This window comes from Thiorhodospira sibirica ATCC 700588 (assembly GCF_000227725.2).
Classification (GTDB): Bacteria; Pseudomonadota; Gammaproteobacteria; order Ectothiorhodospirales; family Ectothiorhodospiraceae; genus Thiorhodospira; species Thiorhodospira sibirica.
Genome location: NZ_MU255056.1, coordinates 2783828 through 2841498 on the forward strand (window position 1 = coordinate 2783828; position 57671 = coordinate 2841498).

A 57671-nucleotide genomic window follows, 5' to 3' on the forward strand; every position below is an offset into this window, starting at 1 on the left:
CAAAGGTGATGTGCCTTGCCACCTATCACTTTTATGGCAAACTTTGAGGGTTGGCTGAACTGAGGTCATGGGGGAGGGCATGGGAAGCATCAAACGCTTGGCAGAAGAGGTGGAACGTGGACTGCGCAAAGCCGCATCCGGGGCTGCGCCTGACGGTGGTGAGGAAGCTGTCGCTGGCCGTCGGAGCGATGATCGAGGGGCAAACCGCCAACACGGTGGAGTTGAGCCATGTGCTGGTGCTGGAGACCGAGCGCCAAGACATGCGCGAACAGTGGTTGAGACGGTTGCTGAAGAACCCGTTGGTGTGTCCAACCGAGATCATGCAGCCGTTGGCGATGGCCGAACTGGCGCAGGCGGCCCGTCACGATCAGACGGTGTGCCTGAGTCTGGATCAAACCGATTTGGGGGATCGGATGGCGTTGCTGGTGTTGGCCTTGCGCGTGGGCGAGCGGGCGTTGCCGTTGGTTTGGTGGGCCAGGCAAGGCGCGGCGAACATCGGCTGTGCGGGCCAGAAAGCCCTCCTGGAGACGGTGTTGGCTTGGCTGCCGGCTGGGGCGCGGGTGCTGCTGTTGGCGGATCGGTTCTACCCATCGGCGACGTTGTTCGCGTGGTTGCATGCGCACGAATGGGGCTACCGGTTGCGCTTGAAGGGGAATCTGCGGGTGGACACCGGCGTGGCGGAGACCACGACCGGGGATTTGGCCAAGGGTGTGCGAGAAGCGTATTTTCCGGGTGTGCGCCTGTTCGCCTCTGGGGTGGTGACCCACCTGGGAATTGTGCATGAATCCGGTCATCCGGAGCCGTGGATGATTGCCATGGATGCGGATCCGACCCGTGCGCGCGTACTGGACTATGCCACGCGCTGGGGCATCGAGCCGATGTTCTCCGACTTCAAGGGGCGAGGATTTGGCTTGGGGGATTCGCACCTGCGCCCTGCGGATCGTTTGGAACGCCGGGTGTTGATCATGGCCTTGGCGATGTATGGGTGTGTGCGCATTGTGCGCGAACAGGCGTGCCACCCTCCGACCCCGCTCGAAAAAAAACCCAAGCACAGGACGATCCGAACCACTGGAGCTTCTGCAAGCTCGCCCGCAGCCTAGTTTCGTGGTTCACACGTGGCTTGCGTTACCTGATGCGCTGTCTGCAAAACGACCTGCCGCTGCCGGCTTTTCGTGCCCGTGAGTAAATTGATAGGTGGTAAGTCTGTCACCCTGCACCATCTTGCCAAAGCGCAGCATTATCGTATCGCCGACCCTGTCCCGACCTGGCCCGCCCTATTTCCCGTATTGCGCCTGGACAACATCCTCGGTAGCGCCCACTGGGAAAGTCGCCACCATCGCGTGGGCCCGGCCCTGGGCTCCGATCACCGCCCCATCAGCGCCGAACTATTCCTGCGTTGATGGGCCATGAGGCTTGATCCGTTCCTGCTCCGGGTCGATGGGGATAAACGCCTGATCATCGCCCGGCGGCAGAGAAAATGCGCCATGTTGCCAATCTGCGGCCTTCCAGGCCGCTTTCGCGGCCTCAATTTTGTCTAGCGAGCTGGAGACGAAATTCCACCAGATATAGCGCGGGCCATCCAGCGTTGCACCACCCAGCGCCATCAACCGCGCACCGTCAGCACCGGCACGCACCGCAATATGATCACCCGGACGAAAGATCATCATCTGGCCTGCCGCAAACACCTGCCCGGCAACCTCAAGGCTACCCTGCACAATATGCAACCCGCGATCCTCATGAGTATCCGGTAGCGGCAGAACAGCGCCCGGCGCCAGCGTCACATCAGCATAAAACAGCTCCGACAACAGGCTCACCGGCGCCTGATACCCCCAGGCATGACCCAGAATCAGCCGCACGGTAACGCCTTGATCGGTAAAATATGGCAAAGCTGCCTGCGCGTGATGCTCAAAATCCGGCGCCACCTCTTCTTTGTCCTGCGGCAAAGCAATCCAGGTCTGAATACCAAACAGCGGATGCGGGTTAGCACGGGTTGATGCAGATGTACGCTCCGAATGGGTCACCCCTCGCCCCGCCAACATCCAGTTCACCTCGCCGGGATAAATCATCTGATGGTTGCCCAGGCTATCGCGATGCTCAAACTCCCCCTGATACAAATACGTCACCGTACCCAGCCCAATGTGCGGATGCGGGCGTATATCCACCCCATGACCCTGGATAAATGCCGCCGGACCAATCTGATCGAAAAAAATAAACGGCCCCACCATCTGCCGCCGAGGGCTGGGCAAAGCCCGGCGGATTTCAAAGCCACCCAGATCATGGGCACGCGGGATAATCACCGTCTCCAGATGTTCAGGCGCTGCTGGCACGGTATCGTGCGAACTCCAATGAGGATACGAAGACATAAAACACTCCAATACGGAAGGATAATTTTGAACCTATCCACAGCTAAGGCCTGAGGATTGATATTCTTGCCAGGTCAGCGTGAACGCAGTGATTTTAGGTGCCCAATTCAGGTCTTGCCCGGTCGCCCGGTCGCCCGTTCGCCAAATCCTCAATAATGCCGCGTGATACTCGGCGCGTCCTGCGATGACCTCACTGGTGGTAATAATCCGGAAGACCTTGCCCGTGGCGGTATTTAAATCGCCGATGAGTCCATAAATACTGCTCCGGCGCAGCCAGAATCGCCTGTTCAATCAGCGCATTGATGCGCGCTGCATCGGCGTGCACATCATTTCCCGGAAACTGGGCCAGCGGGGCACCGATCCGCAAGTGATAGCCACCATTGGGCAGGCGATGCGCAAAAAACGGCAACACCGGCGCGCCGCTGATTTTCGCCAGGCGCGAGGTGGCGGTATGGGTCGCCGCCGGAACGCCAAAAAACGGCGCCAACACACTATGACGTGCGCGATAGGCCTGATCCGGGGCATACCACACCGCCTGATTGGCGTTCAGCGCCCGCAATACGCCTTTGGCATCATCCCGACGAATCGCCGCCAGGCAATACTGCCGGCGTTTACGCGCAAACAAACATTCAACCGCCGGATTTTGATGCTTACGATACATGACCGCGATGGGATGGCGCGCCAATAACAGCCGCCCGGTCAGCTCCAGCGAGGTGAAATGCGCTGACAGCAACAAGGCCCCTTTGCCGTGTGCCAAGGCGGCCTGCACATGTTCCAGACCCTCAATCTGTGAATGCCTCTCAAGCCATTGATAGGTGCGCGCCGTCCCCCACCACGCATTTGCCAACTCCAGGCTTGCGATGCCTAGCGCCTGAAAATGGCCGCGCAGCACTTGCTGTCGCGCTGTTTCTGACCATTGCGGAAAGCACAGCGCCAAATTGATCTGCGCCACGCGCCGCCGCCTGCGCCCCAGCAGATATAAGCCATCCCCCAGGCGGCGCCCAAGCCACACCTGCATTTGCCAAGGCAAACGGCTTAACAGCCATAAAAGCCCGGCCAGCGCCCACACCGGGATATAACGCGGATGCCACAGCGCTCGCTGCGAAACTGAATCCGTCATCAGTCAACCCAATCGCTCATCACGCTAACAAGCGCCGACGCAGTAAATACACCGACAGCATCAGCCCCAACAAACCATAGCCTGCAATCACCGACAGCGACACCCACACCTGCTCCGGCATCGTCCCCGTCACCAGTGGCCGTACCAGCTCCACCGCATGCGCCAAGGGCAACAGATAGGCCAATTGCACCACCGCCGCCGGTAAGGCATCCAGCGGAAAAAACACCCCGGAAAATAACATCATGGGGGTCACCAGCAGGGTGAAATAATAAATAAAAAAGTCGTAACTCTTTGCCAAAGCCGTAAAAATCATCGCGCAAGCGGCAAAACTAAAACTTGCCAGGGCAATCACCGGAATCGCCCACAGGGCCTGCCAGCTGGCAAATAGGCCCAACACCCCAGCAACCACAAAAATAGCCAGCGTTCCCATCAGGGCCTTACTCGCCGCCCAGATAATCTCTCCCAGCACAATATCATCAATGGTCAAGGGCGCGCCCAGCATGGCATGCCAGGTTTTTTGCTCAGACATCCGCGTATAGGCCGAGTACATCGCCTCAAAACTGGCGCTGAACATGGCACTTGAACATAAAATCCCCGAGGCCAAAAAAACCATATACGGCAAGCTACCCACCGAGCCCACCAACGCCCCCAGACCATAACCAAAGGCCATCAGATACAAAATCGGCTCGCCAAAATTTGCCAAAATCGACGGCACCATAATCTTGCGCCACACCCTGAAATTACGCTGCCACACGGGAATAAAACGCAGACTCAACTGCGGCCACACCCCACCCATCGACGTAGAATACAAAAGCCTCACCGGAAGAATCCTTATTGATCAAAAATACTTAAGGGGCGTTAACCATTAAGCCAGCCCTATGACGGCAGAAACGAGACACAGCATCACGGGTTGTCCGTTTCTGCGACGACTTCGCGCAGGATGTAGATGCTTTCCGCTTCAAGCGGTTGCAGGTGAATTAAGCGGGTCATGGCGTGATTTTCATGGGAAGCTGCGTAAAGCGACCGCCACATAGTGCCCAAACACTCACAGGCGCACGTTGAGTCCGGTAGTATGACCAGCATCCGGGCCGAGGAAATACAGATAAGGCCAGATGCGCTCCTCGGGTGAGGGCAGGGCGTCGGCATCTTCGCCGGGGTAGTGTTCGGCGCGCAGGGCGCTTTTAATGGGGCCGGTGTCTACGCCATTGATACGGATGCGCGGCTGATCCTGATATTCGTGGGCGAGGATTTTCAGTAGTCCGTCCTGGCCCGCCTTGGCCACGCCAAAAGCGCCCCAGTAGGCTTTCTGGCAGTCATGGGTGGAGAAAACCATGGCCGGGTCGGCGGCTTTTTCCAGCAGGGGCAGTACCGCCTGCGAGAGTAAAAACGGAGCGTGCAGATTGACCATGAGGGTGCGCGACCACATTTCTACCTCGTAGAGACGCAGTGGGGTTAGGGCGCCTATCCAGGCGGCGTTATGCACCACGCCATCCAGACGCCCGAATTGCTCGCCCAAGGTGTTGGCAAGATCCTGGTAGTCTTTGGCGGTCGCGCCTTCAAAATTAAGCGGATAGATGGCCGGTTGCGGTGATCCGGCGACCTCGATGGCGTCGTATACCGCCTTGAGCTCCCGAATCACTTTATCCAGCAGGATCACGGTGGCACCCTGGGCAGCACAGGCCAGTGACAGGGCGCGGCCCATGCCCATCGCTGCCCCGGTAATGAGGATCACCCGGTCTTGCAGCAGCAGGTCTGTAGGGCGGTAGGCGAGTAATTGTTCTGCAGTGATCATAAAAATTCCTGATATTTAAGGAGGTTGTACAGCATCAGGCCAAGGACTCTCTCCCCGCTGGCGGGGAGCAAAAAACAGTTCTTGATTTTTTCTTCATTGTTTATCAGAATTCTCCATTGTAGATAGGTTATCTACAAACGCGAAGGTTTCGCGTTCTATGGTCGGGGTCGAAGTCGAATCGCAAAGTTGTTCTCTGTTCAGGATGAACGCCGAGGCCACTTTTATGGCGCAAGCTGGGTTTCGACGGCTGAAACCGCCCATGTTGCCGGTGTTGACCGGCCATTCGGTTGGGACTGCTCAACCAGGACTCCAGTTGCTCGCCCGCAAGGGTGTTATCAACGGAGAGCGAAGTGCCTAAAAATCGCATCAGCAACTTTGTTTAGGTTTTTAGGAACAGGCGTTTGACCACCCCGCCCCTACGGGGCACCCCTCCTTTTCAAGGAGGGGAGTTTTTACAGGATGCCGCTACAGCAAGACCCGCTCGATGCCACCGGCCAGGACGCGGTCTACAAAGCTGTTTTGCCAGTGTGCGCCGAGGCGATGTTGCGCCAGTTCGACGACGATGTAGTCGGTTTGCAGGCCCGTATCGTGTCGGTAGCGTGCCAAGCCCTGCTGACAGGCGGGGCAGGAGGTTAATAGCTTCATCCTGGGCAGCGGTGCGGTGTTTTTGCCAATCTGCGCCATGCCTTGTTTGATGGCTTCTTCCTTGCGAAAGCGTACCTGGGTAGCAATGTCTGGGCGACTGATGGCAAAGGTTCCGGCCTCGCCGCAGCAGCGATCCGAGAGCATCACCGGCTTGCCAATCAGGGCGCTGGCCACCCGCTGCGGGGCATAGGTTTTCATCGGCGTATGACACGGGTCATGATAGAGATACTCACAGGCCTCCCGCGCCGCTGCAGGTAACACCACGCCCTTTTCCATCAGGTATTCATGGATATCGAGCAGGCGGCAGCCCGCAAAGATCTGCTCAAACTCATAGTGCAGGAGCTGATCCATGCAGGTGCCGCAGGATACCAGCACGGTTTTGATGTCCAGATAATTCAGGGTGTTGGCGAGGCGATGGAACAAAACCCGGTTTTCCATGGTAATCGCCAGTCCCTTGGCCTGATCACCGCTGGCCAGTTGGGGATTGCCGCAACACAGATAGCCCGGCGGCAATACGGTCTGCACGCCCAGATCATAGAGCATCGCCAGTGTGGCCAAGCCGATCTGGCTGAACAGGCGCTCGGAACCACACCCCGGAAAATAAAACACCGCCTCGCTGTCTTCGCTAAGCTTATGGCTGTCGCGGATAATCGCCACCTGGCTGGCATCTTCCAGACTGAGCTGGGCGCGTAAGGTACGCGGCGGTAAATCCGCCGGCATCGGTTTGCCGAGAAAATGCACCACCTGCGCGGGCAAGGGGGCCTTACCGGTGGTGGCCGGTGGACGTTTGACCACGCCCAGCAGGCGCAGTTGCCGAAACAGATGATGGCCCACACGCTGCCCGGCATAACCCCACTCAATCAGCAGCTTGCGCATAAGCTTGATGGGCATGGGGGCCTGGATGTTGAGAAAGCTCATCGAGGCATAGGCGGTGGCTTTGAAGTCCCGTTTACCCCGGTTTTTGAGCGCGGTACGTATCTGGATGGTGACATCCCCAAAATCAATCTTGACCGGGCAGGGCGGTTTGCACTTGTGACAGACCGTGCAATGATCCGCCAGATCATTGAGCGCCTTGAAGTGCTGGCGCGACACGCCGCGCCGGGTTTGTTCTTCGTATAAAAAGGCCTCGGTGATCATGCCGGAGGCGAGAATTTTGTTGCGCGGGGAATACAGCAGACTGGCGCGGGGCACATGGGTGGAGCACAGCGGCTTGCATTTGCCGCAGCGCAGGCAGTCCTTGACCTGATTGTTGATCTCGCCCAGGGCGCTTTGCTCCAGAATCAGCGCCTCTTGCTGCACCAGACGCAAAGAAGGCGTATAAGCCCGCGCCAGCCCCGAACCGGGCAGCAGCTTGCCCCGATTGAAGTGGCCCTGCGGGTCGATGCGCTGCTTGTAGCTGACAAAATCGGCAACCCGGTCAGGGCTTTGGTAATGCATTTTGGTCAGACCGATGCCATGCTCGCCAGAGATCACCCCGCCCAGACTGCGCGCCAGGTGCATGACCCGCTCAACAATGCGCTCAGCCTCTTGCATCATCAGATAATCATTGGAGTTGACCGGGATATTGGTATGTACATTGCCGTCCCCGGCATGCATGTGCAGCGCCACAAACAGGCGGCTGGTCAAGACCTTGGCATGAATCTCTGCCAGCCGCTGGCGAATCGGGGCCAGGGTCTGGCCTTCAAACAGATCGGCCAGCACACCCTCGACTTCCTGGCGGTAGGAGATACGCAGGCTACGCCGCAGCAGCAGGTGAATCAGCCGGTCTTGCGGGTGGCGGTTCTTGAGTTCATAGGCCTGCAAAAGCGTTTCATGGGCATCCGCCGGGGCATCCAGATGATCCAGCACCTCCTGCCAGCGCGCTGCCACCGTGTGCAGATGCGCCAAGGCGGCATCCACCTTGGTCTGTAACCAGCGATGATCCTCGGCACTGCTCTCCATGCGCCAGGCGTTGAGTTCAGGGAGTTCGCCGCGTAATGCGTCTTGCATCTCCGCCAGCATGCGCAATTTATTATGCAGCGACTGCTCAATATTGATGCGCTCAATGCCCTCGCTATATGCCGCCAGCTGTTCCAGCGGAATCACCACGTCTTCATTGACCTTAAAAGCATTGGTATGCGCGGCAATCGCGGCGGTGCGGGCGCGTTCGGACCAGAAGCGCTGACGGGCCTCGGGGCTTTTGGCGATAAAACCCTCGCCATTGCGCGCCTGGGCCAGGGCAACGGTCTGCGCGGCGGCCTGCTCCACCGCCGTTTCATCAGCCGCCGCGATATCCGCCAGCAAAACCATCTTCGGGCGCTCACCGCGTGCTCCTTTGGGGGTATATTGCACGGCCCGCACATAGCGCTCGTCCAGATGTTCCAGCCCAAACAGCGCCACCTGCGGATTCTGATCCAGGCTGTTTTTGATCTCGACAATGGCGGGCACAGCCTCATGCAGATCATCCCCATAAAACTCAAGGCAGATGGTGCGTATATGTTCAGGCAGGGCGTGCAACACAAACACCGCCGAGGTAATCAGGCCGTCACAACCCTCTTTTTGGACCCCCGGCAAATCGCCCAGACGTTTGTCGGTAACATCCTTGCCCAGCCCAGGATGTCTGAACAGGCTGCCGGGCAACTCCAAAAGCTGCGGGCTGCCTTCTGGCGTGGTGCCATCCGCGCCGTAATGGGTGATGCGAAAGCGCACCTGGGGCTGTTCGTGAATTTTGCCCAGATTATGCTCCAGGCGCTCGACCTCAATCCATGTGGCCTGCGGCGTCACCATGCGCCAGGACACCAGGTTATCCAGCGCCGTTCCCCACATCACCGCCTTTTTACCGCCGGCATTCATGGCGATATTGCCGCCGATGGTTGAGGCCTCCTGTGAGGTGGGGTCCACCGCAAAGCTTAATGTATGCTGCGCGGCCAGATCAGCCACCCTGCGCGTGACTACCCCGGCCTCCACGCGCACCGTGGCCACCTGTGTGCTCACGCCCGGCAGATTCTCCCAGCGCACCGGCCCCAGGGCATCGAGCTTTTCGGTGTTAATCACCGCACTGTGTTCATCCAGCGGCACCGCACTGCCGGTATAGCCAGTCCCACCCCCGCGTGGAATCACCGTCAGCCCCAATTCAATACAGCCTGCGACCAGCGCCGCCATCTCGGCCTCCGTGTCGGGAGTCAACACCACAAAGGGCAGCTCCACCCGCCAGTCCGTGGCATCCGTGACATGCGACACCCTCGCAAAGCCATCAAAGCGGATATTATCGCGAGCGGTTGCCCGCGCCAGCCGCCGCAGGGTACGGATGCGCAAACTGCGCTGCGTGGGAAACCATTCCTCAAAACGGCGCACCGCCGCCCGGGCCTGCTGCGCCAGATCCAGGGCCTGCTCATTGCCAGCAGCGCGCACCACGATCTGATCCACACGATGATCCATCGCCTCCACCAGCAAGGCCAGACGCTTGCGATCACGCAGCAGATCATCTTGCAGATAGGGGTTGCGCATCACCGCCCACATATCCCCCAGTACCTCAAATAGCATACGCGCCGAAACCCCGGTGCGACGCTGGGAACGCAGGGCATTGAGCACTTCCCACATCGGCTCGCCCAGAAAGCGGATGACAATCTCTCGGTCAGAAAACGAGGTGTAGTTATAGGGGATTTCGCGGATACGTGGCATGGTCAGTGGCTAAGGCTCGTCTGTGGTAGGAAAAGCGCCTAATAATACCACTTCAAAGCCCGCTTGGCCTTGCCGAGTTTGTGCAAACAGCAATTGCAAACTTGAACGATAAAAATCCTTTAAGGCTCATCCGCACGCCACCGGTGTCTAGGGAGGCCAGGCGGCAAGGTCCTGGGCGATGCGGGTGAGTTCGCTGTCGATGGTTTGGATCAAGCGGTGCAGGGTATCTGGGTCGGGGGGGGAGGCTTGGCTGCTCTGGGTGAGTTGGGTGCAGGTGCTAACCAGTGGATCGATGCCGATCATCAGTGATGCGCCTTTGAGGGTGTGGGCCAGTCGGCTGATTTCGGGGTAGTTTTGCTGTGCCAGGGCATGGCGTAGTTTGGTGACGTCCTGAGCATGCAGGTCATGATACATGCTGAGGTATTCACGATAGATGGCGGGATTATCACCGCAGATGCTGCGGGCAATGCGCAGGTTGATCCAGGCAAATTGATCCAGCGGGCTTGCCGTGGCCGGGGTCGTTGGCGCACTCTGGCGGGTGGCAGACGCTGCGGCAGTGGACTTTTGGCGCAGCCAATACAGGATTTTTTCAAGCAAAAGCTCAGGCAGTATCGGTTTGCTGAGGTAGTCGCTCATGCCGGCGCCCAGGCAGGTGCTCACATCATGGATCTGGTCATGCGCAGTCATGGCAAGGATCGGGAGGTGCTTGACCTGCGGCATGGTGCGGATGATCCGGGTGGCTTGCAGGCCGTCCATGACGGGCATTTGCACATCCATTAAAATCAGCTCATAGTGTGCGTCATTTTGGAGGGTTTCGATTGCCACCGCGCCATTTGGGGCGATGGTGCTGTGCAGGTTGACGCGCTTGAGGATGTCGATGGTGACCCGCTGATTGAGTGCGTTATCCTCAACCACCAGGACGCGACGGCCACTGAAGTGTTGGCGCAGCTGTTGCTCGACGGCGCTGAAGGGTGGCATGGTAGCGTGGGTGTCACTCGGCGGCATACTATTTCAAATCTGGCGGATATTGGCTCGCTGTTATACGGGAGACGACTTTGCTTTGTAAAGGTACGCTGTATATTGTCTCGGCACCCTCGGGTGCGGGTAAGACCTCGCTGGTCACGGCCTTGGTGGAAAATAATCCCGAGGTGGTGTTATCTGTGTCGCATACCACACGCACCCCGCGCCCGGGTGAGGTGAATGGTCAGCATTATCATTTTTGTGATGCGCAGACCTTTCTGACCATGATTGAAGATGGTGCATTTTTGGAACATGCGCGGGTGTTTGATCATTTTTATGGTACGTCGCTGGCCGCTGTGGAGACATTTTTAGAACGTGGTCTGGATGTAATCCTGGAAATTGACTGGCAGGGCGCAGCCCAGGTGCGCCGGGCATTGCCGGATGCCCAGTCCATTTTTATTCTGCCGCCCTCGCGTCAGACCTTGCAGGCGCGCTTGCAGGGGCGCGGGCAGGATGATCCGGCGGTGATTGCCCGGCGGTTGAGCGAGGCGGTCAAGGAGATGCGCCAATATACCGCCTTTGATTATTTGGTTGTCAATGATGATTTTGCGCAAGCCCTGGCGCAGTTGCAGACGATATTCACGGCAAATCGTCTGCGCCTGTTGCCGCAGCGGCAAAAATACAAGGGATTGCTGGATGCCTTGCTGGCGGATGATGCGTAAGCGTGCGGCGCGGTTTGTGTCCGGCGCTGGGTGCTTTGATTGATGTCTCACCAAGGGTTTGCGCAAGTGAGGCTACAGCCCTTGCTGGCTGGGCTGCTGGCCGGGATTGTGGGACTGGTGCTGCTGTTGGGCGGGATTGAGCAGTGGCGGCATCGTCAGCAGGAGCAGGTGCGCGCCGAGGTGCTTCATGAGCTGTCGCGTATCCGCGCACGCATTGAAGGCGAGATGAATGCCACGGTGCATCTGACCTCAGCGCTGGCGGCCTATGTCTCGCTGAATCCTGCCTTATCCGTGACTGAATTTGAGCTGATGGCCGCCTATTTGATGCAGCGGCGCCGCCATGTGATCCGCAATTTCACCCTCGCCCCGGATAATATCATCCGCTATGTCTACCCCTTACAAGGCAATGAGGCCGCCATGGGCCTTGATTTGTTGCGGCACAGCGAACAATCCTCCTCTGTAGCGCGGGCGATGGCCACGCAGGAAACGGTCCTGGCAGGGCCTTGGTTGCTCGCACAAGGGACGGAGGCGCTGCTGATCCGCACGCCGATTTTTTATCTGCCGGAGCCGGGTGCAGACGGTGATGCCGCCCGTCAGGAACACCGTTACTGGGGGCTTGCAAGTGTCCCGGTGGATATGCCGACCTTTTATCGGGAGGTGGGACTGGAGCATCTGCCCTTGCGCCTGGCCATTCGTGGACGCGATGGTTTGGGCGAGGATGGCGCGGTGTTTTTTGGCGAGGCGCGTTTATTCGAGCCACAGGCTAAAAGTCTGCGCCAGAGTGTGGAATTGCTCGGTGGGCGCTGGGAGCTGGCGGCTGAGCCATTGCCCGGCTGGAAAGAGGCGGTGCGCCAGTATCCGGGCTGGACCGGACCGGCTTTATTGCTGATGGTGATGTGTGGTCTTTTGACCTGGAAGTTTTTTGACCAGACACTGCGGATTCGCGAGGCCGGGCACAAGTACCGCAGCTTGATTGAGCATCTCAGCGATGGTGCCTGCATCATTCAGGATGGCCGACTGCGCTATGTCAATCCGCGCATGAGTGTGATTTCCGGCTATCCGCCCGGTGAGTTGCTGGATCGCCCCTTGCATAATCTGATTGTAGAAGGTGATCGTAACACCTTGAGTCGGGCTGATTTGACGGCCTTATCCACCAGTCAGCAAGAGGTACGGGAATATGAGCTGCGGCTACGGCGTCGGGATCAGGAACCTTTGTATGTGCGTCTGAATGTGGCCGGCATCAGCTGGGAGGGGCGCCCTGCGGTGTTGGCCACGGTGACTGATATTGATGATCGCACCCGTTTGTTGCAGATGTTGCACGCCACTACCGAGCGCCTGCATGCCTTGATCAGTGCGCTGCCGGATGTGGCCTTTGTGGTGGATGAGCAGGGGTGCTATATCGAGTCCTTTGGCGGCCATGAGACTTTGCTGTATCAGCGTTCGCGCAAGTCATACGGACGCTACATCCGTGATATTTTCCCCGCAGAAACCGCCGAGCGTTTTATGGCGGTGATTCGCAGCGCGCTGGACACCCAAAGCCTGCAAACCATTGAATATCCGCTGCGCCTGAAGCCTGGAGAGCGCGTGTCCAGCAACGGCCAGGGGGAAGACCTGCAATGGTTTGAGGGGCGTGTGGTGCCGTTGCAGTATCGTCAATCCAGCGATGTGCAGCTGGTGTTGTGGCTGGCCTTTAATATCACCCAGCGCAAACAGGCCGAAGATCATATCCGCTATATGGCCTTGCATGATAACCTCACCGGCTTGCCCAACCGGCGTTTGTTCCGTGATTGCTTTGATAAAAGTCTGCACTGCGCCCGTGATAAAGCCAGTGAAATGGCTTTGATGTTTCTTGATCTGGATGATTTTAAACCGATCAACGACAGCCTTGGGCACGAAGCCGGGGATAAGGTATTACAAGAGATTGCCCGCCGCCTCAAGGCCCAGTTACACGGCGAGGAGGTGGCCGCCCGCGTCGGCGGGGATGAATTTGTGGTGTTAATCCAGCATCTGCCGCATCTGCAGGCCATCGAGCACCGCGCCCAGGCCATCGTACAGGCGATAAACACGCCGGTCTGGCTGGATGGGCACTGTTGTCAGGTGGGTGTAAGCATCGGCATCAGCCGCTATCCCTATCATGGCGAAGATTTTCAGGGCCTTCTGCAAATCGCCGATGAGGCCTTATACCTCGCCAAAGCCCAAGGCAAGAATCATTTCATGGTCGCGCCTTGAGGGGATGATTTAACACACTCGCCTTCTCAATCACACTCAACGGCCTTTGAAAGCACTGCTTATGTCCCTGTCATCGTTGTTATCCCGTTGGCCCTTGCATCCCCTGTATCCTGCGCTGCGCTATGTACTGGCGTTAATATGCGGTGTCGGGCTGGTGTTTAGTTTTGCGCCGTATGCGCAGCGTCCCTTGGCGGTGCTGTGTTTATTGCCGCTGTTTTGGCTGTGGGGGCAGGCACCGCGCCGCCAGGCGATGGGCCTGGGCTATGCCTTTGGCTTAGGATTTTTCGGGGCGGGGGTGTCGTGGGTTTATTACAGCCTGCATCTGTTTGGTGAGGCCATCGCGCCACTGGCGGCCCTGCTAACCGCCCTGTTTGTGGCCTTTCTGGCGCTGTATCCGGCCCTGCTGGGAGCCGTGATTGCCTCTCTGCGTCCGCGCCATCAGGGGCTGACCTGGCTGCTCGTGATCCCCGCCCTCTGGGTCTTATTTGAATGGTGGCGCGGCTGGTTTTTGACCGGCTTTCCCTGGCTGTTATTAGGACATTCGCAGGTGGATACGCCGTTAGGAGGCTATGCGCCGGTCTTGGGGGTCTATGGGGTCAGTCTGCTGGTAGCAACCCTGGCCGGGGCGCTGGTGTGGGGACTCAATGATATTAAACGCCGCGCCTTACCCGCAGCGGCGCTGGTGGCGCTGATCTGGGCCGGGGGCTATGGCTTGCAGATGCGCGCATGGACACAGCCGGATGCCGTGTCGTTGCAGGTGGCCTTATTGCAGGGCAATGTGGCCCAGGAAACCAAGTGGCAGGCCGAAGGGCTGGAAATATCCATGGCGGTGTATGCCGAGCTACATCAGCAGGCCCTGGGCAGTGATCTGATTGTGTGGCCGGAAACCGCGATTCCGACCTTTTATGATGAAATCCTGGAAGATTATCTGTTGCCGCTGGCTGAACAGGCCCGCGCCCACGGCGGTGAAACGCTGGTCGGCATTTTTGTCTACGAACCGTTACGCCAGCATATATACAACAGCATCGTGCATCTCGGAGGCAGTCCCTATGTCTATGCCCCACATGCCTATCACAAGCGCCATCTGGTGCCCTTTGGAGAATACCTGCCGGGGCGCTCGCTGTTAATGTGGCTCAATGCCTGGCTGGAGATTCCGATGTCAGATCTGGATGTCGGAACGGCAGCACCGGTGCTGACGGTGGGCGAGATCCCACTCGGTTTGTCGGTGTGCTATGAAGGCGCCTTTGGTGAGCAGGTGATTGAGGCCCTGCCACAGGCCCGTGTGCTGGTTAACGTCAGTAACGATGCCTGGTTTGGTGATTCCATCGCCCCTCATCAACATCTGGAAATTGCCAGAATGCGCAGCCTGGAAACCGGCCGCCCCATGTTGCGGGCGACCAATACCGGAATCTCGGCGGTGATTGATTATGATGGCCGCCTCATCGCCCGCTCACCGCAATTCACCACGCATCTGCTGCAGGCTGAAATTTACCCGCGCCAAGGCGCAACGCCCTACAGCAAGCTAAGCAACATGCCGGTGCTTGGCTGGCTGTTTACCGTGCTCGGTGGCTTGCTGTGGTGGCGCTGGCGGCGGGGTCAGTAGGGTGACCTGAAACACAAGCCGCCCTGTGTGAGAGCTTACACCTAGCAAAACTTAGCCGCAGCTCCCCAGGGCGCCGCAGGCTGTACAAAAATCGCAGCCATCGCGTTTGATGACGCTGTAATTCCCGCACTCATGGCAGCGCTTGCCGGCGGCCTCGATGGTTTCCATGGCACCGACGGAGCGGCGCATGGGGATGATATTTTCCTCTTCGTCGATTTCTACGGCGCCCATCGGGTTCACCGGGTAGCCGTCTTCGTCGAGAATGCTCAGCATGGCGTAGCGGTGCATGATCAAACGGGCCATGTAGGAGACCGTCGAAGGGTAGTTTTCCTGCCGGGATTCACCGGGGACACGGGCCATGAAATCGCCGCGTGACTCGGCATAATCCAGCAATTGGCGCAGCTTGCCACCCAGCCAGGCCGGATCGATGACCCGCATATCATAGGACAGGCTTTTGCTCAGACCGTCGAGCACATGCGGGTAATGTCCCGATAACCACAGCGAATAGGGGCGCCGCTGGCCGGTAGGCAATACCAGCTCTTTGAGTCCCATGACAAAATCATCGCCGGTCACCGGGTTATAGACATCCACCGTCCACGCCAGCGTGCCATCCGGCCCGGTTTTGGGTTCTTTGAGGCTCATCAGGGCATCCAGTACCGGGGTCTCGCCCATGTGTTCAAAAGAACCCAGCTCATGACAACGCCATTTCACCAGTTTGGCAAACCCGGCCACCAGCGAAGGCACCCGCACCTCGCGCCCTTCCGGCGGCATCTGCAGATAAAAGCCGTCATTGCCGTGGGTGCGCTCCAGGCTTTCCAGCTTGGTTTTCAGCCAGCCCCGATCATTACAGCGCATGTCCATACTCAGCGATTTAGCCAGCGCTCCCAGGCCGCGTGGCTGCTCAGCGCCATTGACCCAGACCTCGAAGGGATAGCGGTGACTGTTTTCCACATGGCCGATAAACACCGCAAAATGATGCCCGTGCGGATGTTCCACCATATAGGTCCAGGCCGGATTGCCGGATGGAAAGCTGGGGCGCTTGCGCCAGCGCAGGGTGGCCAGTGCCGGTTCCGGGACTTTTTTCAAAGTGATGCGCCGGTCGGGATCGGATTGATCCAGATCTGCAGCGGGCTCCGGGGTATTGGTTGACAGCACCGCGCCGGTGACACTGTTGGGTCTATACGTCGCCAAACCCTTGGCATAGCCGCCAGCAAAAGCCAGGGTGTAGAGATCCTGAAAATCCTTGAAGGGGTAATTTTCCGGGACGTTGACGGTTTTGCTGATCGCCGTATCAATAAAGGGCGCCACCGCCTGCACCATCGCCAGATGATCGCGTGCCGAAATCTCCAAAGCCGAGATAAAGGCATGGGGCAATTTGCTGACATCACCGCCGAGCTGACGATACAGGCGATAGGCATGATCTTCCACTTCGTACTCTTCCCAGCCGCCATCCTGGCGGCGTTTTTTACGGGTATAACTCCAGGCAAACGGCGGTTCAATGCCATTGCTGGCATTATCGGCATAGGCCAGACTCACCGTGCCGGTCGGCGCAATGGCGAGCAGATGGCTGTTTCTGATGCCATGCTGGCGGATCATGGCGCGGATATCCTCGGGCAGGCGCTGACAAAAGCCGGAAGCCAGATACTTCCCGGCATCAAACAGCGGAAACGGCCCTTTCTCTTGGGCCAGCGCTACCGATGCACGATAGGCCGTATCGCGCATCATCTGCGCAATGCGCGCCGCCATTTGCCGACCTTCATCGCTGTCATAGCGCAGCCCCAGCATGATTAGGGTATCTCCCAGACCCGTAAAACCCAGGCCGATACGACGCTTGGCGCGGGCCTCCTCTTTTTGCTGTGGCAAGGGCCAGAAGGTCACATCCAGCACGTTATCCAGCATCCGTACCGCCGTTTTCACCACGCCAGTGAACTCATTGCTCATAAAGCGGGCGGCGGAGGTAAAGGGCTTTTCCACGAAACGGGTCAGATTCACAGGCCCCAGGCAACAACAGCCATAATCAGGCAAGGGCTCTTCTGCGCAGGGATTGGTGGCCTCGATGGTTTCGCAATAATGCAGATTATTATCCTCATTCATGCGATCGATGAACAAAACCCCCGGCTCGGCATGGTCATAGGTGCTTTGCATGATTTTTTGCCACAGCTCCAGCGCGGGCACCGTGCGATAAATCCACAGACCATCTTCACGCTGTAAGGCCCCCTGCGCTTTGAGGGTTTCATTAGGCTCGGCCTGATGCACCAGCGCAAAGGCGGTCTCATTATGCACCGCCTCCATAAAGGCATTGGTCACCCCGACACTGAGATTGAAATTGGTCAGCGCCCCGGCCTGGTCCTTGGCCTGGATAAACTCCTCAATATCCGGATGATCCACGCGCAACACGCCCATCTGCGCCCCCCGCCGCGCCCCCGCCGATTCCACCGTAGCGCACATCGCATCAAATATTTGCATGTACGACACCGGCCCGGAGGCGCTGGAGCGGGTGCCCTTCACCTGCGCCCCGCGTGGCCGGATACGCGAAAAATCATAGCCCACGCCGCCACCCCGGCGCATGGTTTCGGCCGCCTCACGCAAGGCATCCATAATGCCCGGCTTGCCATCATGCTCGCCGCTCATGGCATCACCCACCGGCTGCACAAAGCAATTGATCAAGGTCGCTTGAATATCCGTGCCTGCCGCCGACATAATGCGCCCACCGCCGACAAAACCTGCCCGCAGTGCCTCCAGAAAAAGCGGCTCATAGCGCTCAGGCTCACGCTCTGCCGCCGCCAAGGCATGGGCGACGCGATGAAAAGTATCATCAGCTGTCTTTTCTTTGCCCTTGCAGTATTTTTCGGCAATAACTTCAAGCGAAATACGTTGCAGTTCAGCGGGAGTGTTCATTGAGCGCAGATCATCCATTTGGGTTGAGTTTGATTGAGCGTGTTTACAAGATCGCCCCCTGACAACGACGTGCAAACCAGCAGCCTGGCAAACACAGACAGTCCCGCTTGCGCATTCATCACGAGGGTATGAGGCCTCGCCATGCAGCGCAAAAGGACACAGGGGTGATCTTTGCAACAGAGGAGTTTTAACGCCCTGAAAAGTGGGCAAAAATACAAGATATAGTTATTTGGAACAGTGAAAACACTATATATGGTACTTTAGGCCGAATACTAAATCCAGCCGACACTCGCCGCGTGGACGTGTCACATGCCCATGCAGCCTTTGCTTTTCCAACAGATTCCAAACAGATAGCGCGCCTGTATTTAGCGAAAAAAATTAGCCGCACTACGCCGGCTGCTTGGTGCCAGGCCGATGCCTGGCGCTTCCCATTGGTAAGGGTGGTTGAGTGAGCGTGATGCATCAAGGTACACCCGTGCGCATCACCGAGAAAACCGCATGGAGCCATCATGCGGTTTTCTACGTGCAATCCTGCCCAAGACGCCTCAAGGTCATGGTCAAAAAGGCTCCAGCAAGCCCGGTGTGCATCGCACATGTCATGGCCTTGATGTGCGGGAATAGGATTTGAACCGTGCGTCGTCGGGCCTCGTTATGGTGAAGTTATGTCTGATAGGGAGACTGACGACACCCTCTAAACATAGGCATCCACCAAGCCTTGTGCGATATGCACTGCAGGCCGTGAGCTATGCCCTTCCTCGGCAGAGCCACCCTGCGTGTGCGCCGATGATGAATCACTGCCGCGATCCCGCCCTTGGCCGCCGGTTTGATCCGCCCCTTGATCAGAGACATGCACATCGCCTAAATCAACGCCGCCTTCGGCAAACAGCTCGCGCAATCTTGGCATACTGGCATCAATGGCCTCACGGGTCAGGCTATGTGATGCCGTAAACTGAATATGTGCGCGCTGATCCTGATCCATACGAATGCGGATCTCGATGGGGCCAAGTTCTGGCGGATTCATCCGCAGCTCGGCGGACTGCATCCCTTGATTGACCATCCACATCAACCGTTGCCCCATCTGCTCACCCCACAAGGCTTGCTGCTGCAACGGGGTGTTTAACTGAAAGACCGGCATTGATGGCGGGGTATTGAGTGAGCTGGTCTGCTGTGCGTTTAAAGTGGCGGCCTGGCTCAATGCAGCCAGTTCATTAAAGCGCAGGATCATATTGCCTTGGGAGCGCTCTTGGGGGTCACGCTGGCTATCGGCATCCGTTTGACTGGAAAGATTTGCGGTGAGCATCATTTTGGACAAATCCATCATGGCCGCTTTACTGGCCTGGGCGGGTGTCTCGGTCATGGTCAGTGGCGTTGCCGCCAGAGATAATCCATCACGCGCAGGCTGCCTGAGCAGGCCATCCGCATCCGCAGTGGCAGGCGCCGTTTGCGCCTGTGTACTGGCCTGATTTGCCAGCTGTGCGGCCAGCATGGCCTTGCTGATGTCCATCAAGGATACGTTTTTGTTGGTCGGCGCTGCCTCGGTTTCACCCAAGGCAAGGTAGCTCACCTGTCGAGGATCGATGACGGCCAACTCAGGCCGATTGAGCCCTGCCTGGCTACTGGCCTGGGCGGGTGTCTCGGTCATGGTCAGTGGCGTTGCCGCCAGAGATAATCCATCACGCGCAGGCTGCCTGAGCAGGCCATCCGCATCCGCAGTGGCAGGCGCCGTTTGCGCCTGTGTACTGGCCTGATTTGCCAGCTGTGCGGCCAGCATGGCCTTGCTGATGTCCATCAAGGATACGTTTTTGTTGGTCGGCGCTGCCTCGGTTTCACCCAAGGCAAGGTAGCTCACCTGTCGAGGATCGATGACGGCCAACTCAGGCCGATTGAGCCCTGCCTGGCCGTTCATCAATGCAGTAAGGGCCTCTTGATTGGCTGACAGCAAGGCAGCTACCTCATCAGACCAGGCACCCAAGGGACTGAGCAAAGCCAAGGCATCGTGCAGGGCATGTGCGTTATCAAGTTCCTCTTGGCTTAATGGCAACTCAGGCGGCAACGCCTTGCCCTCAGGCGGCAAATCCTGACATATGGCTAAGCCCTGCAAGGCAATCTCTGGCGCCGCAGTGTGCGTTTCCAGGGCCTGCAAGTGGGCGCTGAAGGACAGCAACAGGCTATCATCGCCCTCTGCCGTGAGCGAATCGGATGACAAGGCCTTGATACCTTGCGGCGTCTGGCCTTGCAGGGCCAGGAAAAGCTGTGTCAGTGGCATGTTCATGATACACTTTCTCGTTGAAGTGAAACGGTGACTTGCAGCACTACCAAGCAAGATATGTACCCGATCAATCACCATATAACTCGCCCACACCAGCCTGCCCGACCATGCCATTGCCCCACGCATCACGAACCAAACAACATGGCGTTGCCCTCCTCTTGGCGCTATTGGTCGTGGCTCTGGCGACCATTGCAGCGGTGGACATGACCCTGCGCCAGCAGCTCGATATCCGCCGTGCGGGCAATGTGTTGCTCAATGATCAGGCCTACCTGTATGCCCTGGCTGCGGAAAGCTACGCCTTGCACTTGCTCGGCCGACCGGGGCCGGATCGCGAATTACCCTGGGACGACTGCGTGTCGCCGACCCTGCCGGTAGCGCTAGATGATGCCCTGCTGGAAGTCTGGGTGGAGGATCTGCACTGCCGCGTTAATCTCAATGCGCTGGCTGGTTCAGATGTGATCATGCAAAGTTTTGTGCGCTGGCTGTCTTTGATGAATGCCGAACATCCCGAGCTTTACCTGCAACCTGAATCCCTTGCCCGGGCGATCAAGGATTGGCTCAATCCGCAAACGGATGAGCCTTATTACCGCCTGCAGAACCCGCCTTACCTGAGCGCCAATCAAGCGATGCTCAGCCCCACGGAATTGCGTTTGGTGCAGGGCGTCAATGACGACATCTGGCAGGCGCTTGCACCCTATGTGACCGCACTGCCAGGCACAGATCTGGCGCTCAATCTGGAATATGCTGACGACACCCTGCAAATCGCCTTCAGCGACCTGCCCCAGCAAGAGGCCGGCGCCTCAACCTATTATCGCTTGAATGTCAGTGTATCTCTGGCCGATAAACGCCTTTTTTTATGCAGCGTACTGGATACCCAGCAAGGACGGGTATTATTGCGCGAACAGCAGCTCTGCGGGCTGTAGAAGGTGTCGTCAATCGCCATGATGACTCCTCACACCCATCAAATCCCCGCGCACCGACGCCACGACATCCCTGACCGAATCTGGCGATTGCTTGAACCGTGATGCCCCGGACGCCGTGGCACCTGGGGCGGGGTTGTCAAAGACAACCGCCTGTTTATCCATGCGGTCTTCTGGATCATCCGCACCGGCGCGCCGTGGCGCGATCTGCCCCTGGACCAGGGTGACTGGAAAAACACCCCGCGGCGCATTTGCCACTGGCGCGACAAGGGCGTATGGGAGCATTAACTGTAAGCACCGGTTTCCGGAATTTTAAAATAATTTTAAATAATCTAAAATCAATCGCTTACCGTTCAGTGTAACGCTAGTATCTGCCATAAGTTATTGACCCGGTAGCGTTGCGGTGTTTGGCCTTTTAAGCGCGGGGCATCTGACCGGCCGCAAAGACGGGCCCGGTGCCGCGTTTCAGTCAGCCAGCCTTGGCTTGCTGCTCTCATTTAAACCTGGATCATGATGTGTCAATAAGTTTTATTCAACAACTGCGCGAAGATATTCACTGTGTTTTTGACCGCGACCCGGCGGCGCGCAATACCTTTGAGATTCTAACGACCTATCCCGGCATTCACGCGATGCTTTTGCACCGCTTTAGTCATGCGCTGTGGCGTCGCGGCTTGCGCTGGCTGGCGCGGTTTTTATCCTATTTTGCGCGCTGGCTGACGGGCATTGAGATCCATCCGGGGGCGTGTATCGGTCGGCGGTTTTTTATTGATCATGGGATGGGGGTGGTCATCGGGGAAACGGCGGAAATTGGTGATGATTGCACGGTGTATCATCAAGTTACCCTGGGCGGGACCACATGGCAGAAAGGCAAGCGCCATCCCACGCTGGAGAATCATGTCGTGGTGGGGGCCGGGGCGAAGATTTTAGGGCCGATTACCATTGGCAGCGGGGCGCGGGTAGGCTCGAATGCGGTGGTTTTGAAATCGGTCCCGGCCAATGCCACCGTGGTGGGAATTCCGGGGCGGATTCTGGTGCGTGAGGCCGATGAGCAAACGCCTGCGCATAATCTGCAAAGTCAGACTAAATTTGCTGCATACGGTATCAGTCAGGAGATGCCAGACCCCATTGCCAATGCCATCAGCCTGATTCTGGATCATCTGCATACGCTAGATCAGCGCGTTGATGAAACCACCCATGCCCTGAAAAAGCTGGGCGCTGAGGTTGATGATTCACGCTTGCCGGAAATCTCTGCGGAAGCTATTGAAGGGCTGGAATCCTTGCCGAGCGGGCGTGAGCGCGGCGAACCGTTTACACACTCCGCCCACCGTCCACCGGAATGATCTGGCCGGTGATGTAATCGGCGTCATGGATTAAAAAGCTGACGGTGCGGGCGATGTCCTGCGGGCTACCTTCACGCTTGAGCAAGGTCTGCTGGATCATCTCGGCATGGCTGGCGGTGTTTTCGTCGGCCTCGGGCCATAAAATTGCGCCGGGTGCGACCCCATTGACCCGCACCTGTGGCCCGAGTTCACGCGCCAGGGCTTTGGTCAGTGTCCACAAACCGGCCTTGGCGATGCTGTAGACGGCATAATCCTTGAGCGGCTTGAGGGCATGAATATCCACGATGTTGACGATGCAGCCGTGACGCTGTGCCAACACCGGGGCCAGGGCCTGGGCGAGAAATAACGGCGCTTTGAGATTGGTGCCGAGCAAGTCTTCCCAATGCGCACTGCTGATCTCGCCTAAGCGCGTAGGATAAAAGGTGGAGGCATTGTTGATCAGCACATCCACGCCGCCAAAGTGCTGCACCACCGCCGCTGCCAGCGCGTGCAGTTCGTTCAGCGCGCATAAATCCGCACGGAATATGGCGACAGAATCAGGTCGCTGGGCATTGAGTTCTACAGCCAGTGCCTCCGCCGCTGCCGCAGAACCGCGATAATGCAGTGCGATGTTCAGGCCAGCGTGATGCAGATAACGGCTGATCTGCGCCCCGATGCGCCGTGCCCCGCCAGTGATCAGGACGGTTTTGACGAAGCGCTGCGGGGGCGTCATGCACCGTGCCCTGGTGCCACGGATGGCGATGTGTCAGCGCCGGCGAGAAGCCCCAGCACCTGCAGATAGCCGTTGGCACTGGAGGCCGCCTGATACGCCTGCACGGCGGCCATCAGCTCGCCGGGCGTTTGCGGTGCATATAAGGTTGCCAGCATTGCCATCGCCAGATCTTCGTTATCGCCGGGGCGCACCAGACGCCCCAGGCGCCCGTCCTGCAGCAATTCACGCGGGCCACTGGGGCAATCGGTGGCCACTACCGGAACGCCCAACGCCAGGGCCTCCGTGAGCACATTCGGTGAACCTTCCCAGCGCGAAGACAGCACAAATAATCGGGCACGGGCAAGCCAGGCATAGGGATTTTGCGCAAAGCCAGGGAACTGGACATGCTCGGCCACGCCCAGCTGTAGCGACAGATGCTGCAGGGACTGTCGCTGTGCCCCTTCACCCAGAATCAGCAGGCGGGCGGGATGCTGCTGGCGCACATGCGCAAAAGCGCGCAGCAGGGTGGCAAAATCTTTTTGCCGGGTCAGCCGCCCGATGCCCATGATCACCGGCAGCGCGGCATCTTCCAGCCAGGGATGTGGACAGGGCGCCTTGGCCAGATCCAGCATGGTCGGGGTAATCACCGGATTGGGCAGGCAGTGAATCCGCGCCGTCTCCAGCCCGGTCAGCGCGCTGACATCTTCACCCACCCCCGCAGAGACGGCAATGACGCCATCGGCTTGGGCATACAGGCGGCGCATCGGAAAAATGCGCAGCCAGCGCAGCCAGGCTGCCTTGTCTGCCAGTGCCGCCGACAGATGCGTACCTAGCCGAATATAGATACGGGTGGTGACTCTGGCCTTGGCACGAGCCTTGAGCGCCACCCGCCCGGCGCGATCCTTGGCGGCCAGCAATACCGGCGGTTGACAGCACTGCAGATAATCACGCAAGCGCCCCACACTCAGGGCATGGTGCTGCACCCCCAGGGCAATCACCCGCACCCCGGCGGGCAATGCCCCCAGATGCGGGCTATGTTCGCGCAGCAACACCAGATCAATCCGCAGCCCGCAATGCGCCCATTCATGCAGCAGATGAAACACCATCTTCTCCACCCCACCGGCACCTGACAGCGAGATGAACACCGCCAGATCGGGCGGGGCCTCGTGCGCCAGGCGGGCACAGCGCTCAGACCAGGGGAGCGCTACGGGTGGGGTCAGTGAAGTCACAACAGGGAGCATGGGCAAATCGCAGCAGTTGAGCCAGACAGGGCCTAGCGTTTAGGCGCCAGAATATCGGTGACGGTGCCTTCTGCCACCTCGGCGGCAAAGCCCAAGGTTTCGCACAGGGTCGGATGTGGGTGGATGGTCAGGCCCAGATCCTGGGCATCCGCGCCCATTTCCAGGGCCAGATTGGCCTCACCGATCAGCTCACCGGCATGGGGGCCGACAATACCGGCACCAATGACCCGCCCCTGGGGATCAAACAGCAGCTTGGTATGTCCGCTTTCGCCGCCTTGGGTCAGGGCGCGGGCACTGGCGGCCCAGGGGAAAACCCCCTTGGTGTATGCAATACCCTGTTCCTTAGCCTGATTTTCGGTCAATCCCGTCCAGGCAATCTCGGGGTGGGTATAAGCCACCGAGGGAATGGCACGGGCATCAAAAAAGGCCTTATGCCCGGCAGCTACCTCAGCGGCAATCTTGCCCTCATGCGCCGCTTTATGTGCCAGCATCGGCTGGCCGACGATATCGCCAATGGCGAAAATATGCGCGACATTGGTGCGACCCTGGCGATCCACCGCAATAAAGCCGCGCTCGTCCACCTTGACCCCTGCCGCTTCGGCATTGATGCGCAGGCCGTTAGGACTGCGTCCCACCGCGACCAGCACCCGATCAAAACAGGCCGTTGCCGGGGCTTTGTCGCCCTCGAAATGGACCTCAATGCCCTCTGGCGTGGCCTTGGCGGCGGTGACTCGCGTCTTGAGATAAATATTTTCATAGCGGCCCTTGATGCGCCGTTCCAGCGGCTTGAGCAAATCCCGATCCGCGCCCGGAATCAGCTCCGGCTGCAGTTCCACCACACTGACCCGACTGCCCAGCGCATCATACACACAGGCCATTTCCAGGCCGATAATGCCACCGCCCACCACCAGCAAGCGCCCCGGCACCTCCGGCAGGCGCAAGGCATCGGTGGAGTCCATCATGCGCCGATCTTCCCATGGAAAAATATCCGGCCTGACCGGCTGTGAACCGGCGGCGATGATGGCCTGCTCGAAATGTACCGTATGCGTCCCGGCCTCACTGTGTACGCTCAGAGTGTGTGCGCCGCTGAAAGTCCCAACACCCTGCAGTACGCGCACCTTGCGCTGCTTGGCCAGTTGCTTGAGGCCGCCGGTGAGTTTGCTGACAATGCCGTCTTTATAGGCCACCAGCTTGGGCAGATCGAGGGCAAGTTTGCCAAAACTCAGGCCATGACGCGCAAACTGATCAACATCATCAATCACCTGCGCCGCCTGTAACAGCGCCTTGGACGGGATACAGCCCACATTCAGACAGACCCCGCCCAGGGTGGGGAAACGCTCAACCAAAATCACCTCAAGCCCCAGATCGGCGGCGCGAAAGGCCGCTGTATATCCGCCGGGCCCGGCACCCAGGACCAGTAATTGACAACGGCTTTCGGTCTCACTGCCCGGTGGGGGGCTCGAAGGGTTTGCCTGTGGGGCACGATTCATACAATCACTCCTGCAAATGCTTTTGTTTTATTTTGTGTTAAATGAGCAGCAAATCGTGGCGATTTCGCCCAAGAGGGGCTTATTGGACAATATTTTAAGCCCAAGTGCCAGCTTTTGCGCCATATAAGGTCAGGCAAAGCCCGCCTCATCTAAAATGCCGACAGCAATAGCACAAAGCGGGTGCCCTTTGGATAGCGGCGTTCGGCATAGATCAGGCCGCCGTGATCCTCAATGATGCTATACACCACCGACAAGCCCAAGCCCGTGCCCTCGCCCGGCGGTTTGGTGGTAAAAAACGGCTCAAAAATCCGATCCAGCAACATCTCCGGAATGCCGCTGCCTTCATCCTCGACTACAATCCGCACCTTGCCGCTGCGCCGCTGCGCATCAATCTGAATGGTATCGCCGGGCTGGGAGGCCTGCGCGGCATTGTTGATCAGATTGACAAACACTTGCAGCAGCCGCTGCGGATCACCGCGTACCTGTAAACTTTCTGGCACCTGATTGCGGCAATCAATCTGCGGCCAGCGATCACTGAGCTGCACCAGCTGCACCGCCTCAGCGACACAGCGGTGGAGCTGGGTGGGCTGGTGGGTGTGACTACGGGCATCCCCGGCATGACTGAAGGTGATCAAAGACTGCACGATATTATTGATGCGCCGGGTCTGTTCGAGAATCTGCAGCGCCGTGAGCCGCTGTTCTGCCGGGTCTGTCTCAAATTGCAGATTTTGCGCCAGCGAGGCAATACCGGTCAGCGGATTCCCGATCTCATGCGCCACCCCGGCAGCGAGACGGCCAATGGAAGCCAGCCGATCATTATGCGCAACCTCGCTTTCCAGGGTATGCAGCTCGCTCATATCCTCAATCAGCAACACCGTTCCTCCCAAGGCAGCGGTGGCAGTATCCAGAGACTGTGGCTCAATCGCCGCCTTGTGCAGATTGATCCAGCGCATCCGCCCCTGCACCTGAATCTGTACCTTATACAAATGGCGATCCTGGCCGTTGACAAAGGCGCGCAGGATACCTTCCCAGGGATCGTACAGATGATACAGGGTGCGATTGGTCGCCACCTCCGCCGGAATCCCGGAAATCGTCGCCAGCGCGGTATTCCAGATCAAAATCTCGCCATCCGGGGCCAGCGCACACACCCCCAGCGGCAGCTCATAGAGCACCTGGCGATGGTAGCGGCGCAGGGTATCCAGCTCAGCCACCAGCCCCTGCAGGCGCAGATTGGAATGCGCCAGGCGCTGCTCAATAAAGCGCAGACTATCTGCCAGTGCCAGCCGGGCATGAGGGTCTACACTGAGCTGATGGTCGACAATCATGCGCGCCAGCAATGGCCCCAGCAAACCCGAGAGATTGCGCTCCAGACATTCACGCAAGCGCCCCAGCTCATGGGGACGGGTTTCCTGTGCAGACATCTCCAAATCGGCCAGCGCCCGCTGTACCTCCAGACGGGCAGTATGCGGGCCAAGAATATCCGCCAGTCGCGCCTCAAACTGGCTGACGCTGAGCGCATCCAGCAGCCCCCGCGGCGGCTCAGGCCGATCCAGCTGACAGGCCAGAATCGCCCGTTGTCCCTGCGCACCCGCAGGGCTCAACAAAGAACCCAGCACAAACAACAGGCTATTGACGCTCAGAGTCCAGAAGGTCGCAAAAACCCAGCGATCCTGAGCCTCGGCGCCCAGCCATTGCTGCATATCAAAGGCGGTCACGCTCAAACCGGAGCTATGTAACAGCGGCAAAATCAGCGTCACCGTCCACACCGCAATGCCGCCCGCCAGCCCTGCGATAAAACCGATATGCGTGGCCCGTCGCCACCACAAAACCCCCACCAGGCCGGGTAAAAACTGTGCCACCGCCACAAAAGAAATCAGGCCGATCTGCACCAGCCCTTGATGCACCTCTAAAATCCAGTAAAAACCATAGCCCAGCGCGATAATCACCGCGATCAAGATGCGTCGCCCCCACAAAAGCCAGGCATACAGATTGCGTTGTGGCAAGGCGGCGCGCTGGGTGAAGTGCGCGGGTAAAACCAGATAATTCAGACACATCGCCGCCAGCGACAAGGTGGTGACAATCATCATCGCACTGGCGGCAGACAACCCGCCAATAAACGTAAACAAGGCCAGCCAGGCCGGTCCATGCGCCACCGTCAGCCCCAGCACATAATAATCAGCAGGTGTGCTCAGCGCGCTGGCCTGTCCAGCCCACAAAATCAGGGGAATCGGCAGATTCAGCAGCAGCAAAAACAGCGGAAAAGCCCAGGCCGCCGTATGCAAAGCCTGTGGATTGATATTTTCCACAAAAATCATATGAAACTGACGCGGCAGCAAAAACGCCGCCGCAAAGGCCAGCACTAACAGCGTCAGCCAAGCATCTTGATGCACCGGCGCATACAAAGCCTCCAGCGTGTGCGGATGTGCTGCCAGCCAAGCATTCAAGCCACGAGGCCCATCGAAGACAAAAAACAGGGCAAAACCGCCCACCAGTAACAGCGCCAGCAGTTTGACCGCCGATTCAAAGGCAATCGCCACCACCAGCCCCTCATGCTTTTCGCGGGGGCTGATATGGCGCGCCCCGAATAAAATCGCAAATAAAACCAGCGTCAGGCAAAACACCAGGGCCAGCAAATGCGGGGCCGGCTGTTGCGTGATCACCGTGACCGATTCGGTAATCGCCTTGATCTGCAAGGCGATATAGGGCATCAAGCCCACCAGCATGAACAGCGTGACCAGCACCCCGGTCCACGGGCTGCGATAACGAAAGGCAAACAGATCGGCAATGGAGGTTAGCTGATAATCGCGCACCAGGCGCAGAATCGGCGCCAATAGCACCGGGGTGAGAATAAAAGCCAGGGTTACGCCCAGATAAATGGTGAGAAACAGATAGCCCTGAGACTGGGCAAAGCCCACACTCCCATAAAAGCTCCAGGAGGTCGCATACACCCCCAAGGCCAGGGCATACACCAGCGGATGATGAATCAGGCGGCTGGGCAGCCAGCCGCGTTCGGTGGCATGGGCAATAAAAAACAACACCGCCAGATAGCCCACCCCGGCAGCGTACAGCCAGATAACCTCAAAGTGCATCGCGACAGCGCCGACACCCGATCAGCAGGCCGATCAATACCCCCCACAACACATACGGCAAAAACCACGGCATCTGCGGCGCCGCCCACCACTGCAACAGCGGCGAGGCAAAAAAGAACACCGCCAGCAAAAAAATCAGCAGCGTCTTATCCATCGGCGCTCCCATCGTGTGGCGACACCTTCCAGGTGTCGCATAAAAATCAGCGAAGGCAAGATGCGTCCGCCACCACTCGCGACGGCTAAAAGCCGCCGCCATCAAGCCCGATGATAAGGATGCTGACGCAGCACCGCCCAGGCACGATACAGCTGCTCAGCCACCACCACCCGCACCAAAGGATGCGGCAAGGTCAGCGGAGACAAAGACCACTGCCAACTGGCCCGCTCGCGGCATTGCGGCGCCAGGCCCTCCGGCCCACCGACCAGCAAGGCCACATCCCCGCCCTGCCCCATCCAGCCCTGCAGATGCTCTGCCAGCGCGGGCGTATCCAGCAAACGCCCCCGCTCATCCAGCGCAATCACCATCGTACACTGCGGCGGAATAGCACCCAGCATCCGCGCCCCTTCATCCTCGGCAATACGGCGCAGATCGGCCTGCTTACCCCGCTTCAGGGCCGGAATTTCCTTGAGCAACAACGCGCATTCCGGCGGCAGGCGTGTGGCATATTCTGCATAGCCCTGCACCACCCAGCCCGGCATCTTCGTACCAACCGCCAGCAGATGAATCTTCAAGACACTCAGCCACGCAGCCGCTTAAGCACCGCCACCGGCTCGCTTTCCGTGGACGCACCCTCGGTCAGCCACAGCTTTTCCAAATTATAAAAATCCCTGGTTTGGGGCAGCATCACATGCACTACCACATCATTTAAATCCACCAACACCCACTCATTATCCCGCTCACCCTCCATCCCCACCGGCATCACCCCGGCCTCCTTGGCCTTCACCAGCACACTATCCGCCAGGGCCTTGACATGCCGGTTAGACGTTCCACTGGCAATAATCATCATATCCGTAATCGCCGTCTTCCCGCGCACATCCACACAGCTAATATCCTGTGCCTTCATCGCCTCCAGCGCATCAACCACCAGGGCCGTCAATTCTTCAGTTTGCATCAATACACTCAGCGCTCAATTATCAATACCATCGGGATACATCTACTTGACAGGCAGTATATTGAAAGCCAGGCAACAGCGCAAAACTTACCCAGGGAGGAACTGCTGTCGAGCACCGGAAAGCCCTGGTGTGGACGCGTGTCGAACCTCCGTTTCACCTCGGACCTGTTTGGGTACCGCACGGTGGTAACAAAGGGATGGCCATGAACCGCGCTCAACTCCACACCTTGTTTCTGCTGGCGAACTGAGTACGCGCCAGATTGGCGCTTTCACCCGCATGCGATGGCGCTCGCGTACCGCATCGAGTAAGATGGCCAGCTACACGCGCCCGAAGTGGGTCAAGCGGGCAACTGAACACTATGCGAAGCACTTATGCCGTTTGTGAAAAATGACACTTTAAGTGTTAACAATTTAAAAACAGATTTTTATAAAAATTTTCTTTAAATTAAATCCAAAAAAAATACATACATAAAAGTTTTTTATTTGCACAATGAAGACAAATTTAATATTTTAATAAAATCTAAAATATCACGGAATAATTTGTCATTTTGATCTTCTTTTGTTTTCTTTATCAAAAAATATTCATGCCAGCCGTGATCCAATTCTTCGTCAAATTTTTCAAAATATAAAGTTGGTAATCCAACTTCTTATTCAACAAAAAATTCACCATCTATAAGTGAATTTTTTATATAAATATCTAATTCAGAAATTTCAATATTCATTTTTTTTTTGAAAAAATCACATCACCATATTTTTTATTGTTTCCTGTATCTCTATAAAGGTACTCTAATAACATGTTTATAATTAATAATGAATTTTAACCTTTGAATATATTTTCTCTGTGGTAAGAAAGAAATTCTTTATGAGGGGTAAATTTTTCAGGAAAAATAATTTATTTTTTTTCATAACTCTTAAGCGCAATTTGAAAAAAATAATCATCTTCAGAAATTTGTGTGTTTGAAATCCGTAGTGTCATATCTTCATTTATTTTAATAATACCAAGATCGAAAGCTTTGTCGTGCAGCATAGATAATGACAGCCCATTTCTTGGATTTAATCTATTCGTTGGGTCTTACCTCCATGGAATAATGTGACTCGCAACTAATAATTTTTGAACAGCAAGCCCTGTTATACAGCATTTATAATTATAAGCGCTAAGCGCCGATTGACGAAAAAAGCTCTGACCAATTCGTGCTTTTGTTTTAATCTTTTTATCCATTACAGTATAATCTTCTTTTTCCAAATATTCGGATTCTATTTTAGCAGAGTCTTCCTTTTTTTGTATAATTATATCTATTGTCATCTCTAACTAAAGTGCAAAGATTTCCCAATCATTTTGCATTTCTTTCAACATTTTTTTGTCGGCAAAAGATGCACCAGAAAGACCTTTTCGACCAGTAGATGTTATTGCAGGATCGAGGCTTGAAATATTTGTTAACTTCATAGCTAATGCTGAAGGCGTTTTCCAGATCTGCTCAGCATGCTTAATAATTTCTGGATTTTTTGAGTGCAATTTTCCAAAAGGCATTTGGCAATAAATTCCAAACGCAACCAATAACTCCTGTCGAGTCCATCCTTTATTGCTAGGCATAAATAACTCTCTTATTATTCAAATTCCATAGTTCGACTAGATGTGTAACCATTTTTTCTGCAACTAAATTAATAAGAAGCACTATAACAGTATCTCCAAATAAGTTGATAGACTTTTGTGTATCACTGACCGAAATTACATCTTCAGCTGGATACGGCACAATGTCACCAATGAAGAGGGGATTGTCGCTGTAGTTCTCAAGATGGGTCTTTTTCGAGAAGTCATTCCATTCACTGGTAAATACGCATTTGCCGCCGTGGGCCTCAAAGCCCATACGGATGCCGCCAATGCCTGCGAATAGATCAATGAACCTGAAGCTGTTGCCACCTTCCGTTGTGTTGGCTGCTGGTTGTTGCAGGAGGTCGCGCAACGCGGGTTCAAGCATTGCCGGACATGGCGTTTCGCCCTTTTCCCAACTCCTCACGGTCTTGATGTCCTTGCCAACCTGCGTGGCAATTTCGCGCTGCGTGAATCTATTACGAGCCTGCTTAAGCAGCCCAAACGGTTGGGTATGAGTCATCTTGCTTCTCCCGCATCACTGGTGGTGAAATGGGGGCTTGCATATGCTGATAATATAAATAATAATTAGTCTCGTTTATATCTTTGGGAGCATTAAATCGTGAAAAACGTACTCAGTCTTGGCATCCTGCTGCTTGTCTTGGCATTCTCCACACATAGCATGGCCTCCGAAGAGCGTGCGCAACACTTCAAGGGCAAGCCCTCCGAAACCCTGGAGCAGGCTTTGGAAAATTTTAGCAGTGGCAATCAGGAATTGGCTAAATTGCTGCAAGGAACGCTGGATAATGCCAAAATCACGCAAATTCACGAGTTGACCTACACCCTGGAAAATGCGCTGGAAATGCTCAATGAGCAGATGCAGGCGCTGGCCGAAACCCTCGAAGAGCTGCATGTCGCCTCGGAGCATTACGATCCCGCCAAGGTATCCAGCAAGGGTCAGGAATATTTATCTGTGGCGCAACAGATTGTAAAATAATCGACACCCACGAGGCAGCGTGATTTTACCGCTGCCTTTGAATGTTGTGTATGTCGATGCATGGTCAAACCCCTGAAAAACGCCACTAAATACCCCATCCCCCCGCTAAGTCTGCACCGCTATCTGGTCGAAAATCTGACCACTGTCGTCTTGTTGTTAGATGCCCAAGGCTGTCTGATGTATATGAACCCCGCCGGGGAGATGCTGCTTGAGGTCAGCCTGCGCCGTGTGCGGGGCTTTCCCATCAGGGAGTTGGTGCCGGGCGATGCGCGTTTTCAGGAAAATCTGCAACAATCCCTGGCCAGCGGTCATCCCTTTACTGAACGCGAGCGTGAGCTGAAATTGCCGCATGGTCGGCATATTACGGTGGATATCGGCGTCTCGCCTTTGTCGGAAACCAATCAGCCACGTTCGCTGTTGATTGAGATGGTGCAAATCGACCGCCAGTTGCGCATCAGCCGTGAAGAGCATCTGTTGCAGCAACAGGCGGCCACACGGGCGCTATTGCGTGGCTTGGCGCACGAGATTAAAAATCCGCTGGGCGGTTTGCGCGGCGCGGCGCAATTGCTGGAACGCGAACTGCCCAGTGCCGAGCTGATGGAGTTTACCCGCATCATCATCGGTGAGGCGGACCGTCTGCAGAATCTGGTGGATCGGATGCTGGGTCCCAACAGTCTGCCGCGCAAGGGACTTCTGAATATCCATGAGGTGCTCAGCCATGTGTATCAGCTGATCCAGGTCGAGGCCCCGCCGGGTATCTGCCTGCACACCGACTATGATCCAAGTATTCCAGATATTCGCGCTGACCGGGATTTGTTGGTGCAGGCGGTGCTCAATATCGCCCGCAATGCCCTGCAGGCCTTGGAAAGCCAAGGGCGTTTGCTGTTACGCACGCGCATTTTGCGCCAATATACCTTGGGGCAGGTGCGTCATCGCCTGGTGGCCATGATTCAGGTGGTGGATGATGGCCCCGGCATTCCTGAAAACATCCGTGATAATATTTTTTATCCGATGGTATCGGGCCGCACCGGCGGTACCGGCCTGGGGCTTTCCATCGCCCAGTCTTTGCTGCATCAACACGGCGGTTTGATCGAATTTCGCTCCCGCCCCGGCAAGACGGTTTTTTCCCTGCTTATCCCCGTAGAGCCAAACCCATGAGTCATGCGAGTCACGCTGAAACCATCTGGGTCATCGACGATGATCACGCCATTCGCTGGGTTTTGGAGCGCGCCCTGAACAAAGCCGGTCTGAAGGTGATCACCTTTGCCACCGCGACCGAGGCCCTCAAGGCCCTGCTTCAGGAAGTCCCCGATGCCCTGATTACCGACATTCGTATGCCCGGCATGGATGGGCTTACGCTGCTTGATCAGTTGCGGCAAAGCCATCCGGCATTGCCGGTGATCATCATGACCGCGCATTCCGATCTGGAGAGCGCGGTAAGTGCCTATCAGGGCGGTGCCTTTGAATACCTGCCCAAGCCCTTTGATATCGACGAGGCGGTTGAGCTGGTGCGGCGTGCCTGTTTATCGGCGCGGCAGGTCAGCGCCCACAGCCAGGCGGTGCGTGATCAGGCGCCTGACATCATCGGCGAAGCCCCGGCCATGCAGGAGGTTTTTCGTGCCATCGGGCGCCTGAGCCGTTCCAATATCACCGTCTTGATCAATGGCGAATCCGGCACCGGCAAAGAACTGGTGGCGCGGGCCTTACATCGCCACAGCCCCCGGGCGCAGATGCCGTTTATCGCCCTTAACACCGCCGCTATCCCCAAGGATTTGCTGGAGTCTGAGCTGTTTGGTCATGAAAAGGGGGCCTTTACCGGCGCGCAACAGGCCCGCTGCGGGCGCTTTGAGCAGGCCAATGGGGGTACCCTGTTTCTTGATGAAATCGGCGACATGCCCGCTGAATTGCAAACCCGGCTATTGCGGGTGCTGGCGGATGGGGAATTTTACCGCGTCGGCGGACATACCCCGCTTAAAGTAGATGTGCGTATCATCGCGGCCACGCATCAGGATTTGCAACACCATGTCAGCAAAGGGCTGTTTCGCGAGGATTTATTTCACCGGCTCAATGTGATCCGCATCCAGATTCCCTCACTGCGGGCGCGGCGTGAAGACATCCCGCTCTTGCTGGATCACTTTCTCGCCGCCGCCGCCCAGGAACTTAACACCGACTGTAAACAGCTGCGCCCCGACGCCCGCGCCTACCTGATGCACCTGGACTGGCCGGGCAATGTGCGGCAACTGGAAAATGTCTGCCGCTGGCTGACCGTTATGGCCTCCGGGCGCGAGATTCATCTTCATGACCTGCCCCAGGAATTGCGCAGCCATCACAGCAGCCCGAAAAACCACCCCGAAGACTGGGAGGAAGCGCTCAGCCGCTGGACCGAGCGTGAATTGGAACAGGGCACCAGCAATCTGTTGGAGCGCGCCACCCCGGCCTTTGAACGCATCCTCATCCAGGCCGCCCTGAAAAAAAGTACCGGCCACCGTCAGGAAGCCGCCCGCCTGCTCGGCTGGGGCCGCAACACGCTCAGTCGCAAGATCAATGAGCTTAAACTCGATCTGGAAGAATAAACCCACGCGCTGGATGGAGTACTTTGATAGGGACACTGTGAACATGCCGCGATGAGGCTAATCGTTTAATAGCGCTTCTTCGGAGAGACCATGACCCTCAAGGATGTGGCGCAGTTGCTGGAGGGCGTCATTTTGAATCTGGCGCACGCGCTCGCGGGTCAGTCCCAGCATCTGGCCGATTTCTTCGAGGGTGGCAGGTTCGCAGCCATACAGGCCAAAGCGGTGGATGATGACCACGCGCTGCTTTTTGTTGAGTTCGGCCAGCCAGGCGTCCATGCCGTGGCGGATATGATCCGTGTGCACCAGTTGGCTGGGTTGCTGTGCCTCTTCATCAGGCAGCACCTCTTGCAACGGGCGCCCGCCGTCTTTTCCGCTGCTGATATCCATGGAGGTGGCACGTTCAGCCAGGGCCAGGATGTGTTTAATGCGCGCTAAAGGGCGCCCCAGTGCCTGGGCCAGTTCCTCGGGAGTGGGTTCGTGGTGCAGCGCTTGGGTGAGCTGGCGGGCACTGCGCAGATAGTGTGAGAGTTCTTTGATGATATGCACCGGCAGGCGCACGGTGCGGGTTTGATTGATCAAGGCCCGCTCAATGGTCTGACGAATCCACCAGGTGGCATAGGTGGAAAAGCGAAAGCCCCGCTCCGGATCAAATTTCTCCACGGCATGAATCAGACCCAGGTTGCCTTCCTCGATCAAATCCGCCAAAGCGAGGCCGCGATGGGTATAACAGCGGGCAATCCGCACGACCAGACGCAGATTGGATTCAATCATCGTTTGCCGGGCACTCACATCGCCGCGTTGCGCCTGGCGGGCATAATGGCGTTCTTCTTCTGCGCTTAACAAGGCCGACGATTCTATCGCGCTCAAATAAAGCGCTAAGGCCTCCGGCTCACGGCGGCGCGCTGTCGGTGCGGTGCTGTCATCAACTTCAGCCAGCACGCTCTGGCTTTCATCCTCGGATGGCCCCTGTTCATCGGCCAGTGGCGTGGCGTCATCTCCGTGGATGTCCGGGTCTACCGAAGGTGCCGGGTCTACCGAAGGTGTCTGAGGATCCTCTTGCCGAGCGCGTGGTCGCGGTTTGCGTTGTCGTCTTTCCATAAACCAAAACGTTTTGAGTTAAGCCGCAGGCCATGCGGGCATCAGACATCCGCCGGATGCGTCATGCTTTTTAGAGCATCATGCGCCGATCACGTTTAACGCCGGGGGAGGTGTTGCAGCGGATCAACCGGTTGTCCATCGCGGCGGATTTCAAAATGCAGCATGACGCGATCCGTGCCCGAGTCACCCAGCTGGGCCACCTGCTGTCCGGCAACGACGTTGGCGCCTTCGTTCACCAATAAGGCATCATTATGCGCATAGGCACTGAGGTAGCGATCATTGTGCTTGATGATGATCAGCTTGCCGTAGCCCACCAGGCCGCTGCCACTGTAGACCACCCGGCCCGCCGCTGCCGCCCGCACCGGTTGGCCGCGCACCCCGGCAATGGCAATGCCTTTTTTACCGGTTGTTTGTGTGGAGAAAGTGCGAATGACCTGACCTTCCGTAGGCCATTGCCAGGTCAGTCCGCCAACGGTGGCGGTTTGACCGGTGGGCGCGCTGGCGATAACCGGGGCTGCGGGGGCCGTGCGCGCCGGGGCGGGTGTTGAAGCGGCCACGGGCGGGGTTGTGCGTTGGGGCGCGGGCATCGGGGGCGAGGCTTGAGGTGTGGGGCGGCTGCCTGCCGTGTTGGCGGTTGTTGTTGCCGTCGGGATTCCGGGGCGCGGCGCCGGGGGTGGGGTGGATTCACCACGCGTGGTGCGCGCTGCAACCGCAGTAGGCGGCGATCCGGGGGGATTCATCCGCAATTGCTGCCCTGGATAAATGGTATACGGGGGGGCAATCTGGTTCCAACTGGCCAAATCCTGCCAGACCAGATCATACCGCCAGGCAATGGAATACAGGGTATCCTGGGAGCGCACGATATAATGGCCCGAACGAAAGGCCGGATCACCGCGCTGCGGGAATGAACACGCGCTCAGCAAGGCCGCCACGACCCACAATACACCGCATAATTTCAATAAAGGTAGCATCTTCATGAGTTAAATACGTGCAAGATGACCACAGCGATCACTAAAAGCAGCACCGTCATCCAGCCGAGCCACTCCATATAGGGGCGTAGCTTTGGCACAATGCGTGGCCCAAGCCAGCTGATCAACAATGCCACCGCAAAAAAACGCAAGCCACGGCCAATCAATGAGGCGATAATAAACGGCAGCAAAAGCATCGCCATAGCCCCTGCCGTGAACGTGAATAGTTTATAGGGGATGGGGGAAAACCCCGCGACCAACACCACCCAGACACCCCAGGTATCAAACCACAGCCGCGCCTGCGTCAGGGCATCACCATAGCCGAGACTGATCACCCACGGTGCAATCAGGCCATAGGCCAGATAGCCCAGGACATAGCCCAGCAGCCCCCCCAGCACAGAAAACACCGTGGTGATCAGGGCCAGTCGCCAGGCTTGATCCGGGCGGGCCAGCACTATCGGTGCCAGCATAACATCCGGGGGTACCGGGAAAAAGGAAGACTCGGCGAAGGACAGTCCGGCCAGATAGCGCGGGGCATGAGGATGCGCACTGTAATGCAAGACCTGATCATACAGCGGTCCGAAAAGCTTCATGCCAGATCTCCCGGGATCAGGGGGACAAACAAAACCCCATCAAGCCACTGTTTTACAAACACATCCCCATGCCGAATCACGCAGACCAGGCGCTGCTTTTTGGGCTCCTCTTCAACCGGGGCAATCAGGCACCCCCCCTCTTTTAGCTGCATCAACAGCACCGGTGGAATCTGGCGGGCCGCTGCCGTGACCATAATGGCATCAAAAGGCGCGCAATCGGGCAGCCCTAAATGCCCATCGCTGTAGCGCAGGCTCACATTATTCAGGCCCAGGCTGCAAATGATTTCGCGGGCCTGGCGTTGCAGCTGGCGAATCCGCTCCACGCTATAGACCTTGCCGACCAGCTGCGCCAGAATCGCTGCCTGATAGCCAGATCCTGTGCCGATTTCCAAAACCGTTTCCAGCGGCTCATGCTGCAATAAGGTCTCGGTCATTTTCGCCACGATATAGGGCTGGGAAATGGTTTGCCCAAAGCCAATCGGCAGCGCGGTATTTTCATAGCCGCGATAGGCCAGCGCCTCATCCACAAACAAATGGCGCGGGGTGGAGCGCATCACCGCCAGCACACGCGGATGGGTAATTCCCATCGCCATGAGCGTGGTCAACATGCGGTCGCGAGAGCGCTGATACGTCATGTTGAGCGAATGCGACGAAAAACTCAAACCTGAGGATCCTCATACACGCCGCTAAGCCAGTTAGCCACCGTATCAATGGCATCATAACGGGTCAGATCCACCTGAATCGGCGTGACCGAGACATATCCGGAACGCACCGCGTCAAAATCAGTGCCCGGCCCGGCATCTTGCTCCGGCCCCGCTGGGCCTACCCAATAGATGGTTTTGCCACGCGGATCGGTGGTGCGCGTGACCGCCTCGGATTTATGCCGATGCCCCAGACGAGTGGCACAAATGCCGCGCAATTGCTCATAGGGCAGATCCGGGACATTCACATTCAGGATGGTATTGGCGGGCAAGGGCATAAAACGCAAACGTTCCAATAGCGTCAGCACCACCTGCGCGGCGGTATCATAATGCTTGCAGGCATGGCCCTCCAGCGAAACCGCAATCGCGGGAAGACCGAGAAAGCGTCCCTCCATGGCAGCAGCCACGGTACCCGAATACAGCACATCATCGCCCAAATTGGCACCGGCATTGATCCCCGAAATCACCATATCCGGTTCCTTGTCCAGCAATCCGGTAATTGCCAGATGAACACAGTCAGTCGGGGTGCCATCTACACGGATATCCCCGTTTTCCAGGGTAATCGCCCGCAAGGGACGCGACAGCGTCAGGGAATTACTTGCGCCGCTGCGGTCGCGATCTGGTGCCACCACCGCAATCTCGGCCACCGTCGCCAGGGTTTTGGCCAGACACTGCAGGCCGGGGGCATGTACCCCATCATCATTACTCAGCAAAATGCGCATGGTTCAATGCTTGGTCAAAGGTCAAGAAAATGAAAGGAGGCCACGCACCAGATCCTTGGTCAAAACAGGCCTGGCGGGGTATCTTCGCGAAGGGATAGCCTGATTAACCCATCAGCCTGAACCGTTTTTAGATCATGCCTTGGCTTTAGTAAGTACTTACCGCTCATAAATGCTTAGGAAAATCACGAAAATCTATGATGATCTTTGGCATGTTCACGCCGTCAACGCCAGTGCGGGCGAACCCGTCTTACCTGACTCTTGCGTGCGTTTAAGGTCTCGCCTGAGCGCGTCGCGACCATGATCAGCACTGGGTTATCGTGCTGGACAAACTCTATATAACCGCTCGGCGGGTTGTCAAGTTATTGAGAAAATAGGAGGTTTTCATAGAAAAACGCATATTATGGCCACCAGTTACAAACCCTTCCCGGTCACAGCTTACTATACTGCAAAGCGAATATGACGCACATGCTTACACAGCTAAGGATATAATATTCAGATGAGTAGACCCGAATCTCCGGATGATCTGTCCCTGTTTCGTGCCGCCGTGGGTGAGGTGCGCCCGGTACGCCAGGACACACATCTACCCCAGGTGCCCAGGCCGCCGCCGCATCCGGTACACAGCCAAGCCGATGAACGCCAGGCCCTGCAAGATACCCTGGCCGATCCCCAGGAAGTCACTGACGTACAACCCGGCGATGAAGTCGCCTTCATGCGTCCGGGACTGCAGCGCAGCCTGTTTCGCAAACTCAAGCGTGGTTATTTTCCGGTCAATGCCGAACTGGATTTGCATGGCATGACCAGTCAGCAAGCCAAACAGGCGCTGATTATCTTTCTGGCCCAAGCCCGGGAATTACGCCTGCGCTGTGTACGCATCATCCACGGCAAAGGCCGCCGCTCCAGTAATCAAGGCCCGGTCCTGAAACAACGGGTGGTACACTGGCTGACCCAGCGTGACGACATCCTCGCCTTTTGTTCCACGCCCCCCAGCGATGGCGGTACCGGCGCGGTCTATGTCCTGTTGCGCATCAGCCGCTAAAACCCTGGAGGGCGCTTTAGCCCGCACGTCACGTTGCCGTAGCGGTTGCGTTAGCGGCGCAAAAACGGCTAGATTAAGCCACCTATCAAAACAGCCGCCCAGCCGCTGTGTATCCCTCAACCACGTTGAAACGTAATATGACACAGGTTCTTGAGCTTTCCATCATCGTTGTCGATGACACGCGCTACAGCCGCACGGTACTGCAAAACACCCTGCAACGCATTGGCTATACCGACATTCGCCCCGCTGCCTCCGCCAAAGAGGCCCTGGCCATGATGGAAGAACGTCTGGCGGATGTGGTCTTGGCGGATTGGTTCATGCCGGAAATGGATGGCCTGGAACTGACACAGGTGATTCGCCAGCGCGACGAAGAGCGCCACCACTACACCTCGATTTTGCTGTTTACTGCCGAGGAGGGTGATGCCCAAATGCTCAAAGCCTTCGTACACGGCGTAGATGATTACCTCACCAAGCCGATCAGCGATTTACAGCTCACCGCCCGCCTGCATGCCGCCGGACGCATCGCCGCCTTGCAAAACACCCTCCTGGAAACAACCTCTGCCCTGACCTCAGCCAACCGCCTGCTGGAGCATTTCTCCACCCAAGACCCCTTAACCGGGCTAGCCAACCGCCGGGCGGTCAACAAACGCCTGGAAGCCCTGCTGCTGGAATCCCAGGCCCGCGAAGGCGGACTGTGCATTGCCCTGGTCGATATCGACCATTTCACGGATGTCAACCGCGAACACGGCCACAGCATCGGTGACGAAGTGCTCAGCGGCCTGGGCAAACGCCTGCGCCTGGTCGTCCGTCCCACCGACCTGGTTGCCCGACTCAATGGCGGTCAGTTTGCCGTCGTCATGCAAATCCGCGACCCTGAGCAATTCAACCACGCCGTCTTTGAACGCATCCTCACCTCCATCAGCCGCGAACCCATCCGCACCTCCGAGGCCGACATCCGCATCACCGTCTCCATTGGCGTGCATGACTACTACCACGGCCAACCCATGCAAACCATCCACGTCCTGATGAACCACGCCGAGGAAAACCTCAAACGCGCCAAAACCGAAGGCCGCAACCGCATCATCGGCCCGGAATAAACCCGATGACCTGATGGGTTACAGGCGTATGAGTGGATTTCCGGCTTATTGTGATTTGATCAGGGTTACGCGGGCAAAGCGGCGCTTGCCTACTTGACAGATCAGGGGGTTGCCGGGGCTGAATGACTGCTGTGGGTCTTCGGCGCGCTCGTTGTCGATGCGCACAGCACCTTGACGGATCATGCGCAGCGCCTCGGAGGTGCTGGGAACCAGTCCGGCATCACGCAACAGCGCGGGCAATGACAGATGCCCCGTTTCTCCCACCGCCAGGGTCATCTCAGGCATATTGTCTGGCAAGGCGCCTTTCTGGAAGCGGTCGATAAAGGCCTGTTTGGCGGCTTGGGCCTTGTGGCTATCGTGAAAGCGTGTGACCAGTTCTTCACCGAGCAAAAATTTCACATCACGCGGGTTTTGTCCCTCCTGCACGGACTGCTGCAAGTTTTCAATCTCGTGCATCTCGCGGGCTGACAGTAGCTCAAAATAACGCCACATCAAGGTGTCTGAAATCGACATCAGCTTGCCAAACATCTCCTCGGGCGCCTCGGTGATGCCGATGTAATTGCCCAGGGATTTGGACATTTTCTGCACCCCGTCCAGACCTTCCAGAATCGGCATGGTCAGCACCACCTGCGGGCTTTGGCCGTATTGCTTTTGCAGCTCACGCCCCATCAGCAGATTAAATTTCTGGTCAGTACCGCCCAGCTCGACATCGGCCTGCAGTGCTACCGAGTCATAGCCCTGAATCAGGGGATACAAAAACTCATGAATGGCAATCGGCTGGCCGTTGGTGTAGCGCTTGTGAAAATCATCGCGCTCCAGCATCCGGGCGACGGTGTGGCGGGAAGCCAGGCCAATCATGTCCGCCGCGTCCATCTTCCCCATCCAGTGAGAATTGAAGACCACCTTGGTGCGCTCCGGGTCAAGCACTTTATAGATTTGCGTCTCGTAGGTGCGTGCATTGGCCAGTACCGCCTCACGATCCAGTGGCGGGCGGGTGGCATTCTTGCCCGAGGGATCACCGATCATCGCGGTAAAATCACCGATCAAGAACAGCACCTGATGCCCCAGGCTTTGAAACTGGCGTAATTTATTGAGCAGCACCGTGTGCCCCAAATGCAAATCCGGGGCGGTGGGATCAAAGCCGGCTTTCACCCGCAAGGGTTTGCCCAGCTTGAGTTTTTCCTGTAATTCCTCGCGTAATAACAGCTCATGCATCCCCCGTTCAATCAGGGCAAGCTGTTTCATAACATCCGTCATTCATGTAACCTTTCGCGCTTTTGCTACCTCACCCCTGCACATTCAACATCTTGCACTTGGCGGTGATGACAGCGATGATGAGAGAGACTTTATTATGTGATGAATTTCACAAAAAAAAGGTTGACCTTAGTATTTATACGGGCTATTGTTTAGAAAAAATCGGAATCCAATCCATGCATTATCGCAACTTTCGAACACTTGACTATAAGTATGGGATAGGCAGCAACCGCCCCCCGCGCCGTCATTGGCGTCTGCGACTGGTGCTACTTATTTCAAGCCTTATCATTCTCAGCGTCGTGCTGGCGAAAACGCAAGAAATGCAGGTGGATCTGCGCAGTCCAGACGCTCCCGATCTTGCTGTGAAACGCCAGCATGATACCCAAAATCTCTCCCCTCATGTACCCCCAGAAGCTGACTCCCTACCGCCTGATAATCCGGCGTCAAACCTTACAGCATCCGCATTAGCGCTTGAGCAGGCATCCACTGATCAGCCAGTGGCCGAGCGTGTTGAGCCGGCATCAGCACCGCCCGCTGTGGCGCAAGCAAAGGCCAGCAATCCACCGGCGCCGCCGCAAAGCCGGGTGGTCTTGCGTGATGATGGCTGGCACGAATTAACGATTCAGCCTGGTGACAGCTTGTCCTTGGTGTTCAGTGAATTATATATCCACAGTCAATTAAAACCGATTCTGGCCCTGGGCCGGGAAACCCGGGTACTGAATGCGATTCATCCGGGCGAAAAAATCCGCGTCCTGAAAAACGAGGCTGGAGCCTTGCAGGCCCTGGTGTATGAAGGTCAGGGAACGCGCACTCTGAAGGTTCGGCGCACCGCGCATGGTTATCAAGCGCAAAGCCAGGAGCGTCAATTTGAAACCCGCATTGCGCAAGGCAGCGGGGTCATCACTCACTCGCTGTTTATGGCCGGGATTGAGGCGGGGCTATCGGATACCCTGATCATGAACATGGCCAAGATTCTGGCCTGGGATATCGACTTTGCCCTGGATATCCGCGAAGGGGATCATTTCACCGTGATCTATGAGCGTCAGTATCTTGATAACCAGTATGTGCGTGATGGTAATATCCTCGCCGTGGCCTTTGTCAATCGTGGCCGCGAGGTGCGCGCTTTGCGCTATGTCAATCCCGATGGGGATGCGGATTATTACGATCCCAAAGGCCATTTGATGCGCAAAACCTTCTTGCGCACACCGGTGGAGTTTGCCCGCGTCAGCTCGCATTTCGGCATGCGGCGTCACCCGATTCTGCACACCATGCGTGAACACCGTGGCGTCGATTATGCCGCGCCGACCGGCACCCCGATTCGCGCCGCTGGCGATGGGCGCGTAGCCTTTATGGGGGATCGCGGCGGCTATGGCAAAACCGTGATTTTGCAGCACAGCCCGCGTCATCGCACCTTATATGCCCACATGAACAATTTTGCGCGCGGTCTGCAGGAAGGCGACCGGGTGCGTCAGGGGGATCTGATTGGCTATGTCGGCATGACCGGCCTGGCCACCGGCCCGCACCTGCATTATGAATTCCACGAAGACGGACGGCACATCGACCCGCTGACCGTGACCTCCCTACCCGATGCAGACCGTCTGCCCAGTCGCCAGCTTGCCGAGTTTCAGCGCAACGCCACCCCGCTGTTAGCACAGCTGGATACGCTCTCGCCAACCCGCATGGCTCAGCAGCGCGGCCAGGAAAGCACGGCGCTCGACTGATCCCCTTCTGCAGCATAAGCCCACGTCACTCCGCCTGGGCGCGACACCTGCACGGTGTCATCGTCTGGGCGGCGGTGTGCACCAAAACATGAGGTCTGACCCTCGCCACCGCGTTGCTTGGCTTGGACCAATCCGCCCAAAAAAAGTGACACGTTGAAGGGCATCGGTATATCATCCCCATTTCTAGCACTCCTAATGCTAGAGTGCCAGGCATAGGGTTTGCCCGACAGCGAGAATCAGCGAGACATCTTATGGGTAACAGCGAGCAGCATATCAGTGATCTCAGCGAACGCGCCAAGTGCTTATTGCGCGCCTTGGTGGAAAGCTATATCCGCGATGGCCAGCCGGTGGGCTCGCGGACCCTGGCGCGCACGGCGGGACTGGATTTAAGCCCTGCCTCGATTCGCAATGTTATGGCTGATCTGGAAGATATGGGGCTGGTGACCTCGCCGCACACCTCCGCCGGGCGGATTCCGACCCCGCTGGGCTATCGCCTGTTTGTCGATGCCTTGCTGGAGGTCAAGCCATTGGAAAGCCTGGAAGTGCGCCGCCTCAAGGAGCAATTGAATCCCGATCTGGACACCAAGCATCTGGTCGAATCGGCCTCGGGCATTTTATCGGCGATTACCCAGCTTGCCGGGATGGTACGGGTGCCGCGTCAGGAACATGCGGCCTTGCGTCAGATCGAGTTTTTGCGCCTCTCACAGGGTCATGTGCTGGTGATTTTGGTGATGAACAAAAACGAGGTGCATAACCGCATCCTGCAACTGGAGCGCGATTATACCCAGGCGGAATTGCAACAGATGGCCGCCTATCTCAATGAGCATCTGGTCGGGCGGGATCTGCAGGATGTGCGCTCACAAATCCTCAAGGAGATGCGCACCGTGCGCGAACACCTCAACAGCCTGATGCTGGCCGCCATTGATCTGGGCGAGCGGGCGCTCAGCCCGGATGCAGAAAGCGAGGCGGATGTGGTGTTTGCCGGGCAGGTGCATCTGATGGATTACGCCGAACTGTGCAGCGTGGATAAATTACGCCAATTGTTTGAGGTGTTCAATGAAAAGCGCGAGCTATTGTCTTTGCTGGATAAGTGCATTGATGCCGAAGGCGTGAAGATTTTTATCGGTCAGGAATCCGGACAGCGTTTGCTGGATGATTGCAGCATCGTCACTGCACCCTATAGCGTTGCCGGGCGCATCGTCGGCTTTCTGGGCGTGATTGGCCCCACCCGTATGCCGTATGACCGGGTGATTCCGGTGGTGGACATCACCGCAAAATTATTAGGTGCTGCCTTGAACTCTCGCAATTGATACCCAACATGGGTTAACTGAGCGTTTTTTTGCGTGGTGTTTTGACCGCGCTCGCCTGCATCCCAAACTATCAGGCCTCGCCCACCCGGACGGGGCCTGTTTGTTACAGGGGGTGCACATGGCGACACCTTCGCGGTGTCGCTGCCAAAAAAATCGACTGCTAAACGCCGCCGCTGTGTTTACAAAGCGCGACGGCGAGAAGCCACCGCTACATTCTAAGACGGAGCCATAGTATGACTCATCACGAAGCGCCATTCTCTCAGGTCCCTCCCATAGCGCCTAAAAGCCCTGATATCCCGGAACCAACGAGCGCGCCCGCCCCCGAGACAGACGCCGAGACGGCCACCCCGCAAGACCTCACCGCCAGCCTGCTCAAACAGCTGGAAGAGGCTCAGGCCCAGGCCCAGGAGCATTGGGATATGCTGCTGCGCACCAAGGCCGAGATGGACAATCTGCGCAAGCGCTCGGCGCGTGATCTGGAAAACGCGCATAAATATGCACTGGAGCAGTTCGTGCAGGAATTGTTGCCGGTCAAAGACAGCCTGGAAATGGGAATTGATGCCGCGCAAGGCGAGGTCAGCGTGGAGAAACTGCGCGAAGGCAGTGAGATGATTCTGCGCATCTTTAGCCAAGCGATGCATAAATACGGGGTGAGCGAGATCGACCCGCTGGGGGAACGCTTCAATCCGGAATACCATCAAGCAGTGTCAGTGCAGCCCAAAGCGGATGTAGAACCCAATACCGTCACCGCCGTTATGCAAAAGGGCTATCGGCTCAATGACCGCCTGCTGCGCCCGGCGATGGTGATGGTCAGCAAGGCCCCGGATGCCAGCATCAACGAAACCGCTTAGGGACTGCTGGGTTTACACACCAGACAGCCCACGTGAAGACGCCAGGCCGCGAAGCGCTATGCTTTTATTGTCGCGGATAGTGCATGACTGTTGCACAACCACTTCGCGCCTTCGTGCTTTTGCGTGCATCACACCGACCGCTTAAGGATTGCGGGATTCATACACTTGAAAAATTCCGCTCGACCCCCATGATGGCGGGTAAGCAAAAAAACTTCAGTATCACTTAACATTTAGGAGTACTTGTACATGGGTAAAATCATTGGTATTGACCTTGGCACCACCAACTCGTGTGTAGCGGTCATTGAAGGCGACGGCGCCAAGGTCATTGAAAATGCAGAAGGGACACGCACCACGCCCTCCATTGTGGCCTTTGCCGATGATGGCGAAATCCTGGTTGGTCAGTCGGCCAAGCGTCAGGCGGTCACCAACCCCAAAAACACCCTGTTTGCGGTCAAGCGGCTGATCGGTCGGCGCTTTACTGAAAAGGAAGTGCAAAAAGACATCAAGCTGGTGCCCTACCAGATCATCAAGGCCGACAACGGCGATGCCTGGGTCGAGGTGCAGGGCAAGAAAATGGCCCCGCCGGAGGTTTCGGCACGGGTGCTGATGAAGATGAAAAAAACCGCCGAGGACTATCTGGGCGAGCCGGTGACCGAGGCGGTGATCACCGTCCCGGCCTATTTCAACGACTCGCAGCGCCAGGCCACCAAAGACGCCGGGAAAATCGCCGGGCTGGAGGTCAAGCGCATCATCAACGAGCCCACCGCAGCAGCCCTGGCCTATGGCATGGACAAAAAGCGCGGAGATCGCAAGGTGGCGGTGTATGACCTGGGCGGCGGCACCTTTGACATCTCGATTATTGAGATTGCCGAGGTCGATGGCGAGCATCAGTTTGAAGTGCTGGCCACCAACGGGGATACCTTCCTCGGCGGTGAAGACTTCGATATGCGCGTGATCGATTACCTGGCCGACGAATTTAAAAAAGAGCAAGGCATTGATCTGCGCGGTGATCCGCTGGCGATGCAGCGCCTGAAGGAAACCGCCGAAAAAGCCAAGATTGAGCTGTCGTCCAGTCAGCAGACCGAGATCAATCTGCCCTATATCACCGCCGACAGCACCGGGCCCAAGCATCTCAATATCAAGGTCACCCGCGCCAAACTGGAATCGCTGGTGGATGATCTGGTCAGCCGCACCATCGAGCCGTGCCGCATTGCGCTTAAAGATGCCGGGTTGTCGGCCTCGCAGATCGACGATGTGATCCTGGTCGGTGGCCAGACGCGGATGCCCAAGGTGCAAGAAGCGGTGAAGAACTTCTTTGGTCAGGAGCCGCGCAAGGACGTGAATCCTGATGAAGCCGTGGCCGTCGGTGCGGCGATTCAGGGCGGGGTCTTGGGCGGTCAGGTGAAAGACGTGTTGCTGCTGGATGTCACGCCGTTATCGCTGGGGATTGAGACCCTGGGCGGGGTGATGACCAAGCTGATCGAGAAAAACACCACCATCCCGACCAAGGCCAATCAGGTGTTTTCCACGGCGGACGATCATCAGACCGCCGTCACCGTGCATGTCCTGCAGGGCGAGCGCGAGGTGGCCAGCGCCAACAAATCGCTGGGGCGCTTTGATCTGACCGATATTCCGACCGCACCGCGTGGCGTGCCGCAGATTGAAGTCACCTTTGACATCGACGCCAACGGCATTTTGCATGTCTCGGCCAAAGACAAGGCCACGGGCAAGCAGCAGTCCATTGTGATCAAGGCATCTTCGGGACTCAATGAAGACGAAATTCAGCGCATGGTCAAGGATGCCGAGCAACATGCCGAAGAAGACCGCAAATTTCAGGCGCTGGTGGGCGCCCGTAATCAGGCGGATAACACCATTCACGGTGTGGAAAAAACCCTGAAAGATGCGGCCGAGCAACTCGACAGCGCGGAAAAATCAGGCATTGAGGCGGCCATCAGCAGTCTGCGTGAGGCCATGAAGGGCGATGACAAAGATGACATCGAACAAAAAACCCAGCAGCTGACAGAGCTGGCCGGCAAACTGGCAGAACGTATGTACAGCCAGGGGGCCGCCCCCGGTGGTGCCGAAACTGCGCAAGACGGCCCAAGCCAAGGCACACAGGAAAAAAGCACCGCCGATAATGTGGTCGATGCAGAATTCCAGGAAGTCAAAGACAAAAAATAGTCGCAGCCATGGGCGGCATTCTCGTGGCGGCATCTTCCCTGCCTGCGCCGTGTGCGTCGCGGCAGGCAGGTGCCGCCGTAAACTCCACGGAGCGCCGAGTTGCACTCGGCTGATGTTTTAATCCGTGTCCCGATTGGCCAAGTGCAACTCGGCGCTCCCGTGGGGCAAGGCATTGATATCACGATTTAGATAAAGGCGGACATGGCAAAGCGCGACTATTATGAAGTGCTCGGATTGGCACGTAACGCCAGCGAAGACGAGCTAAAAAAGGCCTTTCGGCGCCTGGCGATGAAATATCACCCGGATCGCAATCCGGGCGATACGCAGGCCGAAGAGCGTTTCAAGGAAGCCAAAGAGGCCTACGAGGTCTTAGCGGATCCGCAAAAACGCGCCGCCTACAATCAGTTCGGCCATGCCGGGGTTGATTCGATGGGTGGCGCCGGGGGCGGCGGACGTGGCCCCAGCTTTAACGATATTTTCGAAGACATCTTCGGCGATATCTTTGGCGGTGGGCGCAGCGGTTCACGCGCCTATCGCGGCTCCGATCTGCAATACAACCTGGAGCTCAGCCTGGAAGAGGCGGTCTTTGGCACCGAGGTCAAGATTCGCGTACCGCGTCTGGACATCTGCACCGAATGCGGCGGCAGCGGGGCGGAAAAAGGCCATGCCCCAGAGACCTGCACCACCTGTCGCGGGGTGGGGCAAGTACGCATCCAGCAAGGCTTTTTCTCGGTGCAGCAGACCTGCCCGCGTTGTCGCGGCACGGGCAAAATCATCAGCAACCCCTGCCGTCATTGTCATGGCAATGGACGGGTGGAACAGCACACCACGCTGTCGGTTAATGTCCCTGCCGGGGTAGACAGCGGCGATCGTATCCGCCTGTCCGGTGAGGGTGAGGCCGGATTGAACGGCGGCCCGCAGGGCGATTTATATGTGCAGATACAGGTCAAACCGCACAAGATCTTCTCGCGCAAGGGCAATGACCTGTTTTGCGATGTACCGATCAGCTTCACCACGGCGGCGCTGGGCAGCGAGATTGAAATCCCCACGCTCGATGGGCGCGTCTTGCTCAAGATTCCCGAAGAAACCCAGACCGGGCGGCTGTTTCGCCTGCGCGGCAAAGGCGTCAAGTCGGTTCACACCAGCGCCCAGGGTGATCTGGTCTGTCGCGTCATGGTGGAAACCCCGGTTAATCTGACCAAGCGCCAGCGCGAATTGATGCGCGAGCTTGATGACACCATGAAAGCCGGTGGCAATCGCCACAGCCCGCAAGAGGAAAGCTTTCTGGACGGGGTAAAAGGCTTTTTTGAAGACCTGAAATTTTGGGGGAAATCCTGATGCACGTTGCGATTGTCGGTGCCGGTGGGCGCATGGGGCGCACCCTGATTGAGGCCGTGGCCCAACAGCCTGATTTACGTTTGGGGGCCGCCTTTGAACACTCCCACAGCAGCCTGCTTGGCGCCGATGCCGGAGAATTGGCCGGCGTGGGGCGCAACGGCATTGCCATTGAAGCCGACCCGGCACAAGCGCTGGAACGCTTCGAGGTGCTGATTGATTTTACCCGCCCCGAGGCTAGTCTGCGCTATCTTGACATCTGCACCCAAGGCGGCAAAGGGATGGTCATCGGCACCACCGGCTTTAGCCCCGAGGAACGTGCGCAAATCCAGCAGGCCGCCCGGCAGATTCCCATCGTCATGGCCCCGAATATGAGCATCGGCGTGAATCTGTGCCTGAGTTTACTGGATCAGGCCGCCCGTATCCTCGGCGATGAGGTGGACATCGAAATCATCGAAGCCCATCACCGCCACAAGATTGATGCCCCCTCGGGCACTGCCCTGCGCATGGGCGAAGTGGTCGCCCAGGCCCTGGGACGGGATCTGCAGCAATGCGCGGTGTATGGCCGCCAGGGCAATACCGGCGAACGGGCACGCCACACCATCGGCTTTGAAACCATCCGGGCGGGCGATATCGTCGGCGAACATACGGTGATGTTTGCCGCGCTGGGCGAGCGCATCGAAATCACCCACAAGGCCACTAACCGCATGACCTTTGCCCAGGGAGCTGTGCGAGCAGCCCACTGGCTCAACGGCAAAGCCGCTGGTCTGTACGATATGCACGATGTTTTGGGCCTCAAACGCCCCGGTTAAGCACACACCTTCTTGCCCATGTTAGCCACCTTCACCCTGCCGCTGGCGCTGTTCAATTTCCTGCCGGTCATCTTTACCGCCATTGGCTTAAGCTTCATTGTGCGCTGGCTGCATCAGTGCCAGCCCACACACACGCCGCTGGCCATCTTCGCTGTGCTGCTCATCGTGGCCGGCGGTCTGGCCAAGGCCAGCTGGAAACTCATCGCCACCCTCAGCACCGAATCCATCCTGTGGCTTTCCAATGCCCTGTTTCCGCTGATCGGGCCGGGTTTTTTTCTGCTGGCGGTGCTCAGCTTTGCCTGCTGGTATCAGCAGCGCAGCGGCAAAACACTCGTTTACCCGTGGCTGTGGGCGGTGCTGGTCATTGCCGCCGTCTTTATTCTGGCGGCCGTGCGCACCTGGGGGCTTGAAATCCCACGCGGCTGGTTTATCCCCATCATGAGCCTGACCACCGTCGGCAACCTGGGCTTAAGCATCGTGCTTATCCTCATGGCCCTACGGCTGCGCGCCCGCAGTCTTGCTGCACTGTTTGCGCTCAACATCTTCATGGTGTTTGCCCTGCAGCCGCTCGCCCTGATTGAACCCAAAACCCTTATGCTGCACTGGAGCGAACAAATCCTCACCACGATGGGCACCTTATGCTTCACCGTTGCCGCCTATGGACTGAGCCGATACGCGACACGCCCCGGCGTTCTGGGCCGGAAAGAATCGCCCGCCGGGTACTAACCCCACACCCCGGAAGGATTTCAGGGCACGGCTTGGTGTTGCGGCGGTCTGGGGTAATTGCTGTCAACCCAATTCAGAAAAGTCCCCTTTTGTGCAAAGCAGAAGTGTCCCCCGTAGAATGCGTGGTTATGGTGTTTGGGCTGGTGCCGGAGTGATGTTGCCCCGACCTCTCCAAGGGTGGTCCGGCGCCGGTTTGTAGGTTGGCTTGGCGGTCTGTTTTGCCTTGGCCTGGTCGACGCTGTGGTGGACACTTTTTTCATCATCCAGCGGTGTGGGCGGTTCGCCCTCAGCCAACAGACGGTAAGGCATGATGTGCCCCTGGTGCAGGAGGGTGATGGTGCCGTCGAAGGCCTCGCAGACGGTGAGGGTGGCACCCCGCAGGCGGTAGCCCTTGCCCTGTCCCTGAAGCTGATATTCCCGGTTCTTGAACTGGAAGCAAAGGTTCTTGGAGAGCTTACGGGTATGGTGCAGGCAAAGGATGAGGGCCTGCTCCTCGGGGCTGTGCAGCACCGGTCGGTGGGCATCCTGGGGGCTTTGTGGCTCGACGGCGAAGCGGGCGTTGAAGTCGGCCATGAAGGTGGGGAGGAAGGCGTTGGCGGCGTCGATGTCCGAGATCTCACGCAGGCGCAGCTCCTTGACCAAACGGTCTTGCAGGGTCTGGTTGGCCCGCTCCACCCGCCCCTTGGCCTGAGGCGTGTTGGCATGAATGGCGGCGATGTCGAGGGTCTTGAGGGCGCGGGAAAACTGGGTCAGCTCCCCGTCGTGCTCAGGATGATTGACACGGAAGATGCTGTGTTTGTCTGAGTAGAGGGCCACCGGACGTCCGTGCTGATCCAGGTATTGCTGTAGGGTCTCCATGTAGGCCTGGGTGGTCTCGGCGGGCACGAAGCGCAGGGCCATCAGGCGCCCTGTGGCGTCGTCGATGAACACAATCAGGGTACAGCGCGGGCCGCGCACCTCAAACCAGTCATGGGGCGAGCCGTCGATTTGAATGAGCTCCCCCAGGCAGGGGCGGCGTGGACGGCGCTGATGAATGCGGGCTTGCTTGCGTTGCTTGGGCTGCCATAGCCCATCGGCCACCATCCACTGGCGCAGGGTCTCGACCGAGAGATGATGACCATGGCGCTCGGCCAGCTTTTCGCAGGCCAGGGTGGGGCCAAAGTCGGTGTAGTGCGTCTTGACCAAGGCGAGCACCTCCTGGCGTACTGTCTCGGCAATGGCGTTATTGGGACGTCGGCCACGGTGGCCACTGCGTAGCCCTGTCGCCCCATGCTCACGATAGCGGCGAACCAGGCGCTTGACCTGGCGCACGCTCAACCCCAGGCGCTGGGCCGCCTCGGCCTGCCGCAGATGCTTGTTCGCCACCGCCTGAATCATCTCTAGTCGGTCAATTTCTTTGTGACTCATCGTAATGTGCTCCTTCGTCATGCGTGCCCCTCCCGCTTAAATATAAAGGGGACATTTTAGAATTGGACGAAGGGGACATTACTGCTTTGGGCTAACAAGGTCTGGGGTAATTGCTGGACAGGTGTGGCGCTTTTTGTTAAAATTTAAAAATTAACCGTATATTTTATTTGTCTGCGATGAGTGTATGCCTCTCGTGTGGCAGGCCGTTGGAAAGATTGCTACAGGGTGGGTTTGATGGCAATACCATGTCAAATCGCAACACTCTAGTTCTCAAAACCCCCGGATAGGGGGTTTTTTGTTGCTGACGTTTACATGGGCCATTGGCCCATTTTTTTGTTTGTGGAGTCTGTTGTGCAGCGGGATCCTCTTTCTTTAGAAACGCTTTTAAGGCCGGTGGTTGAAGGGCTGGGTCTGGAACTGTGGGGGCTTGATTATCAGGCCAGCAAAGGCCACGCCCGGCTGTGTATTTATATTGATCATGCCGATGGCATTAGCATTGATCGCTGTGCGCGGGTCAGCGAGCAGGTCAGTGCGGTACTGGATGTTGAAGACCCCATCAAGCTGCCCTATACCCTTGAAGTGTCCTCGCCGGGGGTGGATCGCCCGTTATTTAATCGGGAGCAGTTGCTTCGCTACCAGGGCTGTGAGGTCAGAATCCGCATGGAGTGGCCCGTGCAGGGGCAGCGCCATTTTACCGGGACGGTGGCTGACGTGGATGCTGAGCAGGTCACAATTGCGCTGAAGCAAGAGCGCGTTGCGCTTCCACTGGACGCGATTGCCAGCGCGCGTTTGATACCCAAGAGGGCATGATGAATAAAGAAATTTTGCTGGTGGTTGATGCCGTATCCAATGAAAAGGGTGTGGCCAAGGAGATTATCTTTGAGGCCATTGAATCTGCCCTGGCCTCGGCCACGCGTAAAAAATACGAAGGCGCGATTGATGTGCGCGTGAACATCAACCGCCTGAGCGGGGATTATGAGACCTTTCGTCGTTGGTTGGTCGTCGATGATGAAGATCCGGGCTTTGAATCCAATGACCGCCAGATTTTGCTCTCCTATGCGCAGCAAAAAGCGCCCGACTGCGCGGTGGGTGATTATCTTGAGGAGCCGATGGAGTCGGTGGAGTTTGGACGCATTGCCGCGCAAACCGCCAAGCAGGTGATTGTGCAGAAAGTGCGCGAGGCGGAGCGCAACAAGGTGGTGGATGAGTACCGTTCCAAGTTGGGGCAGTTGATCATGGGAACGGTCAAAAAGTCTGAGCGCAATGGGGTGTATCTGGATTTGGGGAATAATGCCGAGGCTTTTATTCCGCGTGAGGATATGATTGCCCGTGAAACGGTGCGGCCCAATGATCGGCTGCGCGGTTATCTGCGTGAGGTGCGTACCGAGATGCGCGGCCCACAGTTGATTGTCAGTCGCACCGCGCCGGAGTTTTTGATTGAGCTGTTTAAGCTGGAAGTGCCCGAGGTTGGTCAGGGTTTGATCGAGATCATGGGCGCGGCGCGTGATCCGGGGCTGCGGGCCAAGATTGCGGTGCGCTCGCATGATCCGCGTCTGGATCCGGTCGGCGCGTGTGTGGGGATGCGCGGCTCACGGGTACAATCAGTTTCCAATGAGCTGGCTGGCGAGCGGATTGATATCATTGTGTGGGACGAACACCCGGCGCAGTTTGTGATCAATGCGATGTCACCCGCCGAGGTCTTGTCGATTGTAGTGGATGAAGATCGCCGGGCGATGGATATTGCGGTCACTGAGGAGAAGCTGTCGCAGGCCATTGGCCGGGGCGGGCAGAATGTGCGTCTGGCCTCGCAGCTCACCGCCTGGGAGCTCAATGTGATGACGCAGACGCAGGCCGAGGAGAAACATCAGGCTGAGGCGGCGGAATTGCAGCGCCTGTTTGTCGAGCATCTGGGCATCAGCGAAGAGACGGCGAGTATTCTGGTGCGCGAAGGCTTTTCCAGTATCGAGGAAGTGGCCTACGTGCCTTCCTCCGAGATTATGCAGATTGCGGAATTTGATGAGGCGATGATTGAGAATCTGCGTCATCTGGCACGCGATGCGCTGCTGACCAAGGCGATTGCCAGCGAAGAAGAGATTCTAGGCCATGAACCGGCAGAGGATTTGTTGAATATGGACGGGATGGATAAAGAACTGGCTTACCGCCTGGCGGCGGAGGGGATTCGCACCATGGAGGATTTGGCCGAGCAATCGGTGGATGATTTGATGAGCCTGGCCAGGCTTGAGGAGGCCCAGGCCGCACAGTTAATTATGACTGCGCGGGCGCCCTGGTTTAGCGAAAACAGCCAGGGCTGAGCACGTTGAGGTTATCAGTTTAACCAGCAGGTTGACTGTTTGATGGTATGTTAATTGGGTGCAGGATCAGAGTTGCACCGGAGGTGACGGTATGACCGATGTAACGGTAAAACAATTATCCGAGGTGGTAGGTACGCCGGTGGAAAAGCTTATAGAACAGCTGGGTGAAGCGGGTGTGCCCGTCTCCGGCCCCGGTCAGACAGTCACCGAAGAGCAAAAACTGAAATTGCTTGACTATTTGCGCAAGACGCACGGCAAGGAAGTGGCCGAGGCCTCGGCCCGGCGCATTACCCTGCGGCGCAAGAGCACCTCAGAGATCAAGATCACCAATCCGCAGGGGCGTCCCAAGACGGTGAGTGTGGAGGTGCGCAAGCGGCGGACCTATGTCAAGCGTGAGGGTGAGGCGCAAGTGGTGCCAACCCCACCGCCGAGTCGGGCGGCCGAGGTTGCCCGTCAGGTGGAAGAGGAGGCGGCCCGCCGCGCAGAAGAAGCGCGTAAGGCACAGGAAGCACCCAAGAAAGCCGAGCCTGTCATTGCATCGCCCGAGACAGCGGTGGTCACGCCTGAGCAACCCCCGAGCAGCGCAGCGGCAGAATCAACACCACCAGCACCGCCAGCCCCTGAAGCGCAGGCGATTCCCCCTATTGAAACCAGCACAGCAGAAGCAAGCACGGCGAATGCACCACCAGCAGCACACGGTAACCAGCGCGAGGCATCGGGTAAATTGGTAGAACAGGCACGCACAAAAGAACACACTCCCGGCAATAAACCCGCAGGACAGCAGCGCAACAAACCGGCTGGCGAGCGCCGGAGTGGTCCTGCTGGAGCCGGGGCCCGCAAGCCCGCTGAGGGCAGCAGCGCAGGCGGACAGGCCGAAAAGCGCCGCGAACCCAACAAACCCGCAGGCAGTAGCGGCACAGATCCGCGCAAACGTCCCGCCGCTGCCGGTATCGCCCCCGCTGCTGCGCCCGCGACCAGCGCTGCGGCGGCTGCCGGTAAACGGCGGCGTCCGGGCAGTAAAAATAAAGAGGCCCTCAACGAAAGCCGCCAGCGGCGCGAGGAGTTGCAAGCCAGCAATGATCGGCGCGGACGGCGCGGAAAAGGCGGGCGCACGCAACAGGCCGTGGCCAAGCATGGCTTTGAACGCCCCACCGCGCCCGTGGTGCGTGAGGTGGCCTTGCCAGAAACTATTACCGTCGGCGAATTGGCCCAGAAGATGGCGGTGAAAGCCCCCGAGGTCATCAAGACTTTGATGGGGATGGGGGTGATGGCGACGATCAACCAGCCGATTGATCAGGATACCGCGACGCTGGTGGTCGAGGAGATGGGCCATGTCGCCAAAGCGGTGCAGGTGAATGATCTTGAAGATGAGCTTTCGCTGGCGGTTGCGCAACAAGGGGCCGCGATTTTGCGCCCCCCGGTGGTCACTGTTATGGGGCATGTGGATCATGGCAAGACCTCCTTGCTCGATTACATCCGCTCCACGCAAGTGGCTTCCAAAGAGGCTGGCGGGATCACCCAGCATATCGGGGCCTATCATGTCAGCACCTCACGCGGTGGCGTCACCTTTCTGGACACCCCCGGCCATGCGGCTTTTACCTCGATGCGCGCCCGTGGCGCCAAGGTCACTGACGTAGTGGTATTGGTGGTGGCCGCTGATGACGGCGTGATGCCGCAAACCATTGAGGCCATTCAACATGCCAAGGCCGCAGAGGTGCCCCTGGTGGTCGCGGTCAATAAAATCGACAAGCCCCATGCCGATCCTGACCGGGTGAAAAATGAGCTGGCACAGCACAATGTGATTCCTGAGGAATGGGGCGGCGATACCCAGTTTTTATATGTCTCGGCGAAAACCGGCGAGGGCATTGAGGGCCTGCTAGAAGCTATCAGCCTGCAGTCTGAGCTGATGGAACTCACCGCCCCCAGCGAAGGTCATGCCCAAGGGGTGGTGATTGAATCCCAGCTGGACAAGGGACGCGGCCCGGTCGCGACCATTTTGGTACAAAGCGGCACTTTGCATCGTGGCGATGTGGTGTTGACCGGGCAGGAATATGGCCGGGTGCGGGCGATGTTTGACGAAAACGGCAAGGCCATCAAATCTGCCGGCCCGTCCATTCCGGTGGTGGTGCTGGGGCTGTCTGGCGTTCCCAATGCCGGCGATGATGTGCTGGTCTTGCAGGATGAGCGCAAGGCGCGGGAAGTGGCCTTGTTCCGTCAGGGCAAATACCGCGAGACCAAGCTGGCCACG

Annotated in this window: 46 protein-coding genes and 1 pseudogene (1 of these 47 cut by a window edge); 23 read left to right on the top strand and 24 right to left on the bottom strand. The window is 57.5% G+C overall.

Annotation, left to right across the window (positions count from 1 at the left end; genetic code table 11):
* The first annotated feature begins 116 nt into the window (after window positions 1-116).
* Window positions 117-1100 (top strand): transposase, encoded by a 984-nt coding sequence (locus THISIDRAFT_RS12890; RefSeq protein ID WP_221914021.1) that lies wholly within the window; start codon window positions 117-119, stop codon window positions 1098-1100.
* Between the two features lie 78 nt (window positions 1101-1178).
* The gene (locus tag THISIDRAFT_RS12895) at window positions 1179-1400 is read left to right on the top strand and encodes an endonuclease/exonuclease/phosphatase family protein (RefSeq protein WP_040853370.1); all 222 of its coding nucleotides are present in this window, start codon (window positions 1179-1181) and stop codon (window positions 1398-1400) included.
* Here THISIDRAFT_RS12895 and THISIDRAFT_RS12900 read toward each other — a convergent pair.
* From THISIDRAFT_RS12900 to THISIDRAFT_RS12925, 6 genes are all read right to left on the bottom strand, one after another.
* Window positions 1386-2363, bottom strand: coding sequence for a pirin family protein (locus tag THISIDRAFT_RS12900; protein WP_006788780.1), 978 nt, complete (start codon window positions 2361-2363; stop codon window positions 1386-1388). The two genes, THISIDRAFT_RS12895 and THISIDRAFT_RS12900, sit on opposite strands and share 15 nt — an antisense overlap.
* A gap of 190 nt (window positions 2364-2553) precedes the next feature.
* The gene (gene lpxL / locus THISIDRAFT_RS12905; protein ID WP_006788779.1) at window positions 2554-3483 is read right to left on the bottom strand and encodes an LpxL/LpxP family Kdo(2)-lipid IV(A) lauroyl/palmitoleoyl acyltransferase; all 930 of its coding nucleotides are present in this window, start codon (window positions 3481-3483) and stop codon (window positions 2554-2556) included.
* A gap of 19 nt (window positions 3484-3502) precedes the next feature.
* A complete protein-coding gene (locus THISIDRAFT_RS12910) occupies window positions 3503-4279 on the bottom strand; it encodes an ABC transporter permease (RefSeq protein WP_040853366.1) in 777 nt (258 codons plus the stop codon).
* A gap of 249 nt (window positions 4280-4528) precedes the next feature.
* Complete coding sequence (locus tag THISIDRAFT_RS12915; RefSeq protein WP_006788776.1) at window positions 4529-5275, bottom strand: SDR family NAD(P)-dependent oxidoreductase; 747 nt, start codon at window positions 5273-5275, stop codon at window positions 4529-4531.
* A gap of 465 nt (window positions 5276-5740) precedes the next feature.
* Complete coding sequence (locus THISIDRAFT_RS12920) at window positions 5741-9586, bottom strand: DUF3683 domain-containing protein (RefSeq protein WP_040853138.1); 3846 nt, start codon at window positions 9584-9586, stop codon at window positions 5741-5743.
* A gap of 141 nt (window positions 9587-9727) precedes the next feature.
* Window positions 9728-10585, bottom strand: a complete 858-nt coding sequence (locus THISIDRAFT_RS12925) for a response regulator (protein ID WP_006788507.1) — start codon at window positions 10583-10585, stop codon at window positions 9728-9730.
* 35 nt (window positions 10586-10620) lie between these two features.
* On the opposite strand from THISIDRAFT_RS12925, the gene gmk reads away from it, so the two are divergent.
* The 3 genes from gmk (at window position 10621) to lnt (ending at window position 15094) form a co-directional block, all read left to right on the top strand.
* The gene (gmk, locus tag THISIDRAFT_RS12930; protein WP_040853134.1) at window positions 10621-11262 is read left to right on the top strand and encodes a guanylate kinase; all 642 of its coding nucleotides are present in this window, start codon (window positions 10621-10623) and stop codon (window positions 11260-11262) included.
* Window positions 11263-11304: 42 nt separating this feature from the next.
* Window positions 11305-13491, top strand: coding sequence for a diguanylate cyclase domain-containing protein (locus THISIDRAFT_RS12935; protein WP_083824663.1), 2187 nt, complete (start codon window positions 11305-11307; stop codon window positions 13489-13491).
* Window positions 13492-13552: 61 nt separating this feature from the next.
* Window positions 13553-15094 (top strand): apolipoprotein N-acyltransferase, encoded by a 1542-nt coding sequence (lnt, locus tag THISIDRAFT_RS12940; RefSeq protein WP_006788504.1) that lies wholly within the window; start codon window positions 13553-13555, stop codon window positions 15092-15094.
* Between the two features lie 51 nt (window positions 15095-15145).
* On the opposite strand, the gene THISIDRAFT_RS12945 is transcribed toward lnt, so the two are convergent.
* Together THISIDRAFT_RS12945 and THISIDRAFT_RS12950 are read right to left on the bottom strand one after the other, a co-directional pair.
* Window positions 15146-17992 carry an adenosylcobalamin-dependent ribonucleoside-diphosphate reductase gene (locus THISIDRAFT_RS12945; RefSeq protein ID WP_040853132.1) on the bottom strand — a complete coding sequence of 949 codons (2847 nt, stop codon included), beginning with the start codon at window positions 17990-17992 and terminating at the stop codon, window positions 15146-15148.
* 691 nt (window positions 17993-18683) lie between these two features.
* Complete coding sequence (locus tag THISIDRAFT_RS12950; RefSeq protein WP_221914022.1) at window positions 18684-20264, bottom strand: flagellar hook-length control protein FliK; 1581 nt, start codon at window positions 20262-20264, stop codon at window positions 18684-18686.
* A 104-nt stretch (window positions 20265-20368) separates the two neighbouring features.
* Here THISIDRAFT_RS12950 and gspK point away from each other — a divergent pair, with 104 nt between their 5' ends.
* The 3 genes and pseudogenes from gspK (at window position 20369) to cysE (ending at window position 22521) form a co-directional block, all read left to right on the top strand.
* Window positions 20369-21184, top strand: a complete 816-nt coding sequence (gene gspK, locus THISIDRAFT_RS12955) for a type II secretion system minor pseudopilin GspK (protein WP_006787457.1) — start codon at window positions 20369-20371, stop codon at window positions 21182-21184.
* A gap of 21 nt (window positions 21185-21205) precedes the next feature.
* Window positions 21206-21463 (top strand): annotated as a pseudogene (locus THISIDRAFT_RS12960) (transposase); the annotation flags it as partial.
* Between the two features lie 233 nt (window positions 21464-21696).
* Window positions 21697-22521 carry a serine O-acetyltransferase gene (cysE, locus tag THISIDRAFT_RS12965; protein WP_006787458.1) on the top strand — a complete coding sequence of 275 codons (825 nt, stop codon included), beginning with the start codon at window positions 21697-21699 and terminating at the stop codon, window positions 22519-22521.
* On the opposite strand, the gene THISIDRAFT_RS12970 is transcribed toward cysE, so the two are convergent.
* The 9 genes from THISIDRAFT_RS12970 to THISIDRAFT_RS15125 all read right to left on the bottom strand — a co-directional run bounded on the left by THISIDRAFT_RS12970 (window position 22490) and on the right by THISIDRAFT_RS15125 (window position 32252).
* A complete protein-coding gene (locus THISIDRAFT_RS12970) occupies window positions 22490-23233 on the bottom strand; it encodes a pteridine reductase (protein ID WP_006787459.1) in 744 nt (247 codons plus the stop codon). The genes cysE and THISIDRAFT_RS12970 overlap by 32 nt on opposite strands.
* Window positions 23230-24453: a glycosyltransferase gene (locus tag THISIDRAFT_RS12975; protein ID WP_006787460.1), complete on the bottom strand. Its 1224-nt coding sequence runs from the start codon at window positions 24451-24453 to the stop codon at window positions 23230-23232. Before THISIDRAFT_RS12975 ends, THISIDRAFT_RS12970 begins: the two co-directional genes overlap by 4 nt.
* 32 nt (window positions 24454-24485) lie before the next feature.
* Window positions 24486-25943 carry a dihydrolipoyl dehydrogenase gene (gene lpdA, locus THISIDRAFT_RS12980; protein WP_006787461.1) on the bottom strand — a complete coding sequence of 486 codons (1458 nt, stop codon included), beginning with the start codon at window positions 25941-25943 and terminating at the stop codon, window positions 24486-24488.
* A gap of 149 nt (window positions 25944-26092) precedes the next feature.
* A complete protein-coding gene (locus tag THISIDRAFT_RS12985; RefSeq protein ID WP_006787462.1) occupies window positions 26093-29032 on the bottom strand; it encodes a sensor histidine kinase in 2940 nt (979 codons plus the stop codon).
* Window positions 29022-29186, bottom strand: coding sequence for a hypothetical protein (locus THISIDRAFT_RS12990; protein WP_006787463.1), 165 nt, complete (start codon window positions 29184-29186; stop codon window positions 29022-29024). The genes THISIDRAFT_RS12985 and THISIDRAFT_RS12990 overlap by 11 nt, the downstream gene beginning before the upstream one ends.
* 101 nt (window positions 29187-29287) lie before the next feature.
* Window positions 29288-29761 (bottom strand): 23S rRNA (pseudouridine(1915)-N(3))-methyltransferase RlmH, encoded by a 474-nt coding sequence (gene rlmH, locus THISIDRAFT_RS12995; RefSeq protein ID WP_040852287.1) that lies wholly within the window; start codon window positions 29759-29761, stop codon window positions 29288-29290.
* 5 nt (window positions 29762-29766) lie between these two features.
* A complete protein-coding gene (gene rsfS / locus THISIDRAFT_RS13000; protein WP_006787465.1) occupies window positions 29767-30141 on the bottom strand; it encodes a ribosome silencing factor in 375 nt (124 codons plus the stop codon).
* A gap of 1309 nt (window positions 30142-31450) precedes the next feature.
* Window positions 31451-31732 (bottom strand): hypothetical protein, encoded by a 282-nt coding sequence (locus THISIDRAFT_RS14950; RefSeq protein ID WP_246585402.1) that lies wholly within the window; start codon window positions 31730-31732, stop codon window positions 31451-31453.
* The gene (locus THISIDRAFT_RS15125) at window positions 31725-32252 is read right to left on the bottom strand and encodes a DNA cytosine methyltransferase (protein WP_006787466.1); all 528 of its coding nucleotides are present in this window, start codon (window positions 32250-32252) and stop codon (window positions 31725-31727) included. Before THISIDRAFT_RS15125 ends, THISIDRAFT_RS14950 begins: the two co-directional genes overlap by 8 nt.
* Window positions 32253-32351: 99 nt before the next feature.
* Here THISIDRAFT_RS15125 and THISIDRAFT_RS13015 point away from each other — a divergent pair, with 99 nt between their 5' ends.
* The 3 genes from THISIDRAFT_RS13015 to glnG are packed head-to-tail and all read left to right on the top strand — an operon-like array spanning window position 32352 to window position 35299.
* On the top strand, window positions 32352-32726 hold the full coding sequence (locus THISIDRAFT_RS13015) for a DUF6746 family protein (protein ID WP_006787467.1): 375 nt from the start codon (window positions 32352-32354) through the stop codon (window positions 32724-32726).
* Between the two features lie 60 nt (window positions 32727-32786).
* Window positions 32787-33884: a nitrogen regulation protein NR(II) gene (gene glnL / locus THISIDRAFT_RS13020; protein WP_006787468.1), complete on the top strand. Its 1098-nt coding sequence runs from the start codon at window positions 32787-32789 to the stop codon at window positions 33882-33884.
* Window positions 33881-35299 (top strand): nitrogen regulation protein NR(I), encoded by a 1419-nt coding sequence (gene glnG / locus THISIDRAFT_RS13025; RefSeq protein ID WP_006787469.1) that lies wholly within the window; start codon window positions 33881-33883, stop codon window positions 35297-35299. The genes glnL and glnG overlap by 4 nt, the downstream gene beginning before the upstream one ends.
* A 57-nt stretch (window positions 35300-35356) precedes the next feature.
* Here the strand turns inward: glnG and rpoS are convergent, their stop codons facing one another.
* The 5 genes from rpoS to surE all read right to left on the bottom strand — a co-directional run bounded on the left by rpoS (window position 35357) and on the right by surE (window position 39381).
* On the bottom strand, window positions 35357-36397 hold the full coding sequence (gene rpoS / locus THISIDRAFT_RS13030; protein ID WP_006787470.1) for an RNA polymerase sigma factor RpoS: 1041 nt from the start codon (window positions 36395-36397) through the stop codon (window positions 35357-35359).
* Between the two features lie 95 nt (window positions 36398-36492).
* Window positions 36493-37374, bottom strand: coding sequence for a peptidoglycan DD-metalloendopeptidase family protein (locus THISIDRAFT_RS13035; RefSeq protein WP_006787471.1), 882 nt, complete (start codon window positions 37372-37374; stop codon window positions 36493-36495).
* Entirely contained in the window at window positions 37371-37958 is a 588-nt protein-coding gene (locus THISIDRAFT_RS13040; protein WP_006787472.1) for a YqaA family protein, read from the bottom strand. Before THISIDRAFT_RS13040 ends, THISIDRAFT_RS13035 begins: the two co-directional genes overlap by 4 nt.
* On the bottom strand, window positions 37955-38593 hold the full coding sequence (locus tag THISIDRAFT_RS13045) for a protein-L-isoaspartate(D-aspartate) O-methyltransferase (protein WP_006787473.1): 639 nt from the start codon (window positions 38591-38593) through the stop codon (window positions 37955-37957). Before THISIDRAFT_RS13045 ends, THISIDRAFT_RS13040 begins: the two co-directional genes overlap by 4 nt.
* 23 nt (window positions 38594-38616) lie before the next feature.
* On the bottom strand, window positions 38617-39381 hold the full coding sequence (gene surE, locus THISIDRAFT_RS13050; RefSeq protein ID WP_006787474.1) for a 5'/3'-nucleotidase SurE: 765 nt from the start codon (window positions 39379-39381) through the stop codon (window positions 38617-38619).
* A 496-nt stretch (window positions 39382-39877) separates the two neighbouring features.
* On the opposite strand from surE, the gene THISIDRAFT_RS13055 reads away from it, so the two are divergent.
* Together THISIDRAFT_RS13055 and THISIDRAFT_RS13060 are read left to right on the top strand one after the other, a co-directional pair.
* Complete coding sequence (locus THISIDRAFT_RS13055; RefSeq protein WP_006787475.1) at window positions 39878-40417, top strand: Smr/MutS family protein; 540 nt, start codon at window positions 39878-39880, stop codon at window positions 40415-40417.
* 137 nt (window positions 40418-40554) lie between these two features.
* Window positions 40555-41514 (top strand): GGDEF domain-containing response regulator, encoded by a 960-nt coding sequence (locus THISIDRAFT_RS13060; protein ID WP_006787476.1) that lies wholly within the window; start codon window positions 40555-40557, stop codon window positions 41512-41514.
* 45 nt (window positions 41515-41559) lie between these two features.
* On the opposite strand, the gene tyrS is transcribed toward THISIDRAFT_RS13060, so the two are convergent.
* Complete coding sequence (gene tyrS / locus THISIDRAFT_RS13065; RefSeq protein WP_006787477.1) at window positions 41560-42771, bottom strand: tyrosine--tRNA ligase; 1212 nt, start codon at window positions 42769-42771, stop codon at window positions 41560-41562.
* A gap of 260 nt (window positions 42772-43031) precedes the next feature.
* Here tyrS and THISIDRAFT_RS13070 point away from each other — a divergent pair, with 260 nt between their 5' ends.
* From THISIDRAFT_RS13070 to THISIDRAFT_RS13100, 7 genes are all read left to right on the top strand, one after another.
* The gene (locus THISIDRAFT_RS13070) at window positions 43032-44489 is read left to right on the top strand and encodes a M23 family metallopeptidase (RefSeq protein WP_246585403.1); all 1458 of its coding nucleotides are present in this window, start codon (window positions 43032-43034) and stop codon (window positions 44487-44489) included.
* Window positions 44490-44740: 251 nt separating this feature from the next.
* On the top strand, window positions 44741-45799 hold the full coding sequence (gene hrcA, locus THISIDRAFT_RS13075) for a heat-inducible transcriptional repressor HrcA (RefSeq protein WP_006787479.1): 1059 nt from the start codon (window positions 44741-44743) through the stop codon (window positions 45797-45799).
* A 233-nt stretch (window positions 45800-46032) separates the two neighbouring features.
* Window positions 46033-46650: a nucleotide exchange factor GrpE gene (gene grpE, locus THISIDRAFT_RS13080; protein ID WP_006787480.1), complete on the top strand. Its 618-nt coding sequence runs from the start codon at window positions 46033-46035 to the stop codon at window positions 46648-46650.
* Window positions 46651-46896: 246 nt separating this feature from the next.
* On the top strand, window positions 46897-48831 hold the full coding sequence (dnaK, locus tag THISIDRAFT_RS13085) for a molecular chaperone DnaK (RefSeq protein WP_006787481.1): 1935 nt from the start codon (window positions 46897-46899) through the stop codon (window positions 48829-48831).
* A gap of 201 nt (window positions 48832-49032) precedes the next feature.
* Window positions 49033-50169 (top strand): molecular chaperone DnaJ, encoded by a 1137-nt coding sequence (gene dnaJ, locus THISIDRAFT_RS13090; RefSeq protein WP_006787482.1) that lies wholly within the window; start codon window positions 49033-49035, stop codon window positions 50167-50169.
* The gene (gene dapB, locus THISIDRAFT_RS13095; RefSeq protein WP_006787483.1) at window positions 50169-50978 is read left to right on the top strand and encodes a 4-hydroxy-tetrahydrodipicolinate reductase; all 810 of its coding nucleotides are present in this window, start codon (window positions 50169-50171) and stop codon (window positions 50976-50978) included. Before dnaJ ends, dapB begins: the two co-directional genes overlap by 1 nt.
* 12 nt (window positions 50979-50990) lie before the next feature.
* A complete protein-coding gene (locus THISIDRAFT_RS13100) occupies window positions 50991-51704 on the top strand; it encodes a hypothetical protein (RefSeq protein ID WP_139064020.1) in 714 nt (237 codons plus the stop codon).
* 126 nt (window positions 51705-51830) lie between these two features.
* Here THISIDRAFT_RS13100 and THISIDRAFT_RS13105 read toward each other — a convergent pair whose 3' ends face one another.
* The gene (locus THISIDRAFT_RS13105; RefSeq protein WP_006786022.1) at window positions 51831-53132 is read right to left on the bottom strand and encodes an ISNCY family transposase; all 1302 of its coding nucleotides are present in this window, start codon (window positions 53130-53132) and stop codon (window positions 51831-51833) included.
* Window positions 53133-53423: 291 nt separating this feature from the next.
* Between THISIDRAFT_RS13105 and rimP the strand changes: the two genes are divergently transcribed.
* The 3 genes from rimP to infB form a co-directional block, all read left to right on the top strand.
* A complete protein-coding gene (rimP, locus tag THISIDRAFT_RS13110; RefSeq protein ID WP_050984887.1) occupies window positions 53424-53921 on the top strand; it encodes a ribosome maturation factor RimP in 498 nt (165 codons plus the stop codon).
* Window positions 53921-55423 carry a transcription termination factor NusA gene (gene nusA / locus THISIDRAFT_RS13115; protein ID WP_006787486.1) on the top strand — a complete coding sequence of 501 codons (1503 nt, stop codon included), beginning with the start codon at window positions 53921-53923 and terminating at the stop codon, window positions 55421-55423. Before rimP ends, nusA begins: the two co-directional genes overlap by 1 nt.
* A 91-nt stretch (window positions 55424-55514) precedes the next feature.
* Window positions 55515-57671 carry the 5' portion of a translation initiation factor IF-2 gene (gene infB / locus THISIDRAFT_RS13120; RefSeq protein WP_006787487.1) on the top strand. It continues 666 nt past the right edge of the window, so 2157 of the gene's 2823 nt are visible here — the first part of the coding sequence; it begins with the start codon at window positions 55515-55517; its stop codon lies off the right edge, out of view.

Coding starts and splice junctions, on each gene's coding strand:
- rimP (WP_050984887.1), top strand. CDS start 53,424: ATGGGCCATTGGCCCATTTTTTTGTTTGTGGAGTCTGTTGTGCAGCGG.
- gspK (WP_006787457.1), top strand. CDS start 20,369: ATGCCATTGCCCCACGCATCACGAACCAAACAACATGGCGTTGCCCTC.
- glnL (WP_006787468.1), top strand. CDS start 32,787: ATGGTCAAACCCCTGAAAAACGCCACTAAATACCCCATCCCCCCGCTA.
- dapB (WP_006787483.1), top strand. CDS start 50,169: ATGCACGTTGCGATTGTCGGTGCCGGTGGGCGCATGGGGCGCACCCTG.
- THISIDRAFT_RS13105 (WP_006786022.1), bottom strand. CDS start 53,132: ATGACGAAGGAGCACATTACGATGAGTCACAAAGAAATTGACCGACTA.
- rpoS (WP_006787470.1), bottom strand. CDS start 36,397: ATGGAAAGACGACAACGCAAACCGCGACCACGCGCTCGGCAAGAGGAT.
- surE (WP_006787474.1), bottom strand. CDS start 39,381: ATGCGCATTTTGCTGAGTAATGATGATGGGGTACATGCCCCCGGCCTG.
- lpxL (WP_006788779.1), bottom strand. CDS start 3,483: ATGACGGATTCAGTTTCGCAGCGAGCGCTGTGGCATCCGCGTTATATC.
- nusA (WP_006787486.1), top strand. CDS start 53,921: ATGAATAAAGAAATTTTGCTGGTGGTTGATGCCGTATCCAATGAAAAG.
- THISIDRAFT_RS12985 (WP_006787462.1), bottom strand. CDS start 29,032: ATGCACTTTGAGGTTATCTGGCTGTACGCTGCCGGGGTGGGCTATCTG.
- glnG (WP_006787469.1), top strand. CDS start 33,881: ATGAGTCATGCGAGTCACGCTGAAACCATCTGGGTCATCGACGATGAT.
- lnt (WP_006788504.1), top strand. CDS start 13,553: ATGTCCCTGTCATCGTTGTTATCCCGTTGGCCCTTGCATCCCCTGTAT.
- THISIDRAFT_RS14950 (WP_246585402.1), bottom strand. CDS start 31,732: ATGCCTAGCAATAAAGGATGGACTCGACAGGAGTTATTGGTTGCGTTT.
- THISIDRAFT_RS12935 (WP_083824663.1), top strand. CDS start 11,305: ATGTCTCACCAAGGGTTTGCGCAAGTGAGGCTACAGCCCTTGCTGGCT.
- lpdA (WP_006787461.1), bottom strand. CDS start 25,943: ATGAATCGTGCCCCACAGGCAAACCCTTCGAGCCCCCCACCGGGCAGT.
- THISIDRAFT_RS13055 (WP_006787475.1), top strand. CDS start 39,878: ATGAGTAGACCCGAATCTCCGGATGATCTGTCCCTGTTTCGTGCCGCC.
- rsfS (WP_006787465.1), bottom strand. CDS start 30,141: ATGCAAACTGAAGAATTGACGGCCCTGGTGGTTGATGCGCTGGAGGCG.
- THISIDRAFT_RS15125 (WP_006787466.1), bottom strand. CDS start 32,252: ATGACTCATACCCAACCGTTTGGGCTGCTTAAGCAGGCTCGTAATAGA.
- THISIDRAFT_RS12970 (WP_006787459.1), bottom strand. CDS start 23,233: ATGACGCCCCCGCAGCGCTTCGTCAAAACCGTCCTGATCACTGGCGGG.
- THISIDRAFT_RS13035 (WP_006787471.1), bottom strand. CDS start 37,374: ATGAAGATGCTACCTTTATTGAAATTATGCGGTGTATTGTGGGTCGTG.
- THISIDRAFT_RS12945 (WP_040853132.1), bottom strand. CDS start 17,992: ATGAACACTCCCGCTGAACTGCAACGTATTTCGCTTGAAGTTATTGCC.
- THISIDRAFT_RS13045 (WP_006787473.1), bottom strand. CDS start 38,593: ATGACGTATCAGCGCTCTCGCGACCGCATGTTGACCACGCTCATGGCG.
- THISIDRAFT_RS12900 (WP_006788780.1), bottom strand. CDS start 2,363: ATGTCTTCGTATCCTCATTGGAGTTCGCACGATACCGTGCCAGCAGCG.
- THISIDRAFT_RS13040 (WP_006787472.1), bottom strand. CDS start 37,958: ATGAAGCTTTTCGGACCGCTGTATGATCAGGTCTTGCATTACAGTGCG.
- THISIDRAFT_RS12925 (WP_006788507.1), bottom strand. CDS start 10,585: ATGCCGCCGAGTGACACCCACGCTACCATGCCACCCTTCAGCGCCGTC.
- THISIDRAFT_RS12915 (WP_006788776.1), bottom strand. CDS start 5,275: ATGATCACTGCAGAACAATTACTCGCCTACCGCCCTACAGACCTGCTG.
- hrcA (WP_006787479.1), top strand. CDS start 44,741: ATGGGTAACAGCGAGCAGCATATCAGTGATCTCAGCGAACGCGCCAAG.
- dnaJ (WP_006787482.1), top strand. CDS start 49,033: ATGGCAAAGCGCGACTATTATGAAGTGCTCGGATTGGCACGTAACGCC.
- THISIDRAFT_RS12975 (WP_006787460.1), bottom strand. CDS start 24,453: ATGCTCCCTGTTGTGACTTCACTGACCCCACCCGTAGCGCTCCCCTGG.
- THISIDRAFT_RS12990 (WP_006787463.1), bottom strand. CDS start 29,186: ATGGATAAGACGCTGCTGATTTTTTTGCTGGCGGTGTTCTTTTTTGCC.
- THISIDRAFT_RS13060 (WP_006787476.1), top strand. CDS start 40,555: ATGACACAGGTTCTTGAGCTTTCCATCATCGTTGTCGATGACACGCGC.
- THISIDRAFT_RS12950 (WP_221914022.1), bottom strand. CDS start 20,264: ATGAACATGCCACTGACACAGCTTTTCCTGGCCCTGCAAGGCCAGACG.
- tyrS (WP_006787477.1), bottom strand. CDS start 42,771: ATGACGGATGTTATGAAACAGCTTGCCCTGATTGAACGGGGGATGCAT.
- dnaK (WP_006787481.1), top strand. CDS start 46,897: ATGGGTAAAATCATTGGTATTGACCTTGGCACCACCAACTCGTGTGTA.
- grpE (WP_006787480.1), top strand. CDS start 46,033: ATGACTCATCACGAAGCGCCATTCTCTCAGGTCCCTCCCATAGCGCCT.
- THISIDRAFT_RS12910 (WP_040853366.1), bottom strand. CDS start 4,279: ATGGGTGGGGTGTGGCCGCAGTTGAGTCTGCGTTTTATTCCCGTGTGG.